Origin of the sequence: uncultured Tateyamaria sp., from assembly GCF_947487805.1 — a bacterium.
GTDB lineage: Bacteria > Pseudomonadota > Alphaproteobacteria > Rhodobacterales > Rhodobacteraceae > Tateyamaria.
This window is the reverse complement of sequence record NZ_CANKXW010000006.1, coordinates 1-55,351: the sequence shown is the minus strand read 5'-3', so window position 1 is coordinate 55,351 and position 55,351 is coordinate 1. Positions and strand designations below refer to the sequence as shown.

60 protein-coding genes and 1 pseudogene (1 of these 61 cut by a window edge) are annotated in these 55,351 nt (G+C 59.5%); 46 read left to right on the top strand and 15 right to left on the bottom strand.

Features of this window, described 5'->3' with window-relative positions:
- Nucleotides 1–466 carry the 3' portion of a carbohydrate ABC transporter permease gene (locus tag Q0949_RS14835; protein WP_299373846.1) on the top strand. It extends 407 nt beyond the left edge of the window, so the window shows 466 of its 873 coding nt (coding positions 408–873); the start codon falls outside the window, past its left edge; its stop codon occupies nt 464–466.
- Nucleotides 466–1,308, top strand: coding sequence for a metallophosphoesterase (locus Q0949_RS14830; protein ID WP_299373843.1), 843 nt, complete (start codon nt 466–468; stop codon nt 1,306–1,308). The genes Q0949_RS14835 and Q0949_RS14830 overlap by 1 nt, the downstream gene beginning before the upstream one ends.
- Before the next feature lie 394 nt (nt 1,309–1,702).
- Here the strand turns inward: Q0949_RS14830 and Q0949_RS20650 are convergent, their stop codons facing one another.
- The 3 genes from Q0949_RS20650 to Q0949_RS14825 form a co-directional block, all read right to left on the bottom strand.
- Nucleotides 1,703–1,936, bottom strand: a complete 234-nt coding sequence (locus tag Q0949_RS20650) for a hypothetical protein (RefSeq protein WP_366524042.1) — start codon at nt 1,934–1,936, stop codon at nt 1,703–1,705.
- Between the two features lie 201 nt (nt 1,937–2,137).
- A complete protein-coding gene (locus Q0949_RS20645; protein WP_366524041.1) occupies nt 2,138–2,329 on the bottom strand; it encodes an IS3 family transposase in 192 nt (63 codons plus the stop codon).
- A gap of 561 nt (nt 2,330–2,890) precedes the next feature.
- Entirely contained in the window at nt 2,891–3,751 is an 861-nt protein-coding gene (locus tag Q0949_RS14825) for a LysR family transcriptional regulator (protein ID WP_299373840.1), read from the bottom strand.
- A 107-nt stretch (nt 3,752–3,858) separates the two neighbouring features.
- Here Q0949_RS14825 and Q0949_RS14820 point away from each other — a divergent pair, with 107 nt between their 5' ends.
- From Q0949_RS14820 to Q0949_RS14710, 23 genes are all read left to right on the top strand, one after another.
- A complete protein-coding gene (locus Q0949_RS14820; protein WP_299373837.1) occupies nt 3,859–5,013 on the top strand; it encodes an ABC transporter ATP-binding protein in 1,155 nt (384 codons plus the stop codon).
- A gap of 1 nt (nt 5,014) precedes the next feature.
- A complete protein-coding gene (locus Q0949_RS14815; RefSeq protein ID WP_299373834.1) occupies nt 5,015–5,980 on the top strand; it encodes a sugar ABC transporter permease in 966 nt (321 codons plus the stop codon).
- Nucleotides 5,980–6,942 carry a carbohydrate ABC transporter permease gene (locus Q0949_RS14810; RefSeq protein WP_299373831.1) on the top strand — a complete coding sequence of 321 codons (963 nt, stop codon included), beginning with the start codon at nt 5,980–5,982 and terminating at the stop codon, nt 6,940–6,942. The genes Q0949_RS14815 and Q0949_RS14810 overlap by 1 nt, the downstream gene beginning before the upstream one ends.
- Nucleotides 6,943–7,039: 97 nt before the next feature.
- Nucleotides 7,040–8,287 carry an ABC transporter substrate-binding protein gene (locus Q0949_RS14805; RefSeq protein WP_299373828.1) on the top strand — a complete coding sequence of 416 codons (1,248 nt, stop codon included), beginning with the start codon at nt 7,040–7,042 and terminating at the stop codon, nt 8,285–8,287.
- A gap of 60 nt (nt 8,288–8,347) precedes the next feature.
- On the top strand, nt 8,348–9,175 hold the full coding sequence (locus Q0949_RS14800; RefSeq protein ID WP_299373825.1) for a phosphodiesterase: 828 nt from the start codon (nt 8,348–8,350) through the stop codon (nt 9,173–9,175).
- Nucleotides 9,172–9,951 (top strand): phosphodiesterase, encoded by a 780-nt coding sequence (locus Q0949_RS14795; protein ID WP_299373822.1) that lies wholly within the window; start codon nt 9,172–9,174, stop codon nt 9,949–9,951. Before Q0949_RS14800 ends, Q0949_RS14795 begins: the two co-directional genes overlap by 4 nt.
- A 144-nt stretch (nt 9,952–10,095) precedes the next feature.
- Nucleotides 10,096–10,812 (top strand): phosphonate metabolism transcriptional regulator PhnF, encoded by a 717-nt coding sequence (phnF, locus tag Q0949_RS14790; RefSeq protein WP_299373819.1) that lies wholly within the window; start codon nt 10,096–10,098, stop codon nt 10,810–10,812.
- The gene (locus Q0949_RS14785; protein WP_299373816.1) at nt 10,805–11,212 is read left to right on the top strand and encodes a phosphonate C-P lyase system protein PhnG; all 408 of its coding nucleotides are present in this window, start codon (nt 10,805–10,807) and stop codon (nt 11,210–11,212) included. The genes phnF and Q0949_RS14785 overlap by 8 nt, the downstream gene beginning before the upstream one ends.
- Nucleotides 11,212–11,748, top strand: coding sequence for a phosphonate C-P lyase system protein PhnH (gene phnH / locus Q0949_RS14780; RefSeq protein ID WP_299373813.1), 537 nt, complete (start codon nt 11,212–11,214; stop codon nt 11,746–11,748). The genes Q0949_RS14785 and phnH overlap by 1 nt, the downstream gene beginning before the upstream one ends.
- A gap of 34 nt (nt 11,749–11,782) precedes the next feature.
- Nucleotides 11,783–12,880: a carbon-phosphorus lyase complex subunit PhnI gene (locus Q0949_RS14775; protein ID WP_299373811.1), complete on the top strand. Its 1,098-nt coding sequence runs from the start codon at nt 11,783–11,785 to the stop codon at nt 12,878–12,880.
- Entirely contained in the window at nt 12,877–13,791 is a 915-nt protein-coding gene (locus Q0949_RS14770; protein WP_299373809.1) for an alpha-D-ribose 1-methylphosphonate 5-phosphate C-P-lyase PhnJ, read from the top strand. Before Q0949_RS14775 ends, Q0949_RS14770 begins: the two co-directional genes overlap by 4 nt.
- 50 nt (nt 13,792–13,841) lie before the next feature.
- A complete protein-coding gene (locus Q0949_RS14765) occupies nt 13,842–14,585 on the top strand; it encodes an ATP-binding cassette domain-containing protein (RefSeq protein ID WP_299373807.1) in 744 nt (247 codons plus the stop codon).
- Nucleotides 14,582–15,301 (top strand): ATP-binding cassette domain-containing protein, encoded by a 720-nt coding sequence (locus Q0949_RS14760; protein WP_299373804.1) that lies wholly within the window; start codon nt 14,582–14,584, stop codon nt 15,299–15,301. The genes Q0949_RS14765 and Q0949_RS14760 overlap by 4 nt, the downstream gene beginning before the upstream one ends.
- Nucleotides 15,288–16,451 (top strand): alpha-D-ribose 1-methylphosphonate 5-triphosphate diphosphatase, encoded by a 1,164-nt coding sequence (locus Q0949_RS14755; RefSeq protein ID WP_299373801.1) that lies wholly within the window; start codon nt 15,288–15,290, stop codon nt 16,449–16,451. The genes Q0949_RS14760 and Q0949_RS14755 overlap by 14 nt, the downstream gene beginning before the upstream one ends.
- A 79-nt stretch (nt 16,452–16,530) precedes the next feature.
- Nucleotides 16,531–17,337: a phosphonate ABC transporter ATP-binding protein gene (gene phnC / locus Q0949_RS14750; RefSeq protein ID WP_299373798.1), complete on the top strand. Its 807-nt coding sequence runs from the start codon at nt 16,531–16,533 to the stop codon at nt 17,335–17,337.
- A 42-nt stretch (nt 17,338–17,379) separates the two neighbouring features.
- Nucleotides 17,380–18,288, top strand: a complete 909-nt coding sequence (phnD, locus tag Q0949_RS14745) for a phosphonate ABC transporter substrate-binding protein (RefSeq protein WP_299373795.1) — start codon at nt 17,380–17,382, stop codon at nt 18,286–18,288.
- A gap of 60 nt (nt 18,289–18,348) precedes the next feature.
- Complete coding sequence (phnE, locus tag Q0949_RS14740; protein WP_299373792.1) at nt 18,349–19,281, top strand: phosphonate ABC transporter, permease protein PhnE; 933 nt, start codon at nt 18,349–18,351, stop codon at nt 19,279–19,281.
- A complete protein-coding gene (gene phnE, locus Q0949_RS14735; RefSeq protein ID WP_299373789.1) occupies nt 19,278–20,138 on the top strand; it encodes a phosphonate ABC transporter, permease protein PhnE in 861 nt (286 codons plus the stop codon). Before phnE (Q0949_RS14740) ends, phnE (Q0949_RS14735) begins: the two co-directional genes overlap by 4 nt.
- Nucleotides 20,139–20,148: 10 nt before the next feature.
- The gene (locus Q0949_RS14730) at nt 20,149–20,952 is read left to right on the top strand and encodes an aminoglycoside phosphotransferase family protein (protein ID WP_299373786.1); all 804 of its coding nucleotides are present in this window, start codon (nt 20,149–20,151) and stop codon (nt 20,950–20,952) included.
- A 92-nt stretch (nt 20,953–21,044) separates the two neighbouring features.
- Entirely contained in the window at nt 21,045–21,671 is a 627-nt protein-coding gene (locus Q0949_RS14725) for a DapH/DapD/GlmU-related protein (RefSeq protein WP_299373784.1), read from the top strand.
- Nucleotides 21,672–22,229 carry a GNAT family N-acetyltransferase gene (locus tag Q0949_RS14720; protein ID WP_299373781.1) on the top strand — a complete coding sequence of 186 codons (558 nt, stop codon included), beginning with the start codon at nt 21,672–21,674 and terminating at the stop codon, nt 22,227–22,229. It abuts the gene before it with no gap.
- Between the two features lie 26 nt (nt 22,230–22,255).
- Nucleotides 22,256–23,293, top strand: a complete 1,038-nt coding sequence (locus tag Q0949_RS14715; protein ID WP_299373778.1) for an AbrB family transcriptional regulator — start codon at nt 22,256–22,258, stop codon at nt 23,291–23,293.
- A 32-nt stretch (nt 23,294–23,325) separates the two neighbouring features.
- Nucleotides 23,326–23,883: an NUDIX hydrolase gene (locus Q0949_RS14710; protein WP_299373775.1), complete on the top strand. Its 558-nt coding sequence runs from the start codon at nt 23,326–23,328 to the stop codon at nt 23,881–23,883.
- Here the strand turns inward: Q0949_RS14710 and Q0949_RS14705 are convergent.
- Complete coding sequence (locus Q0949_RS14705; RefSeq protein ID WP_299373772.1) at nt 23,880–24,152, bottom strand: hypothetical protein; 273 nt, start codon at nt 24,150–24,152, stop codon at nt 23,880–23,882. The two genes, Q0949_RS14710 and Q0949_RS14705, sit on opposite strands and share 4 nt — an antisense overlap.
- Before the next feature lie 256 nt (nt 24,153–24,408).
- Between Q0949_RS14705 and Q0949_RS14700 the strand changes: the two genes are divergently transcribed.
- The 3 genes from Q0949_RS14700 to Q0949_RS14690 all read left to right on the top strand — a co-directional run bounded on the left by Q0949_RS14700 (nt 24,409) and on the right by Q0949_RS14690 (nt 26,813).
- Nucleotides 24,409–25,593 (top strand): alpha-D-ribose 1-methylphosphonate 5-triphosphate diphosphatase, encoded by a 1,185-nt coding sequence (locus Q0949_RS14700; RefSeq protein WP_299373769.1) that lies wholly within the window; start codon nt 24,409–24,411, stop codon nt 25,591–25,593.
- 11 nt (nt 25,594–25,604) lie between these two features.
- Entirely contained in the window at nt 25,605–26,135 is a 531-nt protein-coding gene (locus Q0949_RS14695; protein ID WP_366524048.1) for an AAA family ATPase, read from the top strand.
- A gap of 384 nt (nt 26,136–26,519) precedes the next feature.
- Nucleotides 26,520–26,813, top strand: a complete 294-nt coding sequence (locus Q0949_RS14690) for a hypothetical protein (protein ID WP_299373766.1) — start codon at nt 26,520–26,522, stop codon at nt 26,811–26,813.
- A gap of 67 nt (nt 26,814–26,880) precedes the next feature.
- Here the strand turns inward: Q0949_RS14690 and Q0949_RS14685 are convergent, their stop codons facing one another.
- From Q0949_RS14685 to Q0949_RS14645, 9 genes are all read right to left on the bottom strand, one after another.
- Nucleotides 26,881–27,639, bottom strand: coding sequence for a class I SAM-dependent methyltransferase (locus Q0949_RS14685; RefSeq protein WP_299373763.1), 759 nt, complete (start codon nt 27,637–27,639; stop codon nt 26,881–26,883).
- Nucleotides 27,640–27,693: 54 nt separating this feature from the next.
- Nucleotides 27,694–28,509 (bottom strand): sugar phosphate isomerase/epimerase family protein, encoded by an 816-nt coding sequence (locus tag Q0949_RS14680; RefSeq protein WP_299373760.1) that lies wholly within the window; start codon nt 28,507–28,509, stop codon nt 27,694–27,696.
- Nucleotides 28,496–29,701: an MFS transporter gene (locus Q0949_RS14675; RefSeq protein WP_299373757.1), complete on the bottom strand. Its 1,206-nt coding sequence runs from the start codon at nt 29,699–29,701 to the stop codon at nt 28,496–28,498. The genes Q0949_RS14680 and Q0949_RS14675 overlap by 14 nt, the downstream gene beginning before the upstream one ends.
- Nucleotides 29,698–30,912 (bottom strand): alpha-D-ribose 1-methylphosphonate 5-triphosphate diphosphatase, encoded by a 1,215-nt coding sequence (locus tag Q0949_RS14670; RefSeq protein WP_299373754.1) that lies wholly within the window; start codon nt 30,910–30,912, stop codon nt 29,698–29,700. The genes Q0949_RS14675 and Q0949_RS14670 overlap by 4 nt, the downstream gene beginning before the upstream one ends.
- Nucleotides 30,909–31,574 carry a class I SAM-dependent methyltransferase gene (locus tag Q0949_RS14665; protein ID WP_299373751.1) on the bottom strand — a complete coding sequence of 222 codons (666 nt, stop codon included), beginning with the start codon at nt 31,572–31,574 and terminating at the stop codon, nt 30,909–30,911. The genes Q0949_RS14670 and Q0949_RS14665 overlap by 4 nt, the downstream gene beginning before the upstream one ends.
- Complete coding sequence (phnE, locus tag Q0949_RS14660) at nt 31,571–32,389, bottom strand: phosphonate ABC transporter, permease protein PhnE (RefSeq protein ID WP_299373748.1); 819 nt, start codon at nt 32,387–32,389, stop codon at nt 31,571–31,573. The genes Q0949_RS14665 and phnE (Q0949_RS14660) overlap by 4 nt, the downstream gene beginning before the upstream one ends.
- Nucleotides 32,382–33,200: an ATP-binding cassette domain-containing protein gene (locus tag Q0949_RS14655; protein ID WP_299373745.1), complete on the bottom strand. Its 819-nt coding sequence runs from the start codon at nt 33,198–33,200 to the stop codon at nt 32,382–32,384. Before Q0949_RS14655 ends, phnE (Q0949_RS14660) begins: the two co-directional genes overlap by 8 nt.
- Nucleotides 33,193–34,152: a phosphate/phosphite/phosphonate ABC transporter substrate-binding protein gene (phnD, locus tag Q0949_RS14650; RefSeq protein WP_299373742.1), complete on the bottom strand. Its 960-nt coding sequence runs from the start codon at nt 34,150–34,152 to the stop codon at nt 33,193–33,195. The genes Q0949_RS14655 and phnD (Q0949_RS14650) overlap by 8 nt, the downstream gene beginning before the upstream one ends.
- A 189-nt stretch (nt 34,153–34,341) precedes the next feature.
- Nucleotides 34,342–35,409 carry a helix-turn-helix domain-containing protein gene (locus Q0949_RS14645; protein WP_299373739.1) on the bottom strand — a complete coding sequence of 356 codons (1,068 nt, stop codon included), beginning with the start codon at nt 35,407–35,409 and terminating at the stop codon, nt 34,342–34,344.
- Nucleotides 35,410–35,635: 226 nt separating this feature from the next.
- Between Q0949_RS14645 and Q0949_RS14640 the strand changes: the two genes are divergently transcribed.
- From Q0949_RS14640 to Q0949_RS14610, 7 genes and pseudogenes are all read left to right on the top strand, one after another.
- Nucleotides 35,636–36,520, top strand: coding sequence for a recombinase family protein (locus tag Q0949_RS14640; RefSeq protein ID WP_299373736.1), 885 nt, complete (start codon nt 35,636–35,638; stop codon nt 36,518–36,520).
- A gap of 293 nt (nt 36,521–36,813) precedes the next feature.
- Nucleotides 36,814–37,959: a plasmid partitioning protein RepA gene (repA, locus tag Q0949_RS14635; RefSeq protein ID WP_161489483.1), complete on the top strand. Its 1,146-nt coding sequence runs from the start codon at nt 36,814–36,816 to the stop codon at nt 37,957–37,959.
- Nucleotides 37,949–38,872, top strand: coding sequence for a ParB/RepB/Spo0J family partition protein (locus tag Q0949_RS14630; protein ID WP_299373717.1), 924 nt, complete (start codon nt 37,949–37,951; stop codon nt 38,870–38,872). Before repA ends, Q0949_RS14630 begins: the two co-directional genes overlap by 11 nt.
- Before the next feature lie 204 nt (nt 38,873–39,076).
- Nucleotides 39,077–40,210 carry a helix-turn-helix domain-containing protein gene (locus Q0949_RS14625; RefSeq protein ID WP_299373714.1) on the top strand — a complete coding sequence of 378 codons (1,134 nt, stop codon included), beginning with the start codon at nt 39,077–39,079 and terminating at the stop codon, nt 40,208–40,210.
- Nucleotides 40,211–40,323: 113 nt separating this feature from the next.
- Nucleotides 40,324–41,143: pseudogene (locus tag Q0949_RS14620) on the top strand (ParB/Srx family N-terminal domain-containing protein); the annotation flags it as partial.
- Between the two features lie 164 nt (nt 41,144–41,307).
- Nucleotides 41,308–41,562, top strand: coding sequence for a type II toxin-antitoxin system prevent-host-death family antitoxin (locus Q0949_RS14615; protein WP_299373711.1), 255 nt, complete (start codon nt 41,308–41,310; stop codon nt 41,560–41,562).
- Nucleotides 41,555–41,971 (top strand): hypothetical protein, encoded by a 417-nt coding sequence (locus tag Q0949_RS14610; RefSeq protein ID WP_299373709.1) that lies wholly within the window; start codon nt 41,555–41,557, stop codon nt 41,969–41,971. The genes Q0949_RS14615 and Q0949_RS14610 overlap by 8 nt, the downstream gene beginning before the upstream one ends.
- Nucleotides 41,972–41,999: 28 nt before the next feature.
- Here the strand turns inward: Q0949_RS14610 and Q0949_RS14605 are convergent, their stop codons facing one another.
- On the bottom strand, nt 42,000–42,293 hold the full coding sequence (locus Q0949_RS14605; protein WP_299373706.1) for a hypothetical protein: 294 nt from the start codon (nt 42,291–42,293) through the stop codon (nt 42,000–42,002).
- A 349-nt stretch (nt 42,294–42,642) separates the two neighbouring features.
- Between Q0949_RS14605 and Q0949_RS14600 the strand changes: the two genes are divergently transcribed.
- The 7 genes from Q0949_RS14600 to Q0949_RS14570 all read left to right on the top strand — a co-directional run bounded on the left by Q0949_RS14600 (nt 42,643) and on the right by Q0949_RS14570 (nt 48,266).
- A complete protein-coding gene (locus Q0949_RS14600; RefSeq protein ID WP_299373703.1) occupies nt 42,643–43,113 on the top strand; it encodes a hypothetical protein in 471 nt (156 codons plus the stop codon).
- A 40-nt stretch (nt 43,114–43,153) separates the two neighbouring features.
- Entirely contained in the window at nt 43,154–44,092 is a 939-nt protein-coding gene (locus Q0949_RS14595) for a zincin-like metallopeptidase domain-containing protein (protein ID WP_299373701.1), read from the top strand.
- Between the two features lie 23 nt (nt 44,093–44,115).
- Complete coding sequence (locus Q0949_RS14590) at nt 44,116–44,325, top strand: DUF6330 family protein (protein WP_005617043.1); 210 nt, start codon at nt 44,116–44,118, stop codon at nt 44,323–44,325.
- An 88-nt stretch (nt 44,326–44,413) separates the two neighbouring features.
- Entirely contained in the window at nt 44,414–44,803 is a 390-nt protein-coding gene (locus Q0949_RS14585) for a DUF3768 domain-containing protein (protein WP_299373698.1), read from the top strand.
- A 158-nt stretch (nt 44,804–44,961) separates the two neighbouring features.
- Nucleotides 44,962–46,944, top strand: coding sequence for a ParB/RepB/Spo0J family partition protein (locus Q0949_RS14580; RefSeq protein WP_299373695.1), 1,983 nt, complete (start codon nt 44,962–44,964; stop codon nt 46,942–46,944).
- A gap of 72 nt (nt 46,945–47,016) precedes the next feature.
- Nucleotides 47,017–47,610: a regulator gene (locus Q0949_RS14575; protein ID WP_299373693.1), complete on the top strand. Its 594-nt coding sequence runs from the start codon at nt 47,017–47,019 to the stop codon at nt 47,608–47,610.
- Nucleotides 47,610–48,266 carry a hypothetical protein gene (locus tag Q0949_RS14570; RefSeq protein WP_299373691.1) on the top strand — a complete coding sequence of 219 codons (657 nt, stop codon included), beginning with the start codon at nt 47,610–47,612 and terminating at the stop codon, nt 48,264–48,266. Before Q0949_RS14575 ends, Q0949_RS14570 begins: the two co-directional genes overlap by 1 nt.
- On the opposite strand, the gene Q0949_RS14565 is transcribed toward Q0949_RS14570, so the two are convergent.
- Nucleotides 48,263–48,778 carry a hypothetical protein gene (locus Q0949_RS14565; RefSeq protein WP_223866110.1) on the bottom strand — a complete coding sequence of 172 codons (516 nt, stop codon included), beginning with the start codon at nt 48,776–48,778 and terminating at the stop codon, nt 48,263–48,265. The two genes, Q0949_RS14570 and Q0949_RS14565, sit on opposite strands and share 4 nt — an antisense overlap.
- A gap of 405 nt (nt 48,779–49,183) precedes the next feature.
- Here Q0949_RS14565 and Q0949_RS14560 point away from each other — a divergent pair, with 405 nt between their 5' ends.
- The 4 genes from Q0949_RS14560 (at nt 49,184) to Q0949_RS14545 (ending at nt 55,303) form a co-directional block, all read left to right on the top strand.
- Nucleotides 49,184–53,446: a strawberry notch family protein gene (locus tag Q0949_RS14560; protein ID WP_299373687.1), complete on the top strand. Its 4,263-nt coding sequence runs from the start codon at nt 49,184–49,186 to the stop codon at nt 53,444–53,446.
- 18 nt (nt 53,447–53,464) lie between these two features.
- Entirely contained in the window at nt 53,465–53,755 is a 291-nt protein-coding gene (locus tag Q0949_RS14555) for a hypothetical protein (RefSeq protein WP_299373684.1), read from the top strand.
- A gap of 136 nt (nt 53,756–53,891) precedes the next feature.
- Entirely contained in the window at nt 53,892–54,620 is a 729-nt protein-coding gene (locus Q0949_RS14550; RefSeq protein ID WP_299373681.1) for a DUF736 family protein, read from the top strand.
- 155 nt (nt 54,621–54,775) lie between these two features.
- Complete coding sequence (locus Q0949_RS14545) at nt 54,776–55,303, top strand: hypothetical protein (RefSeq protein ID WP_299373678.1); 528 nt, start codon at nt 54,776–54,778, stop codon at nt 55,301–55,303.
- Nucleotides 55,304–55,351: the final 48 nt, after the last annotated feature.

Sequence of the window (55,351 nt, the reverse complement as noted above, 5' to 3'; positions counted from 1 at the left end):
GACCTCCATCCCGCTTTACATCGGGCTTGTGCGGGTTGGTCTGCTTGATACCTACTTTGCGATGATGTTCCCATTCATCGTCTCGGTCTTTGCGATCTTCCTGTTTCGCCAGTTCTTTCGCGGCTTTCCGGACAGCATCATCCAGGCCGCACGAGTCGACGGTTTTTCCGAGATCGAGATTATCCTGCGCCTCATCCTGCCCTCCGCTGTTCCGGCCATCGCGGCCTTCAGTGTGTTCAGCTTTGTGGCCCACTGGAATGATCTCTATTGGCCTCTGATCGTTGTGCAGAGCCAGGACAAAATGACGGCCACGCTGTCGATGATGCAATACCAATCCGCCTTCGACACGGATTACGGGCGCACCTACGCTTCTGCCACCGTGGTCACGGCACCGATGGTGATTGCGTTCCTCTTTGCCCGCAGGCTGTTCATCCGGGGCATCACCATGACCGGAGTAAAAGGCTAATGCAGAAATTCGTCGTTCTCGCCGACATCCACTTGGTTCCCGAAGGCAAGCTGAGCCATGGGCTCGATACGTTGGACCGTCTGAACCGGGCCGTCGCTTACGTCAACGACATACACGCGGACGCCGATTTCGTTGTCTTTGCCGGGGACCTCGCCGATCATGGAGAGGCCGCCGCCTACGCGCGGTTCAAAACGGCCATCGCGCCGTTGACCCCGCCTGTCTACCTGACCCTGGGCAATCACGACCACCGACCGACGTTTCTGGACGTGATGGGGCCCGCTCACGCCAATGCCGACAGCGGCTGTATCGACCATGTAATTGACGCAGGCGACCACCGGGTGATCGTGCTCGACACATCTGATCCTGAACTGCACGGCGCGGGCCGACTGGAGGCCCGCCAGATAGGTTGGTTGAAAGCGCGTCTTGCCGAGGTGCCGGACACGCCGGTGGTTATCGTTCTGCACCACAACATTGCGCCCTTTGACGTGCAGACCGACTTTATCATCTTGCAAGACAACGACGCATTTGCCGATGCCGTCCTGGGTCACGCCCACGTACGACAGATCATTTCTGGCCATGTTCACATGACCACATCCGGCACCTATCGGGGCGTCCCGTTCTGCACGTTTGCCGGCGCGCATTACAGTATCGAACCCATGTCCATCGCACGGTCGGGCCCAATCCCCGCTGAGCGCGGCAAATACGTAAGCCCGGTCCCGCGCCGAGAAGGGCCAGGCCAGCTCGCGGTTGTGCTTTGCAATAGCGACAGTGTTGTCGTGCATATGGAAAACTTCCTGGATCGCCACCTTGTTCTGGCCCCGGAACTCTTTGCTTGGTCGTAACACTTTGCGGAGGCGACAGGAATGGCGCCTAGGTCCGGTTCTTTGAGCTGAAAAAGTGAACACGTTGAACGTCTGAATTTCGGCCCAGAAACCCAATCTTGGGCTACTTGTCACTGTAGCAATGGTCAGGTTGACCATGCTGACTTCCTCGCCGACGTAAAGCGCATTAAAAGTTCATTCACGCTGCACAAACCGACGGCTGCTTCGTCCGCGTCCTATTTGTTTGACGCAGCTACCATGCGAGTACAGTATAGGTTCCGGTCGAAATGGTGCCTGCGAATGACCCGTCTCACGAATATAACTGCAGCGCAGAATTGAGCTACGCCCCAATAGTTGCACAAGATCTGGCGTGATTTAAGCTACTCTTTGCACCTGCTGATCGGGGTTGGTTGTTTCAAATCGCTGCCAGTAAGTCACAGCAGGTGGTTTGCCGCCATGCATTGCCGGCAGGGCATTGCGGAGCAATGGCCCGAGAGAGGAGGAACCGGCCTTTGCCGTCCATTGAGATGCGGATGCCTGATCGACGCAGGCGGTCAGTCCACGCAAATGAACTGAACTGGCTGCCCTGATCCGTATTCATGATCTCGGGCGGGCCAAACTTGTGGATCGCTTCATTCAAGGCATCCACACAGAACTCGGCTTCCAGCGTGTTCTAGATACGCCACGCCAGTACCTTGCGCGTGTGCCAGTCCATGATGGCGACCAAATATAAAACCCACGCCGCTTCGGCAGATAGGTAATTTCTGCGCACCCGCTGCCCGGCAGTCGCCGCTTGCGGCGATGAGAGGGGGACCTGATTGGGCCGACCGATGCGAAGGCCGCGCAACAGTTAGGGGTAAATATTATGCCCCTTCGTGGCTTTGCTGGTTTTGGGCTTCTGATAGATCGGCATCAAACCCATGAGCCGCATGAGACGGCGGATGCGCTTCTCGTTCACGAGATGATCTTCATTGCGCACGTGCCACGTCATCTGACGTACGCCATAAAAAGGTGTCTCCAGGAACTGCTTGTCCCCTCTCATCGAAACTGCGTTTCGACTGCCGGGCAGTAGATCACGCGCATCAGATCGAGGTTCATCACACTCTCGCCCTTGGGTTCGTAGTCAAATGACGACCGCGAGATTGACAGCAGCTTGCATGGCTTACCGATGGACAAGTCAGCGTTGGCGAGCTCGAACATATTACGCCTGACTTGCCGGTCTAGGGTTTGAGTTTTCTGGCCAGAAAATCATTGGTGACGGCCAATCCCCCATCTTGGCGTGTAGGTCTTTGACCTGCTCTTCATCGACTTCCGGTGCCTGCCCGCCCCCTCAAATACAGCAGATGCGCCCTCAAGAAGAGCCCGCTTCCGTCGGTGGATCATCGTCGGATGGACCCCAAACCGACTGGCCAACTCCCTGACCGTCTCCTCGCTCTTCAGTGCCTCCAACGCTACCTTAGCTTTAAATTCTGGATGATGTTGCTTCTGTTTCGACACAACTGATCTCCTTTGTGTTGAAGATCACCAGACAACAAATCGCAGCTTACTTCAGTGTTCGAATCTCGGGGGGGGGGTAGCTCACTCCGCGGAGCCCCCCCGCATGTTAGCCAATCGAATTAATAAACTCTGAAACGAGTTTTAACCGGGCTCGATCCTTGGTTGCGATCAAGTGCGTATCGTGTGTTCTCGGCAGTTCGCGGATAGGTATTTCGGCAACCGACTTTTCGATGAGGCTGCTGTTGCGCAGGAACACCGCGACGCCGATGCCCTGAAGGACCGCTTCATACATCAAGGGAAATGTGGTCATGGTGACGATCCTGTCCAGCTTGATGCTGTTTTTTTCGCACGCCTCTTCAAGGAGTTTTCTCGTCAATGAGCCTGTTTCGGGTACGATTAGCGTCTCCGATGACAGATCTTTTAGGGACACTGTGTCCCAGTTGGAAAATGCGTGACCCGCAGGGCAATACAAAACGTAGTCGACGCTTTCGATAAAGATACGTTCCCACATGTCCGATTTCGGCGCATCCGTGATCAGTCCAACGTCGGCCAGCCGATTGCGCAGCATGTTTGTCGCCGTTGACCAATCATAGAGGCTAAAATTCACCTGAATATCTGGGAACCGCTGCCTGAACTTAGCGATGATCCTTAACGCGGGTTGGGGCGCGTTGCCAATCACGTTCAGACGCCCGTTTTTCATGGCATTGAAGCCTTCAAGGCGTTCGGAAACTTCCGCTTCCAAAGCGACCATGCGATCCGCCAAATCATAAAACTGCTGCCCCGTCGGCGTGAGTTCTACGCCGTCGCGACCGCGACGAAGAAGAGGTGTGCCCACAGCCTTTTCGAGGTTCCCGATGTGCTGCGTAATCGTGGACTGCGTCACACCCATCCTTTGGGCTGCCGCGGAAAAACTCCCCTCCCGCACTACATAGGCAAATGCAACGAATTGATGGTGATTTGGGCGCATGCCGCCTCCTTTCACGGAACCCATACAGCCCATCGGTTTCACTAATATGACGTCACAAATTCGTGGCGTTGCACCCGTAGCGTTCCGGCACGTGTTGGGGGAATCGCATGGCTGGACTGTCGATCACATCAGTGAAAAAGCGTTTCGGCGAGACCGAGGTTCTCAAGGGTGTCACGCTGGAAATCGAAGATGCGGAGTTTGTGTCGCTCGTCGGGCCTTCGGGGTGCGGCAAGTCGACATTGCTGCGGATCATCGCCGGGCTTGAGGATCCAACCAGTGGAGATATTGCCATCGGCAACGAGACCGTCACAGGGGTGCGCGCGGCCGACCGAAACTTGTCGATGGTGTTTCAGTCTTACGCACTTTACCCCCATCTGACGGTGGCAGAGAATATCGCTGTGCCCTTGCGCATGCGGTCACTATCGACCAGCCAAAGGTTGCCGGTGATTGGGCCTTTTCTGCCCGGCGCCCAGAACAAGCGCGCAGACATTGCCTCGGCTGTGCAACACGCCGCCGAGATGCTTGAGATCAGCGCGCTTCTGGATCGCAAGCCGGGCCAGCTTTCGGGTGGTCAACGCCAAAGGGTGGCGCTAGGGCGCGCTTTGGTCCGAGAGCCCGCAGCCTTTTTGCTGGATGAACCACTGTCCAACCTTGATGCCAAGCTGCGGGTGCAGACCCGCGCCGAAATCGCGCAACTGCACCGCCGGCTGAACGCGACCTTTATCTATGTCACCCACGATCAGGTCGAGGCGATGACCATGTCCGACCGGATTGCCGTAATGATGGACGGCGAGATCCTGCAATGCGATGCGCCAAGTGTCATCTACGAGGATCCGAGCGATATTCGCGTGGCCGAATTTATTGGCTCGCCCAAAATGAACATTCTACCCGTCGAAGTTCGGGACGGCGCGCTTTCGCTATTCGGACAGTCTATGGGCCGTGCGGCGGAGGGCGCGCAATCGGATGTGTTCCAGCTGGGTTTGCGGCCCGAAGCCTTGCGTCTGGCGGAATCGAACCCTGTCCTGACTGGCAGTGTCACGCATGTAGAAAACCTTGGAGCTGAAGTTTTTGCGCAAGTTGATCTAGCCGATCAGACCACGCGCGTGACGTGTCGCGCCGCGCCGACAGAGCGTCATAAGGTGCGCCTTGGTGCCTCCGTCGGGCTGAGCTTTGATCTGAGGGATGCCCTGATTTTTGATGCCGACGGAAAACGCCAGCGGCGCTTTGAAGCCTCGCTGTCCCAGCCGGTTGAGGCGGCCTGACATGGCAGTGATTGACAGCCCGGCGATCCCTCGCAAGCCAGCGCAGGTGAACAGGCAGGCCCGCACGGCCTGGGGTCTGGCGGGACCAGCGCTGGCCTTGATGTTCCTAATCCTTCTGGTGCCTGTGCTTGTCGCCGGGGTGCTGTCGTTCAGCAACTATTCGCTGGGCAATTCGGGCTTTGATTGGGTCGGTGTGCAGAATTATGAGCGGCTCTTCACCCGCTCCACCTATGAAAAGATGTTCATCGCGACCTTTACCTATGTGGTGACCGCGGTGCCGATTTCGGTGGGCCTTGGGCTGGGGGCGGCGCTTCTGGTGCATTCGCTGGGACGGATCGGGGATATCTACAAGACCGTCTATTTCCTGCCGGTGATGGCCACGCTGCTGGCGATGGCGATTGCTTGGGAATTCATGCTGCATCCTACCATCGGCATGGTGAACCGCACGCTGGAGATGGCCTGCGGCACGTGGTTCGAGGTGATCCCCTTCTTGGCAAACGGCTGCGCCGACGGGTTTCCTTTGTGGCTGGGGGACCGGGACTATGCCATCTGGGTCGTGTGCTTTATCGGCATCTGGCAAGGGTTCGGCTTCAACATGGTGCTCTACCTTGCGGGTCTGACATCGGTTCACCGTGAACTCTATCACGCCGCTGAAATGGACGGGGCTAAATCGGCGTGGGAGCGGTTTCGGCTGGTCACATGGCCCGCGCTTGGGCCGACAACGGTGTTTGTCGTCACGATTTCCTGCATCCGAGCCTTTCAGGTGTTTGACACGATCGAAGCCTTCTGGCCTCAGGGCGGTGGCCCGAACAAATCCGCCTATGTCATGATGTTCGCGATCTTCGAGAAGGGCATTCAGCAAAACCTAATCGGGATCGGGTCAGCCATTACTATGCTGTTCCTGCTTTTTGTCATGTTCCTGACCCTGATCCAGCGCTGGCTGGTCGAGCGGAAGGTGCATTATTGATGACGCGGGATTGGTGGAAACATCTGGTGCTGATCCTTGGCGCAATCATCGTGCTGGCGCCGTTTTATATGATGGTCAGTTATTCGTTCAAAAGTCCTGGCGAAATTGACCGGGGGATCGGCGGTTTTTTCGGGCGTCAGGAGATGATGATCGATCCGCGCTGTGTCGCGCTGCGCCAACCAGGCCGTGCGGATATCGAAGCGGCACGCACGCGGTTTCCCGGCCAAGATGACGCTGGCGTTCAGGCGGCACTGTTGGCGGAAACGGAAGCGGACTGTTCGATGCGGCCCGCGGTGTTTAACTATTCCAAGGCCTTCACCGAGGCGCCTTTGATACGCTACTTGCTGAACGGTGTCATCGTCACTGTCTCGATTTTCCTGATCCAGATCGTTGTGGCTTTGCCCGCTGCCTATGCATTGGCCAAGCTCAAATTCTGGGGGCGTGAGGCGGTGTTTGGCCTCGTGCTGTTCTGCCTGCTGATCCCTGTGCATGCCATCGCGCTGCCGCTCTACATCATGCTGGCCAAGCTGGGGCTGACCAACACCTACGCCGCATTGGTCGTTCCCTGGACAATCTCGGTCTTCGGGATATTCCTGATGCGCCAGTTCTTCATGACCGTGCCGGACGACCTGATCGACGCGGCGCGCATGGACGGGATGTCGGAATTCGCCATCGTCTGGCGGGTCATGCTGCCCACTGCGATCCCCGCGCTTTTGGCCTTTGCGATCTTCAGCATTGTGGCCCATTGGAACGACTATTTCTGGCCGCGCATCGTTGTGACCGGAAACCGGGATCTGTTCACGCCCCCCTTGGGTCTGCGCGAGTTCAAGGGCGATGGGGACGGGTCGTTCTTTGGTCCGATGATGGCCACGGCCACTGTGATCGTCACACCGCTCATTGTCGCTTTCCTGCTGGCGCAGCGCCGCTTTATCGAGGGGATCACGCTGTCTGGAATGAAATAGGGTGGGATTGCTCCCACCCTACTCGTCGCCCGTATGGGCTCATCACTGGGGTCTGCCAATCGCCAAACCGTCAGCCCCAACAACTGGAGTAGATGTAATGAAACATACCCTAACTGCAATAGCTTTGGCTCTGTCTGCCACCGCCGTTTTCGCCGAAGACAAGGTGACGATCGAGTTCGCCTATCCCTACAGCCACCTCTTTGATGTGACCTACGAGGCAATGATGCCCGGGTTCAAAGAAGCGCACCCAAATATCGAAGTGAAGTTCCGCGCGACCTACGAGTCCTACGAAGACGCCACCAACACGGTTCTGCGTGAAGCGGTTGCGGGCAACCTGCCCGACGTCTCCATGCAGGGTCTGAACCGTCAGGCGCCGCTGATCGACAAGGGCATCGCACAATCGCTTGAGCCCTTCATCGCGGGCGAAGCGGATTTCGGAAAAGACGGCTACCATCAGGCGATGCTGTCGCTGTCGACCTTCGGCGACGAAGTCTATGGCCTGCCGTTCTCGATCTCGCTGCCGGTTGGGTACTACAACATGGACATCCTGCGCGCAGGCGGCATCGAAGAGCTGCCGACAACATGGGACGAGGTTATTGCGGCTTGCAAGACCATGAAGGCCAACGGCATCGACAACCCGATCTTCTGGGGCTGGAACATCACCGGCAACTGGTTCATGCAGGCCTTGTTGTGGAGCCAGGACAGCGCCATCGTCAAAGACGGCCGCGTGACCATGGACAGCCCCGAGGCTCTGGTCGCACTTGAGCAGATGCAGGACATCTTCACCGAGTGTGAAATGCAGAACCTCGAATGGAAGGCGGCCCTGTCATCCTTTTCCGCGGGCGACGTCGGCATGATGTTCTGGTCCACCTCTGCTTTGGGTGCGGTCGAACGCTCTCAGGGTGACTTTGAGCTGGTGACCGGCCCGTTCCCCGGTCTCGGAGAGACGCCAAAAGGTCTTCCCGCTGGCGGCAACGCGGCGATGCTGACCTCGACCTCGGATGATCCGAAGGTGCGTGAAGCAGCCTGGACCTGGCTGAAATACATCACCTCCGGTGACGGTGCTGCCGAAGTGGCCAAGACAACCGGCTACATGCCCCCCAACAAGGCGGCTAACGAGATCATTCTCGCCGACTTCTACGAGCAGAACCCAAACAAGCAGACCGCCGTGGACCAGTTGCCGCTGCTGCGCGACTGGCTGGCCTATCCCGGCGACAATGGTCTGGCGATCACCCAAGTGATCTATGACGGGATCGAGCGCATCGTCACGGGCGACGCCACCGACATGAAAGAGCTGCAAGAAGAGTTGGTCGAAGAAATCGCTGACCTGCTGCCAAACGGCTAAGACACGCTCCGGTCGCCTCTTTCGGGGGCGACCGGGCACCGACCAAGAAAGGCCGAGCCGATGAAACTCGTGCATATTTCCGACATTCACCTGACAGTTCCCGGTGAACGCATGGGTGGCCTCGATCCGCATCGACGGTTTGCTCAAGCGTTGGACGAGGTGCGCTTGAGACACCAAGACGCCGACCGGATCATCATTACCGGAGACCTCACGCACTGGGGCGAGCCGCAGGCCTATGCGACACTGAAAGAGGCGCTTGTCGACCTCCCCTGCCCCGTGCGCTTGCTGATGGGCAACCACGATGATCGCGCCAATTTTTTAAGCGCCTTCCCCGATCAACCGCACGATGAGAATGGATATGTGAACTATGCCGAAGACGTAGGTGGCACACGCCTGCTCTATCTTGATACCACTGCGCCGCGCACCCATGCCGGGCATTTCGGTGCGGATCGCATTGCTTGGCTTGACGCGCAATTGAAGGGCTGCACGCGCGCGCGCCTGTTTATGCACCATAACGTTATGACGTTGGGCCAACCGGCCGAGGATAAGATCGCACTGGTTGAGGCCGACCGTCCGGCTTTTGCCGCGCTGTTGAAACGTCATGCCGCCAAGATCGACTATCTGCACTTTGGCCACATCCATGCGATCTGCACCGGGACCTATTGCGGCATTCCCTTTGCCTCTGTCCGGTCGACCGGCAATCAATCCCTGCCAGACTTTACGGAGACCGAACTGCTCCATGGGGGCCCTATGGCTCCGTCTTTTGCGATCATCGAAGCACGCGAAGACATGACCGTCATCCACGACATTCCCTTCACATGGGACGGTCCGGTGTTCTCTTCGGGGACCGGATGGGAAGATTGGGCCAAACCGGTGGCTGCGGAATGAAATTCATCCACCTGACAGATCCCCATGTGATCGGTGAGGGTCTGCTCTATGGTCAGGATCCGGCCGAGCGGTTGGCCCGCGCCGTTGCGTCGATCAATGCCGAACATGGCGATGCGGATTTTGTCATTGTGACCGGTGACATGACACATTGGGGCGACGGCCACGCTTATGCGCGTTTTTCAGACGAAATACGGCAACTGACGATGCCCGTACATCTGATGATCGGCAACCATGATGATACGCCGTCTTTGATGCAGACCTTTCCTGACGTGCCGCGCGATGAAAACGGCTTTGTCCAAACCGCAATTGAGACGCCACATGGCCGCTTCCTGCTGCTCGACACCAAGGCGCGGGGCACCCATGCAGGCGCCTATTGCGCTGCGCGCCTTACTTGGCTGGCGCAGCAACTAGAGACGCCCGACCCGGTCTTTGTGTTCATGCACCACCCGCCCTTTGCGGTCGGGATCAAGGCGATGGATGCCATCATGATGCAGGACGCCGAACCATTCTACGAAGTAATCGCCCCCCACAAGGCCCGCATCCGCCATCTGTTTTTCGGCCATGTGCACCGGGCGATCTGGGGCAATTGGTGTGGTATCAGCTATTCGTGCATGCGTGGGCTGAACCATCAGGTGGCTTTGGACCTTGATGCGCCAGCGGATCGCATCCAAGGCAATTTCGAACCGCCGGCCTATGGAGTCGTTTTGCTCGGCAACGATCAGGTTACCGTTCATTTGCACGACTTCGCGGATGCCTCGCAGAGTTTCGCCCTTTAACTGGATACCGAATAGCGTTTTCCATTGCGCGCGCTGATTGCGCCATAGCGTCCTGAATGTTGCGTTTGGGCGATATTTTTGTCCAACTTGTCACGTCTCTGTCACGCTTAGAGACTACCAAAAATTCATTCGGATGAATCGGACATGACGCGCGAAAACTGGACCATAATTCGAGACGAGATCTCACGTGACATTCGCTCCGGGCGGTTGTCCGCGGGTGATCAATTGCCGACGGAATTGCAACTGGCGGATCGATTTGAGATTGGTCGGCATTCCGTGCGCCGTGCGCTGGAAGCCTTGGCGCGCGAAGGCAAGATCAGCATTGAGCAAGGGCGTGGCACCTTTGTTGCTGACACGCCTCGGCTGACCTACCAGATCGGCAAACGCACGAGGCTGCGGCGCAACCTGATCCCGCAAGGGGTTGATGTGACCAGCCAGCTTGTCTCGGCTGTGCGTGTTGCGGCACCTGACGAGATTGCGCAAGCGTTGCTTCTCAATTCTGGCGCGCAGGTTCTTGAATCCCAGCGGATAACCTTGGCCAACGATGTGCCGGTTGCGTTTGGCAGCGCATATCATTGCGCCGAACGCTTCCCCGATTTTGCGGAGCGTCGTGACGTTCTTGGGTCGACGACTGACACCTATCGCTCTTTCGGGATCGAAGATTACGTGCGGCTACACACCTCGATCTATTCGCGATCCGCGAAACCTGATGAGGCCAAGACCCTCAAACAACATGTGGATGTGCCGGTGCTTGTCGTCACCGCAATCGACGCGACGCCGGATGGGACCCCGATTTCAACCAGCCGGGTGATTTGGTCAGCCGCGCGCGTGACCTTTACAATGGAGCAGTCCGATGGATGACGCTTTGGGCACGCTTGCCCGCGCCGACGCAGCTAAACTCAAGAGTTTCGCGGAAACGCTCATCCCGGATCTCGGCGAAATCGAAGTTCTGCAATCGCGCAGCGGTCTCGTGATGCTGCCGATACGCGACACAGCCGGGGGCGTCGCTTTTCATTTGGGCGAAGTGCTGATGAGCGAAGCGCATATTCGCAAAGGTGACGCCCAGGGCTATGGGATGCGACGCGGGCACGATCTGGAGGCGTCGATGGCCATGGCGCTGATCGACCTGGCCCTGACAAGCAATGTGCGCACGGACGACTGCGCGGCTTTCTGCGACGCCGAGGCCGCAGCACTTGCACAGGCGGACGAAGATGTCCTGCGCCGGGTGGAGGCGACCCGTGTGAACATGGAGACCTTCTGATGTTGGCCACCCCAGCCCCCAGCTCGTCAGAGACGCGCGACAACACAGCCTTTGATGCGTTGCTCTGGGCGCTTAGCCGCCCCGGCCTGCCGCGCAGCCTGCCCGAGCCGGGCGAGGCATCCATCATTGCCGCCCTGCTCGACCGCGAATGCCGGGTGCATTCGGCCGACCCGCTGCTTATGCCGGAGATCATGCGGACAGGGGCCGAGTTGACCGACATCGAACACGCCGATCACGTCTTTTTGGGAACGATGGCGGGCATTGAACCGCTGGTACAGATCGCAACCGGCAGTGACTTTTACCCCGATGACGGTGCGACGATCATCATTCGCGCGCGTTTGGGAACGGGTCAGACACTGCGCCTGACCGGTCCCGGCGTCGATGGATCCGTAACAGTTCAAGTTGACGGCCTGCCGGACGGGTTCTGGGCCGCTCGCATGTCTCATATGAGGTATCCCATGGGTTTTGAACTGTTCCTTTTGGATGAGGATCAGGTCATCGGCGTGCCGCGCTCAACGACTGTGGAGGTTCTGTGATGTCCTCAAGTAGCAAAGCGATAGGACACGTATAATGGCTTACGTGGCAACACGTGGTGGCGAACGGGCCATCGAACAATCTGAGAGGCTTTTTCGCGAAGAGATGGGGGGCTTTGACCGTAACCGCGTGAACGAGGTTAAGCAGAGCCTGCCCTACCTGATCGACCGGGTCATGGGCGAAGCATCTCTGTATGATGAAGACCTTGCCGCATTGGCCTTGGCGCAAACCGGTGGTGAGCTGTATGAAGCTGTGTTGCTTCTGCGCGCGTGGCGCACGACGCAGCCTCGATTGCAGGTCGCGACCCCCATCGAACAAGACACCCTTTTCACGCATCGCCGCATTTCAGCAGCGTTCAAAGACATTCCCGGCGGGCAGGTCCTTGGGCCGACACTGGATTACGCGCATCGCATTCTGGCGACAGACGTCTTGCAAGGCGAAACCTACGCGCCGGAGCCTGTTGAGCCCGCAGCCGAACCGTCACCCGCCTACCAGCCCAGCGTGAGCGCGTGGCAGGCGGAAAATGACCTTCTCGACCCGCCTGCGGACGATGCGACCAAAGGCAACGAAATACCGGATTTGACCCGGGAGCCGCTGCTGTTTCCGTCCAAACGCGCCCATACGCTGCAAAGCCTTGCGCGTGCGGAAACCGGCGGTGTTCTGGCGCTTGGCTATGCTGCGATGCGCGGCTACGGACAGGCGCATCCCACGGTGAACGAATTGCGACTGGCCGAGGCCGAGATCGCGGTTACCCATCCCGATGGGCGGCAATTCTCGGCTGGACGGGTGAAAGTGTCGCAAGCCGAAGTGGTCGACAAGAAGGGCGAAAAACTGGGGATCGGCTACGGCGCGACCTTTGGCTGGAACGAGGTCAAATGCATCGCCGCCGCGACGCTCGATCTCAACAGCCCCGGCGCCGAGAAAGGTTCGGCGACCGAAGAGGAATTCTTCCTCTACCATACCGAAGGCGTCGAAAGTTCCGGCTTCTGCATCCATTTCAAGCTGCCTCATTACGTGACCTTCCAGTCGTCCCTGGACGCCATTCGCGACGCTAAGGCGAAAAAGGCAGCGAAACACACACAGCCCTCAAGCAGCGAAGCGGTAGGGCAGACAAAAAGCGAACCGGCGGAATGAGCCTTTCAACCCTGACAAAACCTTGGGAAGCGATGAGCTATGGCTTCCTTGACGGCTCGGCCAAGCGCGAGCTGAGACGCAAGATCCTCAAATCCGTGGCCGTGCCCGGATGCCAGATGCCTTACGCCAGCCGCGAGGTGCCGATGGCGCGCGGCTGGGGCACAGGGGGTTTGCAAGTTTCGCTGACGCTTGTGAACCCGCAAACGCGGGTAAAGGTGATCGACCAGGGTGCCGACGACAGCGTGAACGCCGCCTCAATCCGCCGGTTCATCGCGCGAGTGGCGGGCACGCCCACGACGATGGACACGCTGGAGGCGGATCTCATCCAGTCTCGTCACCGGATCCCCGAAGAGATTTTGCGAGAAGATCAGGTGCTTGTTCTGCAGGTGCCGAACCCCGAACCCTTGCGCTCGGTTCAGCCCAACATGTCTATCGCGCGCCAGATGCATGCCGATGCGGATTACGGGCGGATGTGGCTGCAACTTTATGAGCAGATCGTGCGCTCGGGCCGCGTCATGCAGGGGGCCAGCTATCCCAGCCTTGTGCATGGGCGTCACGTGATGACCCCCTCGCCCATCCCCCGTTGGGATGTGCCCAAGTTGCACATGGCCAAGCATCTGACGATCCTGTCGGCGGGGCGCGAAAAACGCATCTTTGCCGTCCCACCCTATACACGGGTCGAGCCGCTGGTGTTCTCGGACGTGCCCTACAAAATCGAAGAGCATGGAGCCCTGACCTGTACGCGATCGGGAACCAAAGGCTTTTTCATGAACGAAATCCCACAGGATGACGGCAGCTCTGCCTTTGAGGTCTCGGACAGCGAATGGGGCGTGAAGACCATTCGCGCAAATGACCGCGAGGCCGAAACACGCGGCGAAACCTGGTACAAAGACGGGGAGATGCCGCAATGACCCTGATGCTTGAAGCCCCGCGTATTGTCGAAACGCGGCCCCTGCTGGACGTGAAAGGCGTGTCCAAATCTTACGGACACGTGCAGGCCGTGCGCAACGTTTCAGCGCATGCCCATCCGGGCGAAGTGATTGGAATTGTTGGTGAAAGCGGATCGGGGAAATCAACGCTTTTGCGGATGATGAACCTTGAGGAAATCCCGGATGAAGGCAGCTACACGCTCGACCTGCCCGATGTCTCCGGCAATTTGTTCAAACTCGACCGCTTCGCCCGCCGGATGCTGTGCGCCACCAAGATTGGCATCGTCTATCAAAACCCGCATTTGGGTTTGCTGATGAAGCATTCCTCTTCGGGGAATGTCGCGGAACGTCTGCTGGTCGCGGGCGAGCGCAGCTTTGCCACGCTGCGCCAAGCGGCGACAGACGCGCTTAATGCGTCAGAATTTCCACTGGACCGCTTGGACGCCCCGCCGATTGAACTGTCCGGCGGCATGCAACAAAGGGTGCAACTGGCCAAGGCCATCGCACTGGAACCCGCGCTTTTGCTGCTGGATGAGCCGACAACGGGCCTTGATGTCAGTGTGCAGGCGCTGGTGCTGGATACATTGAAACGGCTCCAACAGGACCGGCAGATCACCATGGTCATCGTCAGCCACGATCTGGGTGTCATACGCACGCTCGCGGACCGCGTTATGGTCATGCGGCGGGGAGAGGTGGTCGAAACCGGTCTGGCTGACCAAATCTTCCAAGACCCTCAACACCCCTACACGCAACAACTGGTACACGCAAAGCTATGACACAGGTTTTGGAAATTCAGGGTCTGACCAAAGGCTTCTCCCTGCATCACCTGGGCACAGAGATCGGCGCGTTCGAGGATATCTCGTTCAACGTCGCTGCGGGCGAGTTTGTCTTGTTGAAAGGCGCAAATGGTGCGGGCAAGTCTACATTGCTCAGGACCCTCTACCGGTCCTACTTGCCGTTGTCCGGAGAGATCCGGTTCCATTCCAGCCATGGCTTGATCGATCTCGCGTGCGCGGCGGATGTGGACATTGCTCATCTGCGGCGCACAGAGATCGGCTTTGTCACGCAGTTCCTGACCGCACGGCCCCGCGTAAGTGCCGAAGCGATTGTGGCTGAACCCTTGCGCCTTGCCGGGTGGGACAGCGACGCCGCTCTGAACAAAGCGCGCCGTGCTTTGGAGACCTTTGGGGTCAAACCAGACCTCTGGGCCGCCTACCCCACGACGTTTTCAGGCGGCGAGCAGCAAAAGGTCAACCTGGCGCGTGCGCTAATTCTGCCGCAGAAACTGTTGATGCTGGACGAGCCAACGGCTTCACTTGATGTGAACGCACGCGGAGCCTTGGTGGCACGCCTTCAAGAACTCAAAGATCAGGGCACCGCCATGATCGGCGTGTTTCACCACCCCGACGATGTCATGCATCTGATCGACCGCGTGGTTGATCTGACACCGGAACACACTGAGATCGAGGAACGAGAAGATGTGGCTCTCTGACGTAAAACTGATCCTGGCAGATCGCATCATCGACAATGGCAGCCTGCGTATTGAAAACGGCGTGATCACCGAGATCACCGAGAGCGCGGGGCAACCTTCCGGCTTTACCGTGTTCCCGGGTCTCATCGACATGCATGGCGACATGATCGAGTTGGAGCTTGAACCGCGCCCCAAGGTTGATTTTCCGATGGACGTCGCCGTGGGTCATCTTGATGCGCGCCTTGCCGCCGCTGGGGTGACGACCGCCTATGCAGGCGTGTCATTCTCGCGCACGGCGGTCGATGGGGAACGGCGTTCATTTGAGCATACCTCCGCAATTATCCGCGCGCTCAAAGACAACATCCGAGACTTGCGCGTTGATCACCGCATACACGCCCGTTTTGACATGACATACACAGCGGCAATTGATGCGCTTGACGGTTTGCTGGCCGCCAGAGCTGTCGATCTTGTGTCCGTCATGGATCACACACCCGGCCAAGGTCAGTATCGCAATGTCGAAACCCTCGTCGCCAATCGGATGAAGGGCGGTCTGAGCGAGGAACAGGCACGCGCCCAAGTTGCACGTCGTATCAAGGATGCGGTCCCCGCTGAACAGGTTCTTGAAAACCTTGAACGGATCTCAAAGCTCTGCACCTCTCATGACGTCGCGATGGCCAGCCATGATGACGATACTGTCGAGAAAGCGCACTTGATGGCTGATATCGGCGTCGTGATAGCTGAATTTCCTGTCACCATGGAGGCAGCAAAGATCGCTGACCAACGCGGTTTGATGATTGCCATGGGCGCGCCCAATGCAATGCGTGGAAAAAGCTACTCGGGTAACCTGTCGGCACGCGACGCCCATGCAGCAGATTTGCTGCACATTCTTGCGGCCGACTATCACCCGGCGGCGATGTTGCCTGCCATTCGTGCCCTGTCAAAAACCGATGCCGATGGCTTGGTTGGCGCAGTGCGCCTCGCCTCGAAGAACCCGGCCAAGGCGCTCGGCCTTAAAGACCGGGGAGAAATCGCGATAGGAAAACGCGCTGATTTGGCTGTGGTCGATGCCAGTGACCGTGTCGTCCAGACGTTTAGGGCCGGAGAAATCATCTTCTCTAACGGATCTGGGCTAACAACTGCCGAACATTCAGCAGTTGCCGCCGTAGCGTAGCAGAAGTTTTACAAAACGGACTCTTGGGCGTCATAGAAGCCGATCATTGTTTAGAAGAAATTCATCCGGATGAATCATCATGACCGCAGCTGCTGCCCTAACCCTCACCGGTGTCTCTAAACTCTTTGACGAGACGCGCGCCGTCGATGACGTCACGCTCAAGATCGAGCCTGGTCAATTTGTCGGCGTGATCGGGCGCTCTGGCGCCGGAAAGTCAACCATGCTCCGCCTCATCAATCGCCTGATCGACCCCACCATGGGGTCGATTTCGTTTGGAGAGGCCGAGATTACGAGCCTTCGCGGAAAAGCCCTGCGCAATTGGCGGCGCGACTGCGCGATGATCTTTCAGCAGTTCAACCTCGTGGATCGCCTGGACGTTTTGACCAACGTGCTGATAGGTCGTCTGGCCGAGCATGGTTTCCTCAGCTCCATGGCCATGCAGTTCACGGATGCGGAACGCGCGATGGCCTTGCAAGCGTTGGACCGGTTGGACCTGGTGCCGCAGGCACTGCAACGCGCGGGTACGCTGTCGGGCGGCCAACAACAGCGCGTCGCGATTGCAAAAGCTCTTGTGCAGCAGCCAAAGATCATGCTGGCCGATGAACCTATTGCCTCGCTTGATCCCGCAAATGCAACACTGGTTATGGATGGCCTGCGCCAGATCAACCAAGAAGACGGCCTGACCGTTCTGGTGAACCTGCACACGCTGGATACAGCGCGCGCCTATTGCGACCGGATCATCGCGATGCGCAATGGCCGGGTCTTTTTTGACGGGTCCGCCGCGCAGCTGACCGACGACGTTGTGCGTGATATTTATGGCCTCGATGGCCTGAGAGAATTCAATGAGGCGGTGACGTCCACACAGTCGATCGCGCTGCCCGCCTGACACAGAAATCCAATCGCCAAACCAACCCAGGGGGACCTGACCATGAAATACCTCACTACAACTGCTGTGGCCGCTGTGCTTGCCACGTCTGCTGTCGCCGACGACTGGAAAGAAGACTATCAAGTCATCAAGTTCGGCATTCTGTCCGGTGAAAACGAAAAAGACCGGATCGCGCGCTACACCCCGTTCGAGGAATATCTTGAGCGCGAACTGGGCGTCGAAGTCGAAATCTTCACGGCCGGTGCCTATGACGGTGTGATCCAGGCGCTTGGCGCGGATCAGATCGAATTTGCCTTCCTGGGCTCTTCCTCCTATGCCGCAGCCTACACCGCCACCGATGGCGCGGTTGAGCCGCTGGTGACGCGGATCCGTCAGGACGGCTCGTCAGGTTACTTCTCGGTCGTCGTGACGCGCTGCGAAGACGGCTATGAAAAGCTGTCCGATCTGGAAGGCAAGGTTCTCGCTTTTGCCGACCCGGACAGCACCTCGGGCTATGCTGTGCCCTATTTCAACATCGCCAAGGAAGTTGATCCCAAAACCTTCTTCTCGGCCATCCCCTTCTCTGGTTCGCATGAGGCCGGTGTTGCAGGCGTGGCCCAAGGCACGTTTGACGCCGCCGCAACATGGCAGAACAACGCCACCGATGGCCGCTGGCAGCGCATGATCGAGAAAGAGATGATCACCGAGGGCCAAATCTGCCCAATCTGGGAAAGCCCCGAGATCACTTCCGGCCCGTTCACCGCGCGTGCGAACCTGCCACAGGGTCTGAAAGACACCATGCAGCAGCTGGTTTTGGACGTGGCCGAGAAAGATCCAGAAGCCTTCAAAATGATGATTGGCGAAGTCGAAGGCACGCCAAACCCGCAGATTGATTGGCAGCCTGCCACCCACGAGCGGTATCAGTGGATCGTGGACATGCGCGATTGGCTAAAAAAGCAGCGCCGCTCTTAAAAGCTAAAACAGGGATCCTCGCCTGGCGGCGGGGGTCCTCGTTTCTTGGGGATCTCTGACATGACCGCGCTTGCCGACGTGACGCCTTTGCGTCCGATGGACCAATTTGAGTTGGATTACGCCACGCAAAGACGGCGGGCGAAAATCGGCTGGTTGATTGCCAGTGTCCTCTTCTTTGCCTTCTTTGCCTTCTCGGCCTGGCTGGGCGACTTTTTCAAGGTCACGCAGGTAACAAACGTTGACGGCTCTCGCGAATGGCGCTGGATCATTCCGGCGGGCCTGCCGCGCCTTGGCGAGTTCATCGAAAAGACACTCCCGGTCCTGCGTTGGGATAGCCTCGGGGCGGACCTGGCCGAATGGTTCTGGCGCTGGAAAGTCTGGTTGAACCTGCTGATTGAGACGGTTCTGATCGCCTTTATGGGCACCACATTGGGGGTCATCGGCGGTTTCTTGATGTCCTTCCCAGCCTCACGCAATCTGGCGCCCAAGAAGTGGGTGCTTTGGGTGTGCCGCCGGTATCTTGAGATCGCACGCACGGTGCCCGAATTGGTCTGGGCGCTGATCTTTGTTTTCTGCTTCTCAGTTGGCCCCATGGCTGGCGTACTGGCCATCGGGCTGCACACGACTGGGGCCTTGGGCAAGCTATACTCTGAAGTGAACGAAAACATCGACATGCGACCACTCGAAGGCGTCAAAGCCGCGGGCGGCACATGGTTCGACCAAATCCGGTACGCGGCGGTGCCACAGGTGATGCCCAACATCATCAGCTACACGTTGCTGCGGTTCGAGATCAACGTGCGCTCGTCGTCCATCATCGGCTATGTGGGCGCTGGCGGCCTCGGCCAGGAATTCCGCGAGGCGCTGTCCTTGCAGGAATATACGGACCTGTCGGCCCTGTTTGTGATCATCTTCGTGACAGTGATTGTCATCGACTACGGCTCGGAAAAGCTGCGCCATCGCGTTATCGGACTTGAGAAGGGGCCTGCGACATGACGCTTCCGACGGATACCGACATCAAAACCCTGATGGATCAACACCCCCGCGCCTTTCGTGACGCACCCGCCGTGCGCGCCCGCAAGATCGGGCTTTGGGTGCTGTTCGTCGGGCTTTTTGCCTGGTGCCTTTATGACTTCAACTTTGCGCCCGCGCGCATCTGGGTCGGGCTTCAGCGCCTGGGCACGGTTTTGTCTTTCATGTTTCCCCCTCACCTGTGGGAAACCTGGCCAGAATGGGTCGAAGTGTTTCAGGCGCTTGGCGAAACGGTTGCCATGGCCTTCCTTGGGACCATCCTCGGACTGATCATCGCCTTTCCGATCTCGTTTCTGGGGGCCAAGAACATCACGCGGATTTTCTGGGTCCGCCATACCGCACGGCGTGGCTATGACATCATTCGTGCCTTTGAAATACTGATCCTCGCGCTGATCTTCATCCGCGCCTTTGGCCTTGGTCCGCTTGCGGGCGTCCTTGCCATCGCGGTGTCCGAGATCGGCACGTTCGGAAAACTCTTCTCCGAAGCCCTCGAAAACACATCCAAACGCCCCGTTGAAGGGGTCGTGGCTTCGGGCGGCTCACGCTTGCAGGCGATCCTGTATGGGATCATGCCGCAGGTCCTGCCGGTGCATCTGTCGATCATTCTCTACAATTTTGAATCAAACGTCCGCTCCTCAACGATCCTTGGCATCGTGGGCGCAGGGGGCATCGGGTTCATGCTGTCGGACCGGATTGCGGGCCTCTTTTGGGATCAGGTCTGGACGATCATCTTTCTCATTATCGCGTTGGTCTACGTCGTCGACTATTTCTCCGGCCTGATCCGCACGCGGCTGATCGGGATGGCCGATCTCGCGAAGTAAGGAAAGTGCCGTGACGGACGACCGTTTGGACATCTCACCCGAGACGGTCAAAGCATTGATCTTGTCGCAATTCCCGGATTGGGGGGGCCTCGAGATCACGCCGGTGCGCCCGGGCGGTTGGGATAACCGGACCTTCCGGCTCGGCACCAAGATGGGCATCCGCATGCCATCAGCAGAGCGCTACGCGGCAAATATCTCGAAAGAAGCAACATGGCTGCCGAAACTGGCACAGGCGTTGCCCTATACGGTGCCCAAGCCACTTGCCGTCGGCACGCCCGGCGCGGGCTATCCCTTCCAGTGGATGGTTTTCGCCTGGCGCGACGGCGCAACCCTGGACGAAGGCGACCCCACGCTGCGCCAGGACGCGGTGCTGGCCGAGGCTCTGGCCGCCGCGCTTCTGACGCTGCAGGCTGTGCCCACCGATGGCGCACCGCCCGCAGGCGCGCAGAACTTCCACCGGGGCGGCGATCTGGGCGCCTACGACACGGAGACGCGGGACCTGATTGCCACGCTTAACGAGCCACAGCGCCAGGCCGCTAAAACGATCTGGGATCGCGCGCGCGCCAGTCACTGGGACGCGCCGGGGCTTTGGTTGCATGGCGATATGTCCGAAGGCAACATCCTGATGCAAGCAGGCCGATTTGCCGGGCTTCTCGACTTTGGCCTTTGTGGCGTGGGCGATCCATCAAGCGATCTGGTGCCCTACTGGACGATCTTTGAGGGCGCCGCGCGCGCAGCCTTCCGCGACCGGCTGGACCTTGATGAGGCCACTTGGGAGAGGGCCGCCGGCGGGGCGCTTTGGAAGGCGCTTTAGTGGCGCGCGAGAGCCCAAGAGATGCCACCGCCACGCGCTGCCTCTGCGCGCTGGGGCTCGGGTCACATGACTGACTAGAAGGAGAGCTGAGGATGAGCGGCGCCGGATCAAAAACCCCACTGAGTGAGAGCCCGACGATCCAAGAGGGCGCGATGGTCCGGGATTTCGAGCTGGGCGCATGGACCGAGGTCGGTAAGGGCACGATGCTGCGGTCCGGATCGATGGGCGATTGGTCCTACATCACCAAGGACTGCCATGTGGTTTGGACGACGATCGGCAAGATGTGCTCCATCGCCAATTCCACACGCATCAACCCAGGCAATCACCCGACATGGCGCGCGGTGCAGCATCACAGCGTCTACCGTGCCGAGGCCTATGGGCTGGGCGAGGACGACTATGACTTCTTTGAATGGCGAAAGGCCGATTGGGTGACCATCGGTCATGATGTCTGGATCGGCCACGGGGTTACCGTCACCGCAGGTGTCACGATTGGGACCGGCGCTGTGATTGGTGCCGGCGCAGTGGTGACCAAAAATGTAGCCCCCTACACGGTCGTTGGCGGCGTTCCCGCGCGCTTTATCAAGCGCCGCTTTACCGAAAGGCAGGCCGAGGCTTTGCAAGAGATCGCCGTTTGGGATTGGAGCTATGACGCCTATAAGGCCGCCCTGCCCGACATTCGCGAGCTGGACATTGACGCTTTCATCGAAAAATATCGTTGAATGCAACTCGTCACGCCACGCATTGAGCATCTGGACGTTTATCGCGCTGCGCTGGAAACCGGATGGTCGCCGCGCACGACCCGGCCCGAAGCGGCGGCAGAAGAATTGCGCGCAATAGCAAAGGATGCCGATGCCTTTGTCGCGTCACTCAATGACCCGGACGCGCGTGGTGATGATATCCAACTGCCAGACGGTAGCTTCGTGAAGCGCCTTCCCAGCTTCCGACGCTGGATTTGGGACGACGGATTTTGTGGCAGTATCGAGCTAAGGTGGCAGGACGGTACCAATGCACTCCCCCCGACATGTCTTGGGCATATTGGCTATGCTGTTGTCCCCTGGCGCAGGCGAAAAGGGCTCGCAACATTTGCGCTTGGCGCATTTCTAACCGAGGCGCAGGGCGTCGGCCTGACAGCGGTCGACCTCACCGCTGATCCCGAGAATATCGCATCCGTCCGCGTGATCGAAAAGAACGGCGGGCAGTTGGTTACGCGCCGCGATAAGTTGCCCGCCCACGGTAGTGGGCAAGAGGTGCTGTTTCGCATCGAACTGCCGCAATGATGCCCGCGTTGGCGAAACACGCGCCTGTGCTGGCCGCAACTGCGCTTGGTGCTTGTGGCGGTGCACTGTTCTACGCGCTGAACTTGCCGCTCCCGTGGATGCTCGGCGCGATAGTAGTCACACTGATTGGCACGCTCGCAAGATGGAACCTGTCAGGTCCGGAAAAAGCCCGCCCCTATGTCGTCGCGATCATCGGTGTGATGCTCGGCTCAGGTTTCAAGCCAGACACTTTTGACCATCTCGATCAATGGGCCGTTTCTCTTGCCGGGCTTGTCCTTTGCGTTGCCCTGTCAGCCTTCATCGTTCAAGCGTATCTGCACCGGATAGGCGGCCAGTCGCGCGTGACCGCGCTATTTAGTGCGATGCCCGGTGGTGTCGTCGAAATGGTCGAGATCGGGCGCGCGACGGGCGGCGATGAAAAGGCGATCATTCTGGCACATGTCTGGCGCATTATATTGGTCATCGCCGCCATCGCTTTTTGGTTCCGGCTGGTCCTCGGCTACGAGGTTGACGGGATGATGCCGATGTCTGCGGAGCCGACCGGGCCGTTGGATTTGCTGATACTCGGTCTGTGCGCCGTCATTGGCAGCGCTTTGGGATTAGGTCTGAAACTGCCGGCGCCCACGTTCATCGGGCCGATGGCGCTGAGCGCCGCCGCGCATATGGCCGGGATCACCCACAGCAGTCCGCCTCTGGCCCTTGTCATCGCGGCGCAAATCGTCTTGGGCGTGATTGTCGGCTGCCGGTTCAAGGGCAGCCAACCGAGGGATGTGTTTCGCGCGCTGCGGCTGGCGGTCGTGGCCACTGCGATCATGATGGCAGTCGCCGCATTCACCGCCTGGGGCGTGCATTTCGTGACAGGATACAGCGCCGCGCAACTTCTTTTGGCCTATGCGCCTGGGGGACTAAACGAAATGAGCCTGGTGTCGCTGGCGATCCAAGCGGACGTGGCCTTTGTCGCGACCCATCACCTAGTGCGCATCATCGTCTTGCTGGTACTTGCCGGGACGCTCCTTGCCAAGATTGCCGCAATCCTGAATCGTCGGAACAAGCAAAAGACATAGCGCCGCCTTTACGAGCTGACGGAAACGTACCCATGCAAACACCCCCCCTTCGGGCTCGCGTCCGCACTGAGATTGCAGGCATTTCGCCTTTGGATGCCACCGAACAGGATGTCATCGCGGATGCGCTCGACTGGCTGGACAGCGGTGCTGAGATCTTTCGTCTGGAAAAGCCTGCCACGCCGCCAAAGCATCTGGTGTCCTACTTCCTGCTTGTGGATGGTGATCATGTCCTGCTCGTCGATCACATCAAGTCGGGTCTGTGGCTTCCCTCTGGAGGGCATGTCGAGCCAGGCGAACATCCAAGAGAAACGGTAGACCGTGAAATCGTCGAGGAGCTTGGGATAGAGGCGCGCTACGCCTCCCCGGATCCGCAGTTCATCACCGCGACCACAACTGTCGGAAGCACGCCCGGCCACGTCGATGTCTCGCTTTGGTATGTGGTTTTGGGAGATCGTCGCAAGCCGCTGGATTTCGATCGATCAGAATTCAAGCAGGTGCGCTGGTTTCACCGTGATCACGTGCCGCATGAGGGATGCGAACCAGAGCTTGGGCGCTTCCTCGCAAAGATTGGCGCAAAGGGGTTCACCTAACGGAGACGTAGCAGCGCAGCTAAAACACGTCGCACAGAACCCAACACAAGCAATCCCCAAGACCAATGGGCAATTATCGCCTTCTGAACGGCAATCCACTTCTTTATGTCAGCCTCAGTAGCGCCGTTGAACTTGTCGGCGTCATTTGGGTCAAACACATCGACTAAGGGGTCGAAAACCTTGGCCGATATTCGGCCCGCAGGCTTGATCCATACAGCTGCGATTCGGTGAGCCTCGTCGATTTCTGCGATATAGTGAGTGGTGGTCATGGAAAGCCAAATTGTAACAGTTTTTCGAAAAGTGTACCGAGGGTCTGACAGAGCCAATGGTGTGCGGATGCAGTGGCAACTGGGTCAAAGTCCCGTCTCCTTCAAAATGTGGCAATTCGCTCGTTAAAACGCGGTTTTTGTCACGCCGCTGTTTCAGAACCGTTGCAAACACCAATATCTGCCCTGTGGTTTTCCGCATTGCTGCCGGATAAGCCCTCGGTCGGCGCCCCCTATGTCCCTAAAGACACGAAATCCCATGGATACACTTCTTGAACGACCCGCCCAATCCGTCACCGGCCTGACGCTGACTGGGGGCCGAATGCTCCGGCCAGACGGCACCTTTGCCGACGCGGACGTGCATATGGAGACAGGGGTGATCACCGATACCGCCCCTGCCGCGCCACGGGTCGTGGATGTGTCAAACTGCCTGATCTTGCCCGGCATCATTGATGCGCATGGAGATGGGCACGAACATCACCTTATGCCGCGCGCGGGGGCGGATTTTCCTGAGTGGGTTGGCTTGCGGAACGTAGATCGCGAGCTCATCGCCAACGGGATCACCACAGCCTATCTAGCGCAGTCGTATTCATGGGAGGGAGAGAAGCGGGGCGCAGACGCCGCACGCGCCGTCATTGACGCGTTGCAACGCTTGCACCCCGCTCCAACAGCCGACATCCGTATCCAACTGCGCTATGAGACGTTTTATCTTGATGGCGCTGAACAACTGCTTGCATGGCTGGAAGACGGCACGGTGCAATACGTCGTGTTCAACAACCACATTCCGCAGTTCGAACAATTGCGATCCCAACCCGAGCATGTCGCTCGCTGGGCCGCCACAATTGGCCTGAAACCAGATGAATTCTGGTCCTTGATGGCTGAGACGGTTGAAGACGGCGTGGGTGTTCTCGACGCTATCGCGCGTCTATCTGACGCAATGCGCCGCCTTGGAGTTCCTTTTGGCTCGCACGATGACCCGGATCCAGAGACAAGACGCAGCTATAACGCGGTTGGTGCAAACATCGCAGAATTCCCGCTGACACGCACGGCTGCGCAAACGGCACGCGATCTTGGCAACGCCATCATGATGGGCGCACCAAACGCGCTGCGCGGCATCAGCACGTCGGGCAATGTGTCCGCCAGGGAGCTGATTGCATCGGGCCTCTGCGATGCGCTTGTCTCGGACTACTACTACCCCTCGTTGCTGCACGCGCCGTTCAAGCTGGCCCAAGATGGGGTCTGCGACCTCGGCAAGGCATGGCAACTCGTGTCTTCCGGTCCCGCCAAAGCGGTTGACCTTCACGACCGCGGAGCGCTTTCCCCGGGACTGCGTGGCGACCTGATCGTCGTTCGCCAGGACGACCTTGGCAGGCCACATCTGCTCGCCAGTTTTGTTGGCGGTCAACTGGCGTTCACTGACAGTTCTTTCGCCATGCATCTTTAGGGTCAGGGCCAATTCATATCCTCATCACAGGGTGTTCTGGCGCAGGTAAAACGACCCTGATCGACGCACTTTCGAAGCCCGGTCACCTGGTCGTACCGGAACCTGGTCTGCGCATCGTGCAAGATGAAAGGGCCCGCGGCGGAACGACTTTGCCGTGGGTCAACATGTCAGCCTTTCTGTGGCGTGCCGTGGAAATGGCAAAAGCTGACCTGGCGCGCATGGCGGATCAAACCCATCCTGTTTTCTTTGACCGAGGCCTCTTGGATGCAGCGGTTGGCCTCAGACACAAATCCGATGTGCCCTTGAGTGAAACCCTCGGCATGTCCTTTCCCTATTCGAAAACCGTAGTTCTGGCACCACCTTGGCGCGATTGCTTCGCGCAATCCGAAGACAGGCAGCATCATTTTGAAGACGCTGTGGAAGAGTATGATCGCATCCGTTTTGCGTTAGACGAACTTCAATGTGACGTGGTTGAACTGCCACACGTCGACTTGGAAAGGCGCGTGACAATCGTCGAGCGCACCTTTGCTCTGAGGACATAAGCCTCTGCGCACCCAAACCTCATGTGCCAGCCTTGACAGAAAATTGCATGCTGCCTATCCCAGTGCCATCGGAGAGACCCATGCTGATCACGCGCACACTATTTGCCTACGGTTACGCCCATTTTTGGGCGCTAGGCGCGTGCGGCGGCATATCTTCGAGCGGTGATCAGACTTAAGTCACATACCCCATCCCGAAGCCAACCCGCCGCCCATTTTGAGGCGGCTTTTTTTGTTCTGGAGACGAAACATGCCCTTCCCCCATGCCCAAATCGCTTATCCTTTCGCATGCCCCGCGCAATACACCGAAACACTGACATGGGCTTTGAGCGGCGCACTGCGCCCGCCCTCTGGGATACCGCCGTTATGACCCGTGCATGTCTGAGAATGGCCCTGTACGCCTGCGCGGTATTCCTCGGCCCAACCGGTCCTGCCGCGGCAAATGGCGGACCCATCGCACAAATCCTTTGCGCGCCCAGTGACGTGATGCGCCATCGCCTCGAAACCCGCTACCGGGCGCAAAGAGCATGGGCCGGCCTGCGCAACCCCGATGAGGTCGTGGAGCTTTGGGAAGACCCGGAGGGCGACTGGACGCTCGTCATTACCTATACTGGTGGAAATTGGTGCATCGTGGCCATGGGCGACGCGCTTTTACCTTTTGCCTTTGCGCCGAACGGCTGAGCGATCAAGCGGGGGCGCGCTGTTGCGCCCCCCAACCAAATCTGGGGCACACCCGTGCGGCAAGACGTTAGCGTATTTCTGATATGAGTCTTGCCAAAGTAACTTGCGTTTTGACCCGGTAAGATAACATGCCACGATGATCTGCGTGATCCCGCAGCATGTTTCGCAGGTCGCTTTGGAAATCAGCGGCGCGTGTGCCAAGTTTTGAAAGGGCAAAGGTGTTTCGCGAATGTTGACAGAGCACAAAGCTGTCAACCGTCTGCTCGAAGACGTCAGAGACAAAGTCAGAGCTTTGGATGATGTCCAAGTAGCCCAGATGTTTCTCGCGCGATGATTGCCATTCTTTGGAGCCAAGCGGGCGCCCAGTCACCTCTGGCACCCATTCGCGCAGAAAGTTCTGAAAATCTGTGTTCCAAGCAGGCGCGCAGGGTTCATCGCCTGCAAAAATTGCAACGACATGTTCAGGTAGAACATGATCCTTTAGCCTGCCAAACAGGCTTTTTGGATCCATCCAGTGTATGCTTGATCCAAAGGTGACAACATCAAAGCGGCCGTCCAATTGCGCATCTTCGGCTTTGGCGCACACCCAATGGAGGTTTTCGGCTTGTCCGTTTTCCAATGACATCCCCAGGTCAATCATATTCGCAGAGGGATCAACGGCGACGACCTGATCAAAACACCGCGTCATCGGACGCGCGATCTTTCCTTCGCCACAGCCAAGGTCGAGGAGCCGGTGACGAGACGGCACGTTCTGGAGCAAGAAAGAGAACGCCTCTGCTGCATAGGGCGGCCGATGGATATACAGATCTGCCACTTCTGCAGCCATGAAGGACGCCCCGGACAAGTCAGCGGGCGGATGTGTTTCGTGCACGGTCATCGGCTATTCCACCAACCCCAAGCCCTTCAGGTAGGCAAACCCCGTCGGGATGTCCGACTTGCGGCGCAGTTCCAGCACCAGATGCGGCTCGGACGTGCAGTCTGACAGCGCGCGGAACACCTCCGCCCAGTGGATTTCGCCCTCACCCGGGGCCCAGTGGCGGTCTGCGTGGCCGTCAAGATCTTGCAGGTGCACATGTTGCAACTGATCGCCTGCGTCCCGGACAAAGTAGTCTACGGGCGGCGCGCCGGACATGCGGCGGGCGAGATGGGCGTGGCCCGTGTCGATGGATAGCGCGATCGCGTCGCTGTCGAAACTGTCGACCATGGCGCGGCGGCTGGCCGGATCCACGTCAAAGATATTCTCGATCACCAGTGTGATCCCCGCCGTCTCAGCCGCTTTGACCACAGGCATCATCACATCGTGGATACGGGCCAGTTTGCTTTCCCAATAGTTCGGTTTGTTCAGCCGGTTCCACGCGTACCAACGGGTATAGGGGGAATGCAGCACCATTTGTCGCGCGCCGACGCGCTCAGAAGCTTCGAGCGCCTTGATAAACCGGGCGGTGATGATGGGCCGGACCTCGGAATCCTTACTGTCCATATCAAGCCCTTCGTAGGGCCCGTGTATCCCGAGACGCCCATTGAACCCGGTTAGACCCTCTCTGGCGGCAGCCACCCGATCTTCAAACTCGGTTGTCAGGTCTTTATGGGTGCTAAAACCCTGCAGCTCTATGTCCCGATCGGCGTCAAAGAGCCAATCGCGATGATCTGTGATTTCATGGGGTGCGAGGCAAGCGCCGATTTTAAGCGGGGTCATAGGCGGACTCTCTCCTTGGGTCTTCGATCTTAAGATAGGCGAGGAATGCAACAGCCACGCAAATGGCCATGACGGCAAAACTCCACCAGCCGCCATAGACCTGCGTGAGCCAGGCAAAGACAAAAGGTGCTGTTGCGTTGACGGCCATCGAGACGGAGGCGATCCAACCAAGCCGTGCGCCGAAGCCTTTATGCCCGAACAGGGCGAGCGGGAGCGTGCCGCGCACTATCGTCTTGATCCCATCGCCCATGCCATAGATCGCGGCAGCCATCAGGATTCCAGGCACGGTAAAACCAACCGACAAGAGCACCGCAAAGCCGCCAAACTGGAGCGATAGCGCAAGAAGATACGTGCCAAGCGGGTGCATGTTGCGGGTGATCAGCATCTCAAAGAACCGCCCCACGGTTTTGAACGGTCCGATCACCGCCCCGGCGAGGGCGGCCATAGCGGCGGTATGTCCAAGGTCCTGCACATTGGTGACCCAAAGCGTCATCACCGCGCCCATCAGATAGCCCGAGAAGATGAACGAGACGACCATCCACAGCATCCCACGCTTGCGCGCTTCGCCCTGCAGTTCCGGCCAGTCTGAGCCTTGTGATTTTTGCGGCGTATCAGGGTCTCTTTCCGCACCGCGCAGGGCCAGAAGATGGATGGGCAGGCTCACGACCAGATAGGCGATACCAAGGATCGTCCACGTGCTTTGCCATCCATAGGCGTTGAACAGCGCGAGGGTGAGCGGCCAAAAGATGGTAGAGGCCACACCGCCAAATAGCGTGATGATCGAGATTGACCTTTGGGCAGGAACGCTCAGATCAAGGCGCGCCACAGCGGCAAAGGCCACGTTATACAGCACGAACATGCCCGCGCCTTCGGCTACAAGGATTGTCACCAAGAGCTGCTGCCACGTGGTCACTTGAGACATCGCCACAAGTGCAAGACCTGCCACGACAGAACCACCCACCATAACCCACCGGCCACCAAAGCGGTCCGTCAGATGCCCGGAGAGCGGAGAGACCATACCGCCAAAGAGCAGCCCGGCTGACAGAACGCCAAAGACCTGGCTCAAGCTCAGATCAAGGTCTTTGGCCATAGGCGGCAGCAAGACCGCATAGGCATACATCAAAGTGCCATAACCCATGATCTGCGTGATCCCGAGGCCGATGGCAGGCAGATAGTCTCGGTTAAACGTCATGCGCCGTGCGGTGTCCCGCGATAGGCGCAGCGGCCAGCCACCCAAGTGCCTTGGATGGCGGGTGTGTGGCCCTTTGGCCAATCCACCAGCACCAGATCGGCGCGTTTGCCGGTAGCGATCTCACCTCGGTCGTCCAGTCCCATGGCACGGGCCGGTCCAGAAGAGATCAAGGACCACAGCGCCAGCCGATCCGCGCGCTTCTCTCGGTCCAAACGGTCAATGGCGGCCAGCATCGCAGGATAGTAATAGTCAGAGGCAAGCGCATCGCAAAGGCCTGCCTCAACCATGTCACCCGCGCCGAGCGATCCGATATGGCTGCCACCCCGCACCGCATTGGGCGAACCAAAGATGATCAGATCACCCTTTGCGCGGGCTTGCTCGACCGGCCCCATAGTCATTGGAAACTCCGACGTGGTCGCGCCAATGCCATGATAGAACCGCCGCGTTTCGACTTGCGTGTCGTCATGGCTGAGCATGGGAATACCCTTGCTGCGGGCCTTCGTTGCGACGATTTTCATCGTCTCAACCACATCTGGTCTCCGATCCCAAACCTTGTGGATCAGCTTCTTGTGGTCATCATAGTCGAGGCCCGAACGCTCGGTGTGCTTGCGATAGCGTTTCTCGAACAAGTCCGCATCATCCAGATCCATCACCTTGAAGTCCGGGCTATGCTCAAAAGGCCGCTCCTGCATCACCGTATCGGCGCTGCGCATCGCCATCGATAGGTGATCGTTAAAGGCAAGCGACGGTGTCAGCGGCGCGTCCATCGCCCAGTCAAGCGTCTCAAGCGCTTCAAAGGCAAAGGTTTCCCAGCGGAGTTGGAACCTGTTTTCGACTGTCAAACGCGGGGCGAGGTCCAAGATTGCTTGCATCATTTCGCGCGCACGGTCGACGCTCCGCAATCCCGGCTCGTAGCTGAGCGTAATCGAGTGATACGTCGTCGCGATCCCGTTCGCTGCAAGCTGCCGGTCCGTTTCCAGAACGGCGGTTTCCATTGGAAAAAACACACCCGGGCGCGGCATCACCTGCCGTTCAAAGGCATCGCCATGCACATCGATCAGCGCAGGCGCGAGGATTTTGCCACGTGCGTCGATCTCTGTGCCCTGCACCGGGCCGCCGATCTCGACAATGGTGTTCCCATCGATGGTGACCGTGGTGTCCTCGATCCCGCCGGGCAGATAGACCTCCGCCCCCACGAAAGTCTGGATCATGCCTGCCGCTCCAGAATGAGGTGCCAATGCCAGGAGCCGGGCTTTTCATGCTCACGGTCCTCCATCCACATCACCTCAAACCCCTGGAACAGAGCCAGCATCTCGACCGCGCCGCAATAGTAATGCGGATGACGTTTGTCGGACCCATCTTCGTCGAACACCCAGGTGTTGCGGGAGATTTCGCGTGGACCATTCAGCTTTTCGCGGTCGATCCACAGCCGACGCTTGGACAGCATCGTCAGCATGAAAGTTCCGCCCGGCTTGAGCACCCGGCGCACCTCGCTGATCGTGTTGAGCAGCACCGTCTCATCGCCATGATAAATCACGTTCCAGCTCAGCACGTGATCGAATGCGCCATCCTCGAACGGTAGGTCATCCATGCGACCCAGTTGCGTCTTTACTCCGGTGCCCGCCTTGTCGATCTCGACCAAGCCCTCGGGGGCGGCATCAAGCGCCGTAAGTTCAAATCCAGCAACTTGCAGAGCCAAGGCATGCCGCCCGACTCCGGCCCCGAGGTCAAGGATAGCGGCGCCTTCTGCCAAGCCCTCTGCCCAGCGTTTGACGTCCCGTTCGGGCGTCAGCCACTTCGAGCCTTCTTCGATCTCGTCCCAGATCTTGCTCCAATGCTGATCCGCTGTGTCGGTCTTGGTGATAACGTTCAACGTTGTTCTCCGATGATCTTTGTCCGGGCCCAGCCCGAGAGGTATTCGATTGAGATGACCACAACAGCAATCATCAGGATGACGGTCATGGCCGTTGGATAGTCAAAAAGGTCAAACCCCACTTTCAACTCGATCCCTATGCCACCAGCACCTACAAGGCCCAGAATAGTGGACGAGCGCACCGCCTTTTCCGTCGCAAAAAGCGAGGTGGAGATAAAGGCAGGCATTGCAGCCGGGATGGTGGCGCAGGCGACCACGTCCAGCTTACGCGCACCTGTCGCGGTCAGGCTTTCGGACGGCCCTTTGTCGGCGGCTTCCATATCATCCGCAAAGAAGCGGCCGCAAAACCCGATTGTGTCGATGGCAATGGCGAGCATGCCCGCGAAGGGCCCCAGGCCCACGGCAACGACAAAGACCAAAGCCCAGGCGATATCCGGTACGGCCCGGATGAACCCGAGCCCCGTGCGTACGATCTGATTGATCCATGTCGGCGCAATCAATCCGCGCGCCGCCAAGAGTGCCACCGGCACCGACAGAATGATCCCGATGACCGCGCCCGCAAGGGCGATCTGCAAGGTCTCGAGCATCTTCCAGCCAAGCCGCGCCAACACCTTGGGCTCAACGTTGGGCGGAAAGGCACGGTCTAGAAAGTCGGCAAAACGGGGCGGTGAAGAGATCACCTTGTCGATGGAAAAGCCCGCGCCCGCAAAGGACCACAGGATGATCACAACGCCGAGTGCATATCCCAGAAAGGCCAGCGCTGACGGGCGCTCGTACCGGGTGGGAAGGCCCGCAGTCAGGGACGTGTCAGTCATATAGCCCTCGCAACTCTTCGGCGCTCAGACCCGCAGCACGCGCATCCAGCGGCATGCCGCCCTGTGCGAGACCAAGAACGCGGTCGCCGTATTGCAGCGCATGATCGATATTATGCGAGATGAAGATCACTGTGACCCCCTCTTGGCGCGCGAGGGCAAAGAACAGGTCCATCACATCTTCGCCCGCCGCCGGATCAAGCGAAGCCGTTGGTTCATCAGCGATCAGGATCTTGGGCTGCCCGACGAGCGCCCGCGCTATGGCCACACGCTGCGATTGCCCGCCTGACAAGCGGTCTGCGCGGCGTGAAGCAAGATGCGCCAGCCCCACCTTTTCCAAGGCCGCCAAGGCCGCCTCGCGTGAGGGCGCGGGGGCAAAAGCCTGGCTCCAATGCCGCAGTCCCGGCTTTTGCCCGAGCAGCCCCTGCACCACATTGGACAGCACCGACAGGCGCGGCACCAGATTGTGCTTTTGGCTCACCAGCCCCATTTGCGCGCGCATAGCCCGCAGAGCGGCGTTTGAGGCGCCGCGCACATCCGTGCCCAGCACGTCAATTGATCCGGCATCGGCGGGGATCAAACCCATCAGGCAACGCAGTAACGTTGATTTCCCCGTCCCGTTCGCGCCGACAATGGCGACAGCCTCACCGCGCGACAGCCCAAAGGACACATCTTTGAAGATTGGCGTTCCGGCAAAGCTCTTGGCCAGCCCGGTTACGCGCAGATCAACAGGCAGAACCGGAGCAGAGATATCTGCCCCGGTCCGGTCTGGCCGCGCAGGCGCAACCAGCGTTTCGATGTCGAAATTAGTCACCGATGAAGTTGTCGAACTGAGGGAAGCCAGCGTTTGTGTACATCGAACGCACATAGTCGTACGCGCTGTCTTCGATCGAAACGAGGTCCATGCCGACATATTTGTCGTTCTCTTCGTGGGCGGTAATGCCTGCGATGATGGAGTCCTTGTTTTCGAGGATGGCTGATTTAACGGCCTCTGCCGCTTCCGCAGGGACATGCGCGCCAACCATGATCATATCATTTGGCAGGTCACCCGAACGCGCGATCATCTTGAAAAAGCCGTAGGGCAGGTCGGTTTCCTTGGCGCGCACGTTCAGCCATGAGTTGGCATTCGAACCCAGCGCGTCCACGTCACCGTTCTTCAGCGCTTCGTGTGCGATGTTGCGCGATGTGTGTGTTTTTTCGATGTCGTTGACCGGGTCCAGACCGTAATCCGCCAGCACCTGCATTGGGCACAGCATGTTGGATGTCGAGCCGATATCGCCAAAGGCCACTTTCTTGCCCTTGAGATCGTCAACGGTGTTGATGCCGCTGTCGGCGCGCACAACGATCGCACAGTGGTAATCCGGGCGACCAAGACCGATGATGGGCGTGGCATTGGTCAGTTTGTTGATGACCACATATTCCGCTGGGCCGGAGACCACGAAGTCTACGGTCTTGCCACGCAGAGCTTCGGCGGCTGCGGTGCGCGAATTCACGGCAAAGAATTCAAACGTGTCGCCGGTGGCGGCCTCAAGAGCTTCCTTGAAAGGGCCCCACTCAAGCTGCAGGCGCTCCATGCCCTCAACATCGGTGACGGCCAGTTTCCAGTTTTCAGCTTGTGCCGCAACTGCAGCGGTGACTGCCAGCACTGCGCCAGCAAGAACAGAACGAAGTTTCATGGTGATTCCCCCATTTTGAAATTCGTTCGAATGATTTCGGAAGAATGAAACGGCTAAGCGACAGTCACATGACGGTTTTGTTGCACTCAAAAATCAGAGCGACATTTTGTTCCAAAGGTCTGATGTAAGGTAAAGGAAGGCACGACAACGCGCTGCTACATTGGTTTTGCCTGAGTCGCACGCCGCCTAAATTGCCACAAGACTATCTCAAAGCAGGTGCTATCCCAAGGTTCACATAAGCGCGCTTATGCGTGTTTGAGCCCACATTTCAGGCAAATACTAAATAGAAATCCGCCACATTCGGAACCGCCCCTGCCCCGTAACCTCGCGGATCAAGCCATTCTTTTCCATCCACGCGAGGTTTCGTTGCACCGCCGCGCGACTGGCACCGATCTGAGTCTCAGCCATCGGCGCGGACACCAGAGGCCATTCCGCAAAGAGAGTTAGCAAAGCAGGAGGCGTCTTGCCTGATAGTTTCGCCATTTCGCCCTCTGCCTGAACCGTCCAAGTCTCAACCAAATCCAAATGCCGCATCGCCGTTAGTATCGCGCTGTTCATCCCGTCCAACCAGCAGGCCAAGCGTTCGGGTTGCACGCCCGAGGCCAGCAGCCCCCCTGCCCCGCCTATGGCCAGCGGCGCAAAGATGGCTCCATTGCCGTCGCTGGCCGCGATCCTGCCAGCAGTTACAGCGGCCTCAATACGGTCTCCATATTGGCCGAGACCAGCCAGACTCCAGAGGTGAAACCCCATGCAAGCACTCGTGATCGGGTGGAGGTCAACCGCTGCTGTCATCACGTCCAGCCAGCTCCCTGCACGCTCGTCAAAGCGCTCGGCATTGTTCTCGAATTTCTCAGGATCACGCCGATCCAGGAAGGCCGCCAAATCTACCATTGGCTCCGGACCACTTGTCAGGCGTCGCACGGCCCATCCGGCCCGGGCCAGTGCTTCCGAGTCATCCTGCACTCCAGACAAACGCATGGATATCCAAAGCGCCAGCCGATCGGGGCTCACACGATCGCCTGCGAACCAGCTGAGATCCGCCGCCTCTATTAGAGCCAGTCTGTGCCGCCAGCCCTCCGGGCCGCGCAGCAACCGGTCATCCAGAGCACCCAGGCGTCCAGCCACTCTTGCCAGTTGAGCAGCGTGAACGCCTTCTGCCTTTGTCCAGTCTTCGATGACAGCAGTGTCTGGCGGTTCCGCCCGTGGCCCGGGAGGCAAATCATCCGGTTCTTCCTCGAGTGGCCCAGGCAGAAACCAAAGATCCTCTACGTGAGCCTCTTCATCCTCCTCGATTGTGATGAGGGGGTCATCGAAATCATCAGTTAATGCTGATGCTTGGAGTTTCATATGTGCAAAATACTAATCTTTTGCACATTACCCAAGTGATTTTATGGCGGTTGCGGACGCTCTTTTAATGGTATGCGCGCGCGATTGCCGGTGGAACCTCTCAGATCGCGCTCTGCGCAAGGAAACCAAGGGATTTTGGACGAACACGATGAGAGAGCACTTGCTTGCATTCGTTTACAAACGGTCGTTTATTAACGATGTGTGATAATGCAAAAAGGCCATTTTGATGCCCCTGATAGGTTATGCCCGGGTCTCGACCGAGGATCAGACCCCCCTGCCCCAGTCTGAGGCCCTGAAATCTGCGGGCTGCGCCGAGATCCATGAAGAACAGGCCTCGGGCGGCAATCGTGCGCGGCCTGTGCTTGCGCGGGTGTTAGAACGCATCGGCAAGGGCGACACGTTGGTGGTCGTGCGGATCGACCGCCTCGCGCGATCCCTGTCGCATCTGCTGGAGGTGATCGAACGGCTGGAGGCCAAGGGGGCGTTCTTTCGTTCCATTCAGGACCCGATCGACACCGGATCCCCGCAAGGCAAGTTCACGCTGCAGGTTCTGGGCGCTGCGGCCGAGTTCGAGCGGGCGCTGATCCGGGAACGCACCAAGGCCGGCCTCGCCAGCGCGCGCACAAAGGGCCGCGTGGGCGGAAACCCCGGACTGCGGGCCAAAGACCCTGCCGCTCTTCGTAAGGTACGGCTGGCAAGACAGGACGGCTACATGGAGCGCCTGAACGAGACGGCACAAGACTGGGTGCCTCATGTACGCCGGTTGCGTCCCGACTTGGCTTGGGAGGACGTGTTGCGCATCATCAACGGCCCCTTGCCCGAGGCGCGTCGCTGGACCCAAAGCCGCCTGCTACGCGCTGTGAAGGCCTACGTTCGCGACGGCTTCCTGTCTGCCGAGGTGCTGGCCCGCGCCGGGCGCCGCGAAACCGACGATCGCCTGCCCGCCATCATCGCTGCCATCAAGGGCGCGGATCCCGACATCACGCTCCATGCGATCTGCACCCGGCTGGAAGCGATGCGCGAGCGCACACCTCGCGGGCGGACAAGCTGGCAGCCGTCTTCGGTGAAGATGCTGCTGGAGCGAGCCGAGAGGCTGGGGCTGCTCGACTGAGATCCCGGAGAATCGTCCATCCGATTCTGCCGACTGATTTCTGTACGCACTCACAATACATCTTGTGGTCACTTCGCAGCTGGCAACGAGGTGTTGAAGTAAAGTGAGAGCGCAGTCGCCCAAGACGCTGATTTTTAACAGTTTACCGTCGACAGAAATGGGTGCCTTCAACGCCCCCAGGCCGCTCAACGGTTTGGTCTGGATTTATCCACAATATCTGTTAAGCTTTGCAAAACAATAAAGACTTGAGGGCAGTGATGAACGGGATACGAGCCTCCCAGAGATTTGAAGTCATGTCCAAGCGGCTTGGTAGTCGGTTGCGTGAACATGCGCAGGAAACCTTCCCACCGGACGCTCAGAAGGGCCTCCGCCGCTTCGCCATGCGGGAAGCGGCTGAACTTCTTCGCATTAATCAGAATACCTTCCGCCATCATGTGTCAAACCTCGAAGGCTTCCCCGAAGGTGTTCTGGAGGGCGGCAACCGCCGTAGCTTCTCTGCGGAGGAGATGGTCGAGGCACAACGCGTACTTCTCGAGACTGGAAGGATCAAGCCAGAAGAACACCCGCACAGAAGACCGGGAGAGGCTTGTCAGGTCTTGACGATCTTCAACCTGAAGGGTGGTTCGGCAAAGACGTCATCTGTTGCCCATGTAGGACAACTACTGGGTCTGCGCGGCTACCGGGTCTTGTTGATCGACCTCGACAGCCAGGCAAGTCTGACAAACCTGTTCGGGGTTACTCCCGAGCTCGATCCGGATATGCCGACTTCATACGATCTTATCCGATCCGACGATCCATTACCCGCAGCAGAGATCATTCGCAAAACGAACTTCCCGACCGTGGATCTGATCCCGGCATCCATGGACATCATGGAGTACGAGTTTGAGGTTGCCTTGAGCTTCAGACACGGCGCCACCACGTTCCATAGCCGCATCCGAGAAGCACTTGAGCCCGTCCTCAACCGATATGATGTGGTGATATTTGACACCCCACCGCAGCTGAACTTCTCTGTGATCTCTGCCCTCTTTGCATCGACCGGGGTCCTGATCCCGCTCAACGCGTCGATGCTCGATGTCATGTCGCTGGCGAGCTTTCTGGGCATGGCGAGCAACCTGATGGGCGTCGTCGAGGCACACGCCCCGGAACATGGACTGAACTTCGTGCGAGTTCTGATCACCCGCTACGAAAATACGGATGGTCCGCAGGTGCAGATCTCGTCTCTGCTTCGGACAGTCCTCGGGGATGCCGTGCTGTCTGCCGAGTTCCTGAAATCAACAGCCGTGGGTGATGCTGCAAACACCCAGCAGAGCATCTTCGAGGTCGAACCTCGCGACGTGAACCGCAGAACTTACGAGCGCGCGATCGAGTCCGTCTCGCGCGTGACCGACGAAGTCGAACGCGAAATCCTGAAAGCATGGGGGCGTAGCCATGGCGCGTAAGGTCTTCGGGGACTCACTCAAGAACGCGATGGGCAAAACGCCGCCTTCGGACGAGGATCTGGATGTGAAACGGACGAGCCCGACTGTAGCTCGCGCTCAAGCATCTGTGCTCGAAGAGGATAAACACGCTACGCGGCTGATCGACCCAACCGCCATACGGATGTCCGCGGTCATGGACCGCATCGATCCAAGCGATGGTCTGGATGAGCTTGTCTCATCGATCCGCGAGCACGGTCAAAAGGTTCCAGTGCTGGTTCGCCGAACCGAGGACGGTGCGCTTGAGATCGTCTATGGACGCCGTCGGCTTCTCGCTTGTCGCCAACTTGGTCAGAAAGTGCGCGCGACGGTCATGGAGATGACCGACGAGGAAGCTCTCATTGCCCAAGGCGTAGAGAATAATGCCCGCCAAGATCCATCGTTCATCGAAAGGGCTCTGTTTGTCGCCGGAATCATTCGAGAACTTGGGAAAACCGACGAAACGCGCAAGAACGCTCAAACGATCGCGTATCGGGCACTTCAGATCGATGAATCGCTCGTCTCGCGGATGAACCGTATCGCTACGGGCATCCCGATAGAACTGATCCAGGCTATCGGACCTGCACACGGCGTTGGTCGACGGGTTTGGGAAAAGCTTTTCAGGCTGTGTGAGAAAGACGTCGCGAGAGCCCGAGAAGTTGCCGGCAAAATCCCTCGCAACATACCGGGCCCCGACCGTCTCGAAGCGGCGGTTACCTTGCTGACAGCCACCAAACCATCGACGCAGAAGACACACCCCAGTGAGCGCGTGAAGATCGGCCGAAAGGGCAACCGCATCACCATCGATGTGGACGCTGATCTTGTCCCTCGTGTTGAGGAGGCAGTCCGGAAGCTGGTCACGGAGCTTCTTGACCGCGGTCAAGACGGGCCAGAGTGACGACCCCCGTGTCTTGACCGCGGTCAAGACATCAAAAGCAACGAGCAGAAAACGAAAGGAGGACCGGCTAGAAAAAGAAAGACCCCCCGAAAGCGATGCTTCCGAAGGGCCTCAATTAGTCTCGACACCTGATTGATACCCCCAAAACGAATCGATTTCAACACCGCTCGCGGTGAACGGGGAAGCTTTTTCTTCCGAAACACCATGAGACATGTAAATAAAACAACAACCGCCTTGGCGGAACGGACATCTCTGCCCTGCCCTAACCCCTACGAGCTTCTGGGCCCAGTTCGCGTACTGAGGAAGGAGCTCGGTCTCACAACCAATGACCTCGCCGTTCTGACCGCGCTCATTAGCTTCCTACCCCGCAAAGAACGTGAGATTCAGGACAGCCAGCGACTTACGCTCACTGTCGTGTTCCCATCGAACGCTTCTCTGTCAGAGCGCGCCAATGGACTCGATGAGAGAACACTTCGACGCAGCCTGGGACGCCTCTCAGCTGCTGAACTGATCGAACGCAAGAATTCAGCAAATGGCAAACGCTTTCCGCTGCGGTATGGAGGCGTTATCAGAGATGCCTTCGGTATCGACCTGAAGCCCTTGATCCAGAGGTACGGCTCGCTCGCGACACAAGCCTTGCAGCTCACCGAAGAACGCGAGCGCTTGCGCTCACTGAAAGCTGAGGCGTTGGCCCTACGTGCTTCGATACTCCACCAGACACGCTTCGATGAAGCAAAGCTCTCAACCCTCAACATGATCAGAAATGTCCTGCGTCGAGCAACATTAACCGTTGATGCAGTCCTGAGCGTTATCTCGGAACTTAGAGCCCTCGGAGCCGATACCGACGCAAGTTATGGTGAACACCATGCCACAAGAAAAGCTGGTACCGCAGATAATTTACAAACTATCGAACATCGACCTCATACACCGGATTCCAACGATCTGCCCGCCACAAACGGACAAAATGTCCGGCACATAGAGTCTATAAAAAAAGATATTAAAAAGATTGTTCCCGCTACGATCAATCGCGGTGAACAAACCGATCAAACCAAACCCACGATGAACCGAGACCCAGCACGCATGGCATGGGAAGACTTCTCCCACGTTGCGGGATTTTTCCCAGAACCCCCGCGCACAGGAGAAGCCCTCACCAACATTCTATACGACCTCGGTCGATTGCTTAGAATAAACCAAGACGAACTGCGGCATGGCATCCAGAAAGCTGGCGCAGGAAAACTGCTTCTCATCTTCGACTACCTGATAGCAAGAGCAGACACGATCAAACACCCTGACGCCTATTTTGAAAGAGTACTACGCACACAACTTGCTCCCACATGAACTTCTTGACCGCGGTCAAGAACCACCGTGAGAGGGAAAGGAGTGTTGGTTTGAGGGTGACGGGAAGTGAGATAGGGAGAGTGGCTTCCGGCGCCCGTCATGGAGAAGATCTGATGACCAAAGCTGTCCAGAAAATCACCCTGTCCCCTTCGCGGGATATCCCTTTCGACAAGCTGGTGCTGAGCCAGTCCAACGTTCGGCGCATCAAGGCTGGCGTGTCCGTCGAGGAACTGGCCGAAGACATTGCCCGCCGCGGTCTCTTTCAGAGCCTGAGCGTGCCGTCCGTCTTGGCTGACGATGGCACCGAGACCGGCAAGTTCGAAATCCCGGCCGGGGGCCGCCGGTTCCAAGCATTGTCCTTACTGGTGAAGCAAAAGCGGTTGGCGAAGACGACGCCCATTCCTTGCATCGTGCGCGATGCTGCGTCCGACATCCTGGCCGAGGACGATTCCCTTGCAGAAAACATGCAGCGCGTCGCTCTGCACCCGTTCGACCAGTTCCGCGCGTTTGTGTCCCTGCCTGACAAGGGTCAGACCAATGCTGCATGACCTCTTCCAGGGCGATGGCGACAGTTCGCTCGAGGACCCTGCCTTGCTCGATCGGCTGGTGACGGAAAAACTCCAGGCCGAGGCTAAGACGGTTGCGGTTGAGGGCTGGAAGTGGATCGAGGTCGCACTCGACCTGCCCTACGGCTACAGCCACGGCCGGCGGTCCTTGTCCGGCGATCCGGCACCTATGACGGATGACGAAGCTACGGCCCATGCTAAGCTGCTCGCCGAGTATCGGGCGCTCGAGGAAGAATATGCGGGTCAGGATGAAATCCCCGAAGAGATCGAGACTCGGCCGTTGTTCTTCGACGCGGAGGAAATCGGACGGGCAGGGGCAATCGTCACGTTCGACCGCTACGGCGCGCTGGCAGTCTCTCGCGGCTACGACCACCTGACCTCGTACGAGTCCTTCGAGAACGGCAATACCGCCTATGAGTACACCTACACTGAGACCGTGCGGCGGTACGGATGACACATGGGAGGGCTCAACCCATCTCTTGCAGAATATCCAGAATGTATGTATATTCTGCACAAATGGAGACCCAGATCATGCATGAGCTTCCCGAGTTCAAGGCGGCCGACCTTACGCGGCACACAAGTGACCTGTTCGACGCGGCCATTCGGTCGCCGATTGCGATCACCAAGCATCGCAAACCCAAATTCGTGCTGATGAGCATGGATCAGTATCAGCAACTCGCGCGGGGGGCCACGCAGCAGGCTTACATGATCGACGAGATGCCCGAGGATCTCAGGGCGCTGATGATAGAAGGGCTCGAGCAGGACTTGACGCAGGCGGATGACTAAGCCGAGTGCTGGAGCGGTTTTCCGCTATCCGTTCCTGTGGAAACGCGAACAGATGGCGGGCGAGACTGAGGGCCGCAAGACACGGCCTGTTTGTATCGCCGTCACTGTCGCTAAGTCCAATAACGAGACCGTGGTATTCATCCTGCCGATCACGACGCAGCCGCCCTTGCCCTCGCGCAAATTCATCGAGGTGCCCCAGATCGAGTCGCAGCGCGTGGGGTTGGAAACCCATGTCCGCAAATGGGTCATGCTGGACGAGATCAACACCGATATTCTGGAGCGGTCCTATGTCTGGGAGGACCGCACGCCCATCGGCACGTTCAGTTCCGTCTTCACATCCAGGATCCAGTCCAGCCTCATCGCGCTTGCCAGGTCGGGCGGGGCATCCGTTGTTGATCGGCTGAAGTAGTCTCGATCACCGCAGGGTCTGCCCAGCTTTACTTGTTCCCGTCGATCCACTTCGACATCAGCCCCTTGTCGCGGAAACACTCATCCGGGACGGCGCGGCGTTTGATCCGGGCGAGACGCTCGGCAAAGGCGACCTGCTTTGATGTCGGGCGGCTGTCCTGCGCGCCCGGGGTCAGCTTGGCTTGTGCGTCGATCCAGGCGCTCAAGGAGCGCCGATCTTGCTGAACCTCCCATGGCAAAAGCGTCTGGTTGCGCAGGGCCAGCGACCGCGCATAGGCAATCTGCTTTGGCGTCGCGGGCAGGACGTAAGTGATGCTTTCCATCGGAGATCTCCCTTCTTAGCGTGGTTCTAAAATAGAACATAACAGGAACAAAATCAAGCCACCTCCGGAAATCATGGGGTTTGAGAGAAAGAGGGGCCGGGGAGGGTCAGACCTGAGGGTGGCCGAAAGAGGGTGTCCGGGCCTGAACCTGTTCCACATTGGGGTCTGAGGTCGGACGGTGCAGGATCCTACGTTCTCGTGAGCGTAGGATGTAACATTTTCCGGCATCAGGCCCCTCTAGAGTGAAAGTGTTCTTCGGGTTTTGTGACTGACGTATGAGGGCCTTTGGGGTCCCTCAGATGGGTCCGGGCCGGGTTCCGGTCTGTCTTTCCTGATGGAGGGCATTCCCATGCAAACAGGTGTCTTGCGCGTGCTGCGCGCAACCGCTGCCTCGTGGTGGCGACACAAGGAACTACGCCGAACCGGACAGAGGGGCCAGGCACAACGGCTCGAGCGTAAGACGGTCCTGCGTGATCTCGGGTATCTGAAGCAGGCGGCGTTATTGCCAAACGCGCATGTGATCTGCGGGGAGGGCGGGACTTTCATCTATCTCGGGTGGACCACCGTTTCGACCTTCGCGCCGATCGAGCGCTTTCCCTTGGCCACTCTTGCGGTCGCACAAGGGACCCCGTTCATCGATATCCGACCCGTCACCGATGTGATTGCCTTCGCGAACCTGCCGCGGGTGACGCGGGACGGATCGGACGACTCTGAACCCTGGGGTCCCGGCAGGTCCGTGTCGCTGACCACCTACATCGACATGGTCGAAGTCCTCGGTGCCAGGATCGCCAACGATCCACGCCCCCGTCAGTCAATCTGATCACCATTCCCTCTCACCAAAACTCGAAAGGACGCCAGTCATGGCCCGATCCCGCACGCCCAAATTCGATGCCTCCGAGGTCATCACAAACGAAATCATCCGCATCATCGAGCGCGGTGTCCTGCCGTGGCGCAAGCCCTGGACCGCAGGGGGCAGCTCTCGTCCCCTGCGCGTGGGCGGAGAACCCTACCAGGGAGTGAACAACTTCCTGCTGACGATGCGGACTGTGATGGCGGGCCACAGCTCTCCCTTCTGGATGACGTTGCCGCAGGCCAATGCGTTGGACGCAAAGGTCCGCAAGGGCGAGAAATCCTCTGTCGTCGTCTATTACGGCCAAAGCCGGAAAGACGCGGGCGGCGAGGACGACCGCAGCGACGGGGATGATCACTCCGAGGAAGCCCGCATCTTTCGCTTTCAGAAATCCTACCGCGTGTTCAATGCCTGCCAGATCGAGGGCTTGCCCGACAGTTTCTTCCCCGACCCGGAGCCCGTGCCCGAGCATCCGCCGTCCGAGCCCATCCCGCATATGCAGGCGTTTTTCGATGCCATCGACATCACAACCGTCTTCACGGGCACGGAGGCGTACTATTTGCCCCCCGTGGACAAGGTTTACATGCCATCCATCACGCGGTTCCAGGACCCGCGCAATTTCTACGGGGTCTGGGCCCATGAGCTGGCCCATGCCACGAAAGCCCCCCATCGACTGAACCGTGATTTCGGGTTCTCGAAGTTCGGCAACACGTCCTATGCGCGCGAGGAGATCGTCGCGGAACTGACCTCGGTGTTCCTGGGTCAGACGCTCGGCTTCACGGCGCATACGCTCGAGATGAATGCCGCCTATCTCCACAACTGGTTGCGCGTTCTTCGGTCGGACAAGGGCGCGATCTTCAAGCACGCCGCGGACGCGCAGCGCGCCTGCGACTACCTGATCGCCAGATCGGAGGCGGGCAGGGCAGGGCGCAGCGCCAAAGCGGCCTGACCGCACGGAGAACGGAGACACCCATGTCACGTAAGGAACCCAAAACGCTGCGGGTGGCCTGCTTCAACGACGGCCGCCGCAAGATCATCACCTTCAAGCGCGGTGCCTATTGGTGGAGCGCTGCCGAGGGCGCTTATCCGCTCTCGGCAGCGCTCGAGAGCATCAAAGAGCAAGGCGGCTGGATCGAAACCATCCCCAACCCGAATTACAGACCCAAAGGGCTGTTCGGGTAGGGCGCCTTCGGCCTCGATGCATCCGCCAAGCGGAAAAGAAAAAGCAGGCTTTGAGAAGGGTGTTTCAAACCTCTCAAAGGAGATCCCTATGTCCATGAATGTTCAACCCCAGCCAGACCGTCCCGATCCGACCGTGATCGCGGCGCAGAACGACGCGTTTCGCAAACTTGCATGCCTTGGGGTGCCGCCCGCGCAACCCATCCAGGGTCGCATGCATGTCACCCGCTCGCTTATGGAGGCCGGCGATGGCTTCATGGCCGAGGCGGTCAAGGCAACCGGTGAATTTGCCACGTTCGAGCCTGAGAATGATCCCGAGGGCTGGCACGATTTCGGGGCGGTCGAGATCCGGGGCGAGACCGTGTTCTGGAAGATCGATCTCTATGAAGCAGACTCGGATTTCCGCTACGGGGCCGAGACCCCGGACAATCCTGCCACAACCATGCGCGTGCTGACCATCATGCTGGCGCGCGACTGGTAGAAGGGCAGGGGACTCCTCCCCCCTGACATCTGAGACGATGAAGGCCCGCTGCCCCTCAAAAAGGCAAAGCGGGCCTTTTGTCGTGGTGATCCCTGAAGCCGGGGATTGGTCACGCGCAAGCGCGCGGGCCGCATCTCACCCACCCGGAAGGATATCCCATGACCACAAGCTTTGCCCCTCTCACCGTCGCCATCGGCGATCTGGTTCCGCATCCAGCCAATGTGCGCAGCAACGCGCCGGAAACTTATGACCCCGAGAACATCGCGCATCTGAAGGCCAGCATCGCTGTGCTGGGCCTGCTCCAGCCGCTCCTGGTCCAGAAGCTTGACGGCAAATACGCTGTCCTCGCCGGTGGCCGGCGCCATGCCGCGCTGAAGGAGCTAATCGCCGACAAGGCCAGCAAGGCGTTCACGGCGAAAACCAAGGTGGACTGCCGCCTTGTCCCTGAGGAGTGCGACGTCACCACGGCGCTGTCGCTCGCCGAGAACATCACCCAGGCACCGATGAACGCGATCGACGAGTTTGAGGCCTTCGCCCGGATGATGGAGGTCGACGGCCAGACGCCCGAGACCATCGCAAAGACCTTCGGCGCCACGGTGGCGGCCGTGAAAGGCCGGTTACGCTATGGCCTGATCCACCCCGACATCCGCGCCGCGGCCCGGGCCAAGGTGATCACGCTCGACACGATGAAGGCCTTCGCCGAGCATCCAAGCCAAGAGGCGCAGCGTGAGGTCTATGAAGCGCTCACGAAGGACGGCGGCTACCTGCAGGCCTATACAGTCCGCCAGGCTCTCAAATCCCGCGGCGTCCAGGTCAGCGACGATATCGGGGCCTTCGTGCGCGAGGACTATGAGGCCCGCGGCGGAGCGATCGCGGCCGATCTGCTGGAAGAGCATTCGGTGCTCGAGGATGCGGCGCTGGTCGAAACCATCCTACTCGAGAAGCTCGGTGCCGCCGCCGAAGAGGCTCGCATAAAGCTGGGCTTTGCCTGGGCCGATGCAATAGTGCGCTATGATTACGCGACCATGGCCGAATATGGCCGCGTCTATCCCGGCCCGATCGAGCCTGATGAGGCTGCGCAAAAGCGCGTGGATGAAATCACCGCCGAACTCGAGAAATTGCAGCTCGAGATGGAGGATGAGGGGCTCGAGGACGGTGCCTACAATGCCCTTTATGAGCGCGTGGACGCCTTGGAAGAGGAAGCGCGCGATCTGCAGGAAGCCTACAGCGCCGAGGACCTCGCGCGGTCTGGGGTGATCGCGTCCTGGCAGGGTGGGCAGATCACGCTCCATGTTGGTCTCGTCCGCCCGGAAGACACCGTCAAAGAGGAGGGCGCGCGCGGCTCCGCGGGCAACCAGACGGGGGAAGAGGCCGCCGATGCCGGAAAAATCACCTATCCGGCCTCGCTGGCCGAGGACCTCAAGACCGAGCGGGCCATGGCCCTTGGCGCCGCAATGGCGCTGCATCCCGAGGCCACGCTCGATCTGACGCTCTTCAAGCTGGTCAGTGACGTTCTGGCCAGCGGCATGGCCGTGACGCAGGCGATCAAGGTCGACGCCCGCAAGGAATACCGCAGCCATGCCAAGATGGACGAGATCGACGAGACCTCGCTCGAGCAGGTGGCCGCGGCGCATGATGCGCTTGATCTGTCCTGGCGCGATGATACCCGCGCGCCCGCGGATCAGTTCGCGGCGTTTCGTGCCCTTGAGGCAGGGGAGAAGGCCAAGCTCGTGGCCTATGCCACGGCCAGCACCACGCAGTCCTGTTTCGCGCGGGACCGGCAGCGCGACAGCCTGATGCATGCGTTCGAGATCGAGGTCATGCCCGAGATTCGCGCGCATTGGACGCCGAACGGGGCGCTGTTCAATCGCTTTAAAAAGGCCTGGCTCCTCAAGATCCTCGGTGAAGATCTGGGTCTGACCCAGGAGGCGGTGACGCTGGCCTCGTCGAGCAAGAAGGAGATCGTCGCCTTCTGCGACAAGCTTTTTGCTGAACCCTTCGCTACGCTCACGGACGCGCAGCGCGCTGCCGTGGCCGCCTGGTGCCCGCCGATGATGCAGACCGCCGGTGCCGCCTGTGATGAGGCGGAGCCCACTGCGGAAGCCCCGCAGCCTGACAGCGAGGTCGCGCAAGCGGCCTGAGCCATCACGCGACCCGCGCGAGGCATTCCCCGCGCGGGTCGACCCTCCCACACCCAACCGAAAGACATCCTCATGGCTATTCTCAAGTTCTCTGCGTCCGCTGTTGCGGCACAGATCGCCCATGCGCGCGCCTGCAAAACCTTCCTGCCCAACTGGAACGGGCCCGTGGACAGGCCCGCCCTGATCCTCATCGTCGGCAATGGCGTGCATCTGCGCTCAAACGGCATCGATGGCACGACCACCCGTATCGTCACCACCGAGCAGGCCGATCCGTCCTTTGCTTTCGCCGATGGCATGAACCCGTTTCGGGACACCGACTGGATGGCGCAGCGCCGCATGGCGTTTCGCGATCTGACCGGCCAGTTCTACACCGACATCCTGGATGACGTGCAGGTGCTCATCGACCGGGGGCGGGGTGCCATCCGGCTCGCCACCGATGGCCACAGCATCCGCGTCTTCGTGCGCCGGGCCTCGGATTATCTCATTGGCGGGACCTACGAGGTGCCCTCGGGCCTCGGCGGCACCTTCCGAGTCCTCCTCAAGGATGCCTGCGACACCTTCGCGATTGTGCAGAACTGCGGCAATTGCGAGGATTTCGACGCCATGCAGCCCTACCGCGTGCCGCTGGATGCGCTGATGGAAATCGATGACCGGAGGGCGGCGTGATGGGTTGGCTCTTCTACACCGACGGCCGCGTCCAGACCTACGCGGATGAGAAAGCGGAGATTGCTCGGCTGTGCACCTTCGAGGGCGAAACGCGCAAAACCGAACTGGTCAAGGCCTGCAAGGTGGGTTCGACCTGGTATGCGGCGGCAAGGGTCACAAACCTCCACGGATCTCCGGTCGAAGATGCGACCTATGTCACAGACCCTGACGGCGCCGTCACCTTCGGTGCCGTATTCCTCACCCGATACGACGAAGGCTGCTGGGGCTACAAGGACATGGAGGAAAGCGCTGGTCCCGTCGAGTCGCGCGCTCCGCTCAGCCTTCTGGCGCTGCTCTCGGAATTGAAGGACCCAGAGAGCTATGCCCATGCCTGGCGCCAGCGCTGCCGGGACTGGGCTTCGATTCCGGACTACGAGGAAGGTGACAAGATTAGGCTCGCCGCGCCCCTGACGCTCACCGATGGCAGTACATGCCAGATCGTCACCGCGACGCACTACAGGCGGGGGCGGCAAAAACGCCGCTGCTACCGCATCGAGGAAACCGGTGGGCTCGTACGCCTGTCGAAGGCCTCGCTTGCGGGCTCGGAGCTGCTCAGCTCCGCAAAAGGCGAGGCCAGTCCTGTGCTGGCGGAGTTCCTGGCGGGGCGGGACGCTTAGGGGCGCACTGCGAGTAGTGCGCGCACCGTCTCGATTTCCAGCACCCAGTTGCTGGTCGTTTCGTTGCGCCATCTTATGCAGCGGATGATCCGATCAAAATCATCCTGAAGGGCGCGCGGAAAAACAGGCTCATGGTGTGCGATTCTGTTGCGGAGCCTCCTCACGGCTTCAATGTCAGACCTTAATTCAGATCGGCGCTGGCTGGCAGCGACACCACGAGGCGCGTCCGGAAACACTGCGTAGAAATGATCGTCCCACAGTCTGCCTTGGTGCCTGTTTGTCAGCATCTTCTCCCAAAACACGAACTTCAGTTCGGCGACGACCTTTCCGGCAGTGGGTTGCTGTGCTGCGCAACCTTCGAGGTCTCGTTTGGGGCTGTATGCCGGACCGCGCGGGTTCGGTAACGAACGGATGAAGCCTTGTGTCCAAGGCCATGTTCCTCCATGGACAGCTTCGATTGCTTCCACGATCGCGTTTCGCAGCGCAACTTCCAAAACATGGAGTGGAACCATGAACGCGGCTGATACTTGAAGATTCCAGTGGTATAGGTGGAGAGCTCGCGTCCTATCATTGCCGGTTTCGCGCAGATAGGTCGCAAACCTAGGTGCGGATAGGACGTTCGGAAGGTGGTGTTCTTCATCAGCCGTGAACGGTGGATACATTGACAGTAAAGACTTTCGGTGCCATATAGAGCTTGAGCTTTGAGATTGCGGGCACTATGCCTCCCCTCATTGCACAAAGAAAGCAAAAGCCCGTCGCATTGCGGCGGGTTTTTCAGTTTTCTAATCCAACTCCGAAAAACCGTTTGATTGGCCGGCCGTAGATTGGATGCCTCTTGGTCTGAGCTCATCATCCCGAAAAGCGAAAGCGGGCTTTTTGTCCTTTGGAACTCAGACCCTGATCCAAAGGAAACCCCCATGTCCAAGCCCCGCTCAACGCTCCCCAATCCTGTTGAATTCGACGCTAACCTCGCCTCTGCCCTCGATCAGATCGGCACGGAGGTCGACAACCAGCCCCTGCGCAGTTCAGCGCTCGCGCGCATTATGCGTGAGACGTTTCATGGCAGTGATGCCGGGGGCGCCTGGGACTGGCGCATAGCCTATGACATGATGCAGGCTGCGGCCATCCAGGTGCTGCTGGGTGGGGACGGCGCGGCAGGTGACATCGCCGCTGCAAAGCTCCTTGCCTCACGGCTTCTCACGGAAACGCGCCGGTCAGAGCAGCAGATCCGGCTGCAGCAGTTTTCCACGCCGCTGCCATTTGCGGCGCTGGCCTTGCGGGCGGCAGCCGTTCGCAAGGGCGAGACCGTGCTGGAGCCCTCGGCTGGCACCGGTGCCCTGGCAGCTTTCGCCGCCCGGGCCGGTGCCACCCTTGTGCTCAACGAGATCGACCCCTTTCGCCAGAGCCTTTTGCGCGCGGTCTTTGGTGGCGATGTGACGGGCCATGACGGCGAGCATATCGACGATCTGCTTCAGACGCCGGTTCTACCCGACGTCGTGGTGATGAATTCGCCCTTCGCCTCCTCGGTCGACCGATCCCGCGACAAGCACATCGCTGCCAAACATCTCATTGCGGCTGCCAAGCGCCTGGCACCAGGTGGGCGCCTGGTGGCGATCATGCCGCCGGGGTTCACGCCCGAACGCGATGCCGCGCATTGGTCCCGCGCCTGCGGTCTCCTGACGCCACGATTGGCGCTGACGATGCCGGGGCAGGTCTACCGCAAGCTCGGCACCTCTGTCGAAACCCAGCTCATGGTCTTCGACAAGGTGCAGGAGGGCGGCGAGATGATCCGCGTCCCTGTGCGGGATCTGGATGAAGCCCTTCCATTTGTCGATGCCGTGGCCGCAACACGGACCGAGATGAGCCCGGCCCAACGGGTTGAAGCGATCCCTCATGCTCGGCCGACCGTTCGATCATCTGTCCCGCGCAAGACCGCTGCCGGTGTTATCACCGCCCCCACAGCCAGGGCCAATGCCGTCCGTCCGCTCAGCTTCACGAGCCTTCAGACCCCGCGCAACAACATGCCCATCTCGGACATCTATGCGCGCTACCGCCCGCAGCGGATCGACATCGCAGACGCGCAGGAACATCCCACGCCGCTTGTCGAAAGTATCGCCATGGCCTCTGTGGCCCCGCCGGTGCCCTCAGGCGCGGCCAGTGCGGAATTGCGCCTGCCCGCACGGTTGATCGAGGAGGGAGATCTCTCCGAGGCGCAGCTCGAGACCATCATCATGGCGCATGATGCCCATGGGCGCGATCTGCCCGGTCGGTTCGCGATCGATGACGACCAGACCAAGCTGACGCGCGCCGATGATGACCCGGACGCACGGGCCTATCGCCTCGGGTATTTCCTCGGCGACGGCACCGGTTGCGGCAAAGGCCGCGAATGCGCGGGGCTCTTTCTCGTGAACTGGCTGGCCGGGCGCAGAAAGGCGATCTGGGTCTCCAAATCCGCCACGCTTATCGAGGACGCGATCCGCGACTGGACCGATCTCGGCGGCTCGCCTGCCGACATTCAGCCGCTTTCCAAATGGAAACCGGACCAGCCCGTCCCGATGGGCGACGGGATCCTCTTCGTCACCTACGCCACGCTGCGGTCCGCGGGTAAATGCGGCACCACGCGACTGAGCCAGATCCTCGACTGGATGGGCGAAGACTTTGACGGCGTCCTCGCTTTTGATGAGGCCCATGCCATGCAGAACGCGGCAGGGTCCGAGCAGGGCAGGGGGGTCAAGCCCTCCCAGCAGGGCCTTGCTGGCCTGCGGCTGCAACTGGCAGCACCCCGCGCTCGCGTCTTCTACATCTCGGCCACGGGTGCCACGAGCGTGCACAACCTGGCCTATGCCGCGCGGCTGGGGCTCTGGGGGCAGGGCCCCGAATACCCCTTCCCAAGCCGCGAGAGCTTCGTTTCTGCGATGGAAGCCGGCGGTGTCGCTGCCATGGAGGTGGTCGCGCGCGATCTCAAGACGCTCGGGCTCTACACGGCGCGTGCCCTCAGTTTTGATGGGGTGGAGTATGACGTGCTCGAACACGCGCTCACTCCGGCCCAGATCGAGGTCTATGACGCCTACGCTGGAGCGTTTCGCACCATCCACCACAATCTCGAAGCCGCGCTGACGGCGACCGGCGTCAACGACGCCTCGGGCGAGACCAATGCGTCGGCCGCACGCGCCTCGGCCAAGTCCCGCTTCGAAAGCACGAAACAGCGCTTCTTCAACCATCTCCTGATGGGCATGAAGGCTCCAAGCATTATCCGCGCCATCGAGGACGATCTGGCGGCGGGCAAGGCTTGCGTCATCCAGGTGGTCTCGACGGGCGAGAGTCTGCTGAAACGCCGGCTTGAGACGATGGACCCCGAGGATGAACTCGTCGAGGGCGCGCTAACGCCGCGCGATTACGTACTGGGCTACCTCGAACAGGCCTTCCCGATCCACGCGCAAAAGCTCGTGGAGATTGACGGCAACATGGTCGCGGAACCTTTGCGGGATGAGACCGGGGCGCTCGTTGTCTCGCGCGAGGCGCTCGCCCTGCGCGATGCGGCCATGATGGAGTTGATGACGCTCGCCCCGATCCCCTCGGCGCTGGATCAGATCCTCTGGGCCTTTGGCGACGATGCCGTGGCCGAAGTGACCGGAAGGTCGATCCGACCTCTGAAGGCGGACGATGGCCACCTCTTCATCGAGAAGCGCGCCGCCAGCAGCAATTCCTCCGAGACCCAAGCCTTCATGGACGGCGAAAAGGATATCCTGATCTTCTCCGATGCAGGCGGCACGGGCCGGTCCTATCACGCGGCCCAAACGGCGAAGAACCAGAAACGGCGGCGGCACTATCTTCTGGAGCCCGGCTGGCGCGCCGATGCGGCCATCCAGGGGCTCGGGCGCACGCATCGCTCGGCCCAGGTCAGCGCGCCCTTCTTCCGGGTCTGCACCTCCGATGTGCATGGCGAAAAGCGCTTCACCTCGACTATAGCCAAACGCCTCGACCAGCTGGGGGCCCTGACCAAAGGTCAGCGCGAGACCGGCTCGCAAGGCATGTTCCGCGAGGAGGACAATCTTGAAAGCCCGATCGCGCGGGCGGCATTGCGTGGCTACTATGCCGATCTTGCCGCCGGGCGCGCCGAGGCGATGAACTACGAGAGCTTGACCGACTGGACAGCCCTGCGACTGATCGACAAGGACGGGGTACTGCTCGAAGAGCTTCCGCCGATCCAGCGGTTTCTGAACCGGGTGCTGGCCCTGCCCATCCACATGCAGAACGCGCTCTTTGCCGAGTTCATGCGCCGGATCGCTGATCAGACCGAACGAGCGCGCGCGGCAGGCACCCTCGATCTCGGCGTCGAAACCCTGCGTGGCGAAAAGATCGAGCAGGTCTCCACCGAGGATCTCTGGACCTGCCCGAAATCCGGCGCCGTGACGCGGATCATCGGGCTTGAGGTGACGGACCCGGTCCATGTCCTGGGCGCCGAAGAGGCCATATCGCGCAATCCGGACAAGCTGCCAATGGTGAATCGCGCCTCCGGTCGCGCGGCGCTCATCTCGGCGCGGCCGATGCAGATGTATGACGAGGACATCGTCACGCTGATGCGCAAGGCGGTGCGGCCAAACGGGTCGAGCTATCTCGAAGAGGTACGGTTTGAGTCCTCGGCTTGGGAAGAGATCGACAGGCCCGAGTTTGCGCGGATTTGGGATGCCGAGGCTGCGTCCCTGCCAAAAACCACCACGACCAAGCTCTACCTGCTGACCGGGCTGCTGCTGCCGATCTGGAAGGACATTCCGACCACCAATGAGCGGATCTACCGTGTCACGCCAGACGGGGCGACAGCCATGATCGGGCGGACGCTGAGTGAGGAAGGGGCGGCCGCGCTGCGCGCCCGCTTCCTCGTCTCCAATCCGCAAACGCCGCAAGAGATGTTGACCGCCGCCATCGGCACCACCGCACCTGTCGATCTGGGCCGGGGTCTGACGCTGACCCGCCGCCGCGTCGCAGGCGAGACGCGCCTCGAGTTGGGCGGTGCGGATCGGGGCATGATCGACGGCCTCAAGGCGCTCGGCTGCTTCACCGAGATCATCGCCTTCCAGCTACGGGTGTTCCTGCCGCATGGGGACAGGATCGACACGGGAAGCATTCTGGCCCGGATCGTGGGGCAGGCACCAGATGCCCCCTCAGTGGCAGCAGAATAGGCAAGGGAGGGAAAGATCATGACACTTGATGAAATCAAGGCCGCCGTCGATGCCGGCCATACCGTGCATTGGGCTAATACCGGCTACGTTGTCCACAAGGACCGGCTCGGTCAGTACCTCATCACCTATCAGCCGAACAGTAGCTGCATCGGTCTGACCGACCGGGGCGGGCACGGGTTGAACGGAAAAGAGGCGGAGTTCTTCATCGCGCGGTCGGAGGACAGCGTTGAAAATCCGGGCAGCCAATCAAGACCAGACGGGCACGGAAGGAGCACTGCACCCGGAGGTGCGGTTGCGCACCCACTCTGACGGCAACTCTGACCCGTGGGCGGGGCTGAAAGGAAAGCAGGCTTTCTGATTTGTGACTCCCTGAGGGGTCGAGAAAGCAATCCCGGATGCGTTGGCAAGAACGTCAGGCACCGGCCAATCCAAAAGGAACCTTCCCATGTTCGCAGGAACCCTCACCCGCAATGTCGAGACCGCAGCCGCTCAGTACACCGGCATGATCCACTCGACGCGTTTTGACATCGCCATCCAGTTGGAAGCGCGGGCAAAGATGTCCGAACGCAGCCCGGATTTTGACGTGACGGCAGTCAACAAATCAGGCCGCAAGGTGCGCATCGGCACGGCCTGGAACGAGACCGGCAATACCAGCGGCAACCCCTACATCTCGATGCAGATCGATGTCGGCTTGGGTCCGTTCCGGGTCAACGCGGTGCAGACGAAAGAGGCGCGCGCGGCCCAGAGCGGCGAATTCGAGATCATCCCGCTGGTCTCGAACGGCCTGATGAAATCCGGCTCGATCTCGGGCGAGCTCACCGCCATGGACGCTGACAACGCCTTCACGGGCTACATCGCCAACATGATGTTCGATCTGGAGTTCATGCTGATCGAGAACAGCTATAAATCCGAGGAGACCCACCCCGATTACCGGATCGAGGTCAGCTCGCCCCGGGGCACACCGATCCGCGTCGGCTCGGCGTGGATGGCGAAAAGCAGCCGCACGGGCAATGACTACCTGTCGCTGCTGATCAACACGCCCGATGGCGATCTGCGCGTCAACGCCGTGCAGAACGAAGAACAGCGCGGCGGGCAGACCTTCTCGATCATCCCGTTCATCGACAGCGGTGAGCAGCCGCAGGACGTCGGCGCGGGGCTCTCCTTGGTCGCCTGATCAGCGCGCGAGGTGAGACGATCTGAATCCAAAGGGGAACCGTGGGATCACGGTTCCCCTTTTTCCGTGTCCGTTGGCGCGAAGGACGCCACCCGCTTGCGATCAGGTGTAAATGTGATACGATAATATATTAACGTAATGTCGAGGGCGGGCGCGTGGCGGCTAGATCAGGGACGGTTCCATGGTTCGAGAGCTTTGATGTTGAGGTAGAGGTTGAAGATCTCCTCACTCATATCGAGCGCTGCACCGGATTCGCGCTACCCGCCCGAAAGCGCGATGTCATCATGTCATTTGCCAAGTCGAAGTTCGACAAGACCAGGCAGGGATATTTGGAGGCCAAGGCAGCAGGAAAGCCGGTGTCCACCTCGCGGCGTGCGTATCTGACCGACCTGCAGGACACGATCTTCATGGCGATCCCGGCAGAGAGTCTTGCGCGGATGCCACTGCGCGAGCAGGTCCTTAACGACCCGTCATTTTACGCGGATGCCATGCACCATGCCGCCGCGATCAGTGAGGATGAGCTTTTCATGGCGCTCTCCTCTTCGCTGAAAGACATGACAGTCCAAGACGCCCGCGCCTTCGTCTCGAAGCTTTGGCACGGCACGATTGACGACAATGCCCGTAAATACGCCGAAGCCCTGAAGCGCCCAGAGCGGGGTCGAGTCCGGCTGAGTGCAGAATAGGGCGTTAAGCCTGGATTGGGCTTCTGTAGTCGAGCTCAGGCCGCGTTT

Excerpts from the sequence above, each read along its gene's own strand:
- Q0949_RS14625 (WP_299373714.1), top strand. The coding sequence starts at position 39,077 with ATGAGACATGTAAATAAAACAACAACCGCCTTGGCGGAACGGACATCT.
- Q0949_RS14690 (WP_299373766.1), top strand. The coding sequence starts at position 26,520 with ATGGCCCTGTACGCCTGCGCGGTATTCCTCGGCCCAACCGGTCCTGCC.
- Q0949_RS14590 (WP_005617043.1), top strand. The coding sequence starts at position 44,116 with ATGTCACGTAAGGAACCCAAAACGCTGCGGGTGGCCTGCTTCAACGAC.
- Q0949_RS14675 (WP_299373757.1), bottom strand. The coding sequence starts at position 29,701 with ATGACGTTTAACCGAGACTATCTGCCTGCCATCGGCCTCGGGATCACG.
- Q0949_RS14755 (WP_299373801.1), top strand. The coding sequence starts at position 15,288 with ATGTGGCTCTCTGACGTAAAACTGATCCTGGCAGATCGCATCATCGAC.
- Q0949_RS14720 (WP_299373781.1), top strand. The coding sequence starts at position 21,672 with ATGCAACTCGTCACGCCACGCATTGAGCATCTGGACGTTTATCGCGCT.
- Q0949_RS20645 (WP_366524041.1), bottom strand. The coding sequence starts at position 2,329 with ATGAGAGGGGACAAGCAGTTCCTGGAGACACCTTTTTATGGCGTACGT.
- Q0949_RS14805 (WP_299373828.1), top strand. The coding sequence starts at position 7,040 with ATGAAACATACCCTAACTGCAATAGCTTTGGCTCTGTCTGCCACCGCC.
- Q0949_RS14725 (WP_299373784.1), top strand. The coding sequence starts at position 21,045 with ATGAGCGGCGCCGGATCAAAAACCCCACTGAGTGAGAGCCCGACGATC.
- repA (WP_161489483.1), top strand. The coding sequence starts at position 36,814 with ATGTCCAAGCGGCTTGGTAGTCGGTTGCGTGAACATGCGCAGGAAACC.
- phnD (WP_299373795.1), top strand. The coding sequence starts at position 17,380 with ATGAAATACCTCACTACAACTGCTGTGGCCGCTGTGCTTGCCACGTCT.
- Q0949_RS14800 (WP_299373825.1), top strand. The coding sequence starts at position 8,348 with ATGAAACTCGTGCATATTTCCGACATTCACCTGACAGTTCCCGGTGAA.
- Q0949_RS14640 (WP_299373736.1), top strand. The coding sequence starts at position 35,636 with ATGCCCCTGATAGGTTATGCCCGGGTCTCGACCGAGGATCAGACCCCC.
- Q0949_RS14565 (WP_223866110.1), bottom strand. The coding sequence starts at position 48,778 with ATGGTTCCACTCCATGTTTTGGAAGTTGCGCTGCGAAACGCGATCGTG.
- Q0949_RS14575 (WP_299373693.1), top strand. The coding sequence starts at position 47,017 with ATGGCTATTCTCAAGTTCTCTGCGTCCGCTGTTGCGGCACAGATCGCC.
- Q0949_RS14610 (WP_299373709.1), top strand. The coding sequence starts at position 41,555 with ATGACTAAGCCGAGTGCTGGAGCGGTTTTCCGCTATCCGTTCCTGTGG.
- Q0949_RS14825 (WP_299373840.1), bottom strand. The coding sequence starts at position 3,751 with ATGCGCCCAAATCACCATCAATTCGTTGCATTTGCCTATGTAGTGCGG.
- Q0949_RS14570 (WP_299373691.1), top strand. The coding sequence starts at position 47,610 with ATGGGTTGGCTCTTCTACACCGACGGCCGCGTCCAGACCTACGCGGAT.
- phnH (WP_299373813.1), top strand. The coding sequence starts at position 11,212 with ATGTTGGCCACCCCAGCCCCCAGCTCGTCAGAGACGCGCGACAACACA.
- Q0949_RS14595 (WP_299373701.1), top strand. The coding sequence starts at position 43,154 with ATGGCCCGATCCCGCACGCCCAAATTCGATGCCTCCGAGGTCATCACA.
- Q0949_RS14555 (WP_299373684.1), top strand. The coding sequence starts at position 53,465 with ATGACACTTGATGAAATCAAGGCCGCCGTCGATGCCGGCCATACCGTG.
- Q0949_RS14820 (WP_299373837.1), top strand. The coding sequence starts at position 3,859 with ATGGCTGGACTGTCGATCACATCAGTGAAAAAGCGTTTCGGCGAGACC.
- Q0949_RS14705 (WP_299373772.1), bottom strand. The coding sequence starts at position 24,152 with ATGACCACCACTCACTATATCGCAGAAATCGACGAGGCTCACCGAATC.
- Q0949_RS14580 (WP_299373695.1), top strand. The coding sequence starts at position 44,962 with ATGACCACAAGCTTTGCCCCTCTCACCGTCGCCATCGGCGATCTGGTT.
- Q0949_RS14560 (WP_299373687.1), top strand. The coding sequence starts at position 49,184 with ATGTCCAAGCCCCGCTCAACGCTCCCCAATCCTGTTGAATTCGACGCT.
- phnE (WP_299373789.1), top strand. The coding sequence starts at position 19,278 with ATGACGCTTCCGACGGATACCGACATCAAAACCCTGATGGATCAACAC.
- phnE (WP_299373792.1), top strand. The coding sequence starts at position 18,349 with ATGACCGCGCTTGCCGACGTGACGCCTTTGCGTCCGATGGACCAATTT.
- Q0949_RS14760 (WP_299373804.1), top strand. The coding sequence starts at position 14,582 with ATGACACAGGTTTTGGAAATTCAGGGTCTGACCAAAGGCTTCTCCCTG.
- Q0949_RS14770 (WP_299373809.1), top strand. The coding sequence starts at position 12,877 with ATGAGCCTTTCAACCCTGACAAAACCTTGGGAAGCGATGAGCTATGGC.
- Q0949_RS14710 (WP_299373775.1), top strand. The coding sequence starts at position 23,326 with ATGCAAACACCCCCCCTTCGGGCTCGCGTCCGCACTGAGATTGCAGGC.
- phnC (WP_299373798.1), top strand. The coding sequence starts at position 16,531 with ATGACCGCAGCTGCTGCCCTAACCCTCACCGGTGTCTCTAAACTCTTT.
- Q0949_RS14685 (WP_299373763.1), bottom strand. The coding sequence starts at position 27,639 with ATGGCTGCAGAAGTGGCAGATCTGTATATCCATCGGCCGCCCTATGCA.
- Q0949_RS14810 (WP_299373831.1), top strand. The coding sequence starts at position 5,980 with ATGACGCGGGATTGGTGGAAACATCTGGTGCTGATCCTTGGCGCAATC.
- Q0949_RS14670 (WP_299373754.1), bottom strand. The coding sequence starts at position 30,912 with ATGATCCAGACTTTCGTGGGGGCGGAGGTCTATCTGCCCGGCGGGATC.
- Q0949_RS14645 (WP_299373739.1), bottom strand. The coding sequence starts at position 35,409 with ATGAAACTCCAAGCATCAGCATTAACTGATGATTTCGATGACCCCCTC.
- phnF (WP_299373819.1), top strand. The coding sequence starts at position 10,096 with ATGACGCGCGAAAACTGGACCATAATTCGAGACGAGATCTCACGTGAC.
- Q0949_RS14585 (WP_299373698.1), top strand. The coding sequence starts at position 44,414 with ATGTCCATGAATGTTCAACCCCAGCCAGACCGTCCCGATCCGACCGTG.
- Q0949_RS14600 (WP_299373703.1), top strand. The coding sequence starts at position 42,643 with ATGCAAACAGGTGTCTTGCGCGTGCTGCGCGCAACCGCTGCCTCGTGG.
- Q0949_RS14680 (WP_299373760.1), bottom strand. The coding sequence starts at position 28,509 with ATGACCCCGCTTAAAATCGGCGCTTGCCTCGCACCCCATGAAATCACA.
- Q0949_RS14615 (WP_299373711.1), top strand. The coding sequence starts at position 41,308 with ATGCATGAGCTTCCCGAGTTCAAGGCGGCCGACCTTACGCGGCACACA.
- Q0949_RS14785 (WP_299373816.1), top strand. The coding sequence starts at position 10,805 with ATGGATGACGCTTTGGGCACGCTTGCCCGCGCCGACGCAGCTAAACTC.
- Q0949_RS14795 (WP_299373822.1), top strand. The coding sequence starts at position 9,172 with ATGAAATTCATCCACCTGACAGATCCCCATGTGATCGGTGAGGGTCTG.
- Q0949_RS14605 (WP_299373706.1), bottom strand. The coding sequence starts at position 42,293 with ATGGAAAGCATCACTTACGTCCTGCCCGCGACGCCAAAGCAGATTGCC.
- Q0949_RS14630 (WP_299373717.1), top strand. The coding sequence starts at position 37,949 with ATGGCGCGTAAGGTCTTCGGGGACTCACTCAAGAACGCGATGGGCAAA.
- Q0949_RS14830 (WP_299373843.1), top strand. The coding sequence starts at position 466 with ATGCAGAAATTCGTCGTTCTCGCCGACATCCACTTGGTTCCCGAAGGC.
- Q0949_RS14700 (WP_299373769.1), top strand. The coding sequence starts at position 24,409 with ATGGATACACTTCTTGAACGACCCGCCCAATCCGTCACCGGCCTGACG.
- Q0949_RS14775 (WP_299373811.1), top strand. The coding sequence starts at position 11,783 with ATGGCTTACGTGGCAACACGTGGTGGCGAACGGGCCATCGAACAATCT.
- Q0949_RS14815 (WP_299373834.1), top strand. The coding sequence starts at position 5,015 with ATGGCAGTGATTGACAGCCCGGCGATCCCTCGCAAGCCAGCGCAGGTG.
- Q0949_RS14550 (WP_299373681.1), top strand. The coding sequence starts at position 53,892 with ATGTTCGCAGGAACCCTCACCCGCAATGTCGAGACCGCAGCCGCTCAG.
- phnE (WP_299373748.1), bottom strand. The coding sequence starts at position 32,389 with ATGACTGACACGTCCCTGACTGCGGGCCTTCCCACCCGGTACGAGCGC.